At 33.2% G+C, this 57,671-nt stretch carries 37 protein-coding genes (1 of these 37 cut by a window edge); 26 read left to right on the forward strand and 11 right to left on the reverse strand.

The features are described 5' to 3' along the window. Positions 1–68: 68 nt before the first annotated feature. The 3 genes from F1003_RS11315 to F1003_RS11325 all read right to left on the reverse strand — a co-directional run bounded on the left by F1003_RS11315 (position 69) and on the right by F1003_RS11325 (position 3,552). Positions 69–1,886, reverse strand: a complete 1,818-nt coding sequence (locus F1003_RS11315; protein ID WP_155089537.1) for a DEAD/DEAH box helicase — start codon at positions 1,884–1,886, stop codon at positions 69–71. A gap of 260 nt (positions 1,887–2,146) precedes the next feature. Beyond that, the gene (locus F1003_RS11320; RefSeq protein ID WP_155089538.1) at positions 2,147–2,974 is read right to left on the reverse strand and encodes an alpha/beta hydrolase; all 828 of its coding nucleotides are present in this window, start codon (positions 2,972–2,974) and stop codon (positions 2,147–2,149) included. Next, complete coding sequence (locus tag F1003_RS11325; protein WP_155089539.1) at positions 2,974–3,552, reverse strand: non-canonical purine NTP diphosphatase; 579 nt, start codon at positions 3,550–3,552, stop codon at positions 2,974–2,976. Before F1003_RS11325 ends, F1003_RS11320 begins: the two co-directional genes overlap by 1 nt. A gap of 213 nt (positions 3,553–3,765) precedes the next feature. Between F1003_RS11325 and hpf the strand changes: the two genes are divergently transcribed. From hpf to F1003_RS11340, 3 genes are all read left to right on the forward strand, one after another. Next, a complete protein-coding gene (gene hpf, locus F1003_RS11330) occupies positions 3,766–4,065 on the forward strand; it encodes a ribosome hibernation-promoting factor, HPF/YfiA family (protein WP_155089540.1) in 300 nt (99 codons plus the stop codon). A gap of 190 nt (positions 4,066–4,255) precedes the next feature. Continuing rightward, positions 4,256–5,287, forward strand: a complete 1,032-nt coding sequence (locus F1003_RS11335; protein WP_155089541.1) for a helix-turn-helix transcriptional regulator — start codon at positions 4,256–4,258, stop codon at positions 5,285–5,287. Between the two features lie 20 nt (positions 5,288–5,307). Next, positions 5,308–5,748, forward strand: a complete 441-nt coding sequence (locus F1003_RS11340) for a BLUF domain-containing protein (protein ID WP_155089542.1) — start codon at positions 5,308–5,310, stop codon at positions 5,746–5,748. A gap of 9 nt (positions 5,749–5,757) precedes the next feature. Here the strand turns inward: F1003_RS11340 and rlmH are convergent, their stop codons facing one another. Beyond that, entirely contained in the window at positions 5,758–6,231 is a 474-nt protein-coding gene (gene rlmH / locus F1003_RS11345; RefSeq protein ID WP_155089543.1) for a 23S rRNA (pseudouridine(1915)-N(3))-methyltransferase RlmH, read from the reverse strand. A gap of 91 nt (positions 6,232–6,322) precedes the next feature. On the opposite strand from rlmH, the gene nadC reads away from it, so the two are divergent. From nadC to priA, 3 genes are read left to right on the forward strand one after another with little or no spacing between them, the layout of a single operon-like run. Next, a complete protein-coding gene (nadC, locus tag F1003_RS11350; RefSeq protein WP_155089544.1) occupies positions 6,323–7,180 on the forward strand; it encodes a carboxylating nicotinate-nucleotide diphosphorylase in 858 nt (285 codons plus the stop codon). Position 7,181: 1 nt separating this feature from the next. Then, the gene (locus F1003_RS11355; RefSeq protein WP_155089545.1) at positions 7,182–8,141 is read left to right on the forward strand and encodes a YihY/virulence factor BrkB family protein; all 960 of its coding nucleotides are present in this window, start codon (positions 7,182–7,184) and stop codon (positions 8,139–8,141) included. Between the two features lies 1 nt (position 8,142). Next, complete coding sequence (gene priA, locus F1003_RS11360) at positions 8,143–10,596, forward strand: replication restart helicase PriA (RefSeq protein WP_155089635.1); 2,454 nt, start codon at positions 8,143–8,145, stop codon at positions 10,594–10,596. Between the two features lie 273 nt (positions 10,597–10,869). On the opposite strand, the gene F1003_RS11365 is transcribed toward priA, so the two are convergent. Beyond that, positions 10,870–11,565 carry a LytR/AlgR family response regulator transcription factor gene (locus F1003_RS11365; RefSeq protein WP_076620930.1) on the reverse strand — a complete coding sequence of 232 codons (696 nt, stop codon included), beginning with the start codon at positions 11,563–11,565 and terminating at the stop codon, positions 10,870–10,872. Positions 11,566–11,764: 199 nt separating this feature from the next. Between F1003_RS11365 and rpsF the strand changes: the two genes are divergently transcribed. The 6 genes from rpsF (at position 11,765) to F1003_RS11395 (ending at position 17,610) form a co-directional block, all read left to right on the forward strand. After that, the gene (gene rpsF / locus F1003_RS11370) at positions 11,765–12,103 is read left to right on the forward strand and encodes a 30S ribosomal protein S6 (RefSeq protein ID WP_155089546.1); all 339 of its coding nucleotides are present in this window, start codon (positions 11,765–11,767) and stop codon (positions 12,101–12,103) included. Further along, positions 12,103–12,402: a 30S ribosomal protein S18 gene (gene rpsR, locus F1003_RS11375; RefSeq protein ID WP_273289456.1), complete on the forward strand. Its 300-nt coding sequence runs from the start codon at positions 12,103–12,105 to the stop codon at positions 12,400–12,402. The genes rpsF and rpsR overlap by 1 nt, the downstream gene beginning before the upstream one ends. Positions 12,403–12,415: 13 nt before the next feature. Beyond that, positions 12,416–12,877, forward strand: a complete 462-nt coding sequence (gene rplI / locus F1003_RS11380; RefSeq protein WP_155089548.1) for a 50S ribosomal protein L9 — start codon at positions 12,416–12,418, stop codon at positions 12,875–12,877. 111 nt (positions 12,878–12,988) lie between these two features. Beyond that, positions 12,989–16,195, forward strand: coding sequence for a TonB-dependent receptor (locus tag F1003_RS11385; RefSeq protein WP_155089549.1), 3,207 nt, complete (start codon positions 12,989–12,991; stop codon positions 16,193–16,195). A 57-nt stretch (positions 16,196–16,252) separates the two neighbouring features. Then, the gene (locus tag F1003_RS11390; RefSeq protein ID WP_155089550.1) at positions 16,253–17,125 is read left to right on the forward strand and encodes a glycerophosphodiester phosphodiesterase family protein; all 873 of its coding nucleotides are present in this window, start codon (positions 16,253–16,255) and stop codon (positions 17,123–17,125) included. 11 nt (positions 17,126–17,136) lie between these two features. Next, positions 17,137–17,610 (forward strand): DUF6495 family protein, encoded by a 474-nt coding sequence (locus F1003_RS11395; RefSeq protein WP_155089551.1) that lies wholly within the window; start codon positions 17,137–17,139, stop codon positions 17,608–17,610. Between the two features lie 107 nt (positions 17,611–17,717). On the opposite strand, the gene F1003_RS11400 is transcribed toward F1003_RS11395, so the two are convergent. Beyond that, positions 17,718–18,959, reverse strand: coding sequence for an ABC transporter permease (locus tag F1003_RS11400; RefSeq protein WP_155089552.1), 1,242 nt, complete (start codon positions 18,957–18,959; stop codon positions 17,718–17,720). A gap of 272 nt (positions 18,960–19,231) precedes the next feature. On the opposite strand from F1003_RS11400, the gene hisS reads away from it, so the two are divergent. Next, positions 19,232–20,614: a histidine--tRNA ligase gene (gene hisS, locus F1003_RS11405; RefSeq protein WP_155089553.1), complete on the forward strand. Its 1,383-nt coding sequence runs from the start codon at positions 19,232–19,234 to the stop codon at positions 20,612–20,614. Positions 20,615–20,698: 84 nt separating this feature from the next. Here hisS and F1003_RS11410 read toward each other — a convergent pair whose 3' ends face one another. From F1003_RS11410 to epsC, 4 genes are all read right to left on the reverse strand, one after another. Next, positions 20,699–27,061, reverse strand: coding sequence for a DUF8693 domain-containing protein (locus F1003_RS11410; protein ID WP_155089554.1), 6,363 nt, complete (start codon positions 27,059–27,061; stop codon positions 20,699–20,701). A gap of 178 nt (positions 27,062–27,239) precedes the next feature. Continuing rightward, a complete protein-coding gene (locus F1003_RS11415) occupies positions 27,240–29,750 on the reverse strand; it encodes a M14 family zinc carboxypeptidase (RefSeq protein ID WP_155089555.1) in 2,511 nt (836 codons plus the stop codon). Between the two features lie 521 nt (positions 29,751–30,271). Next, entirely contained in the window at positions 30,272–31,150 is an 879-nt protein-coding gene (gene cysM, locus F1003_RS11420) for a cysteine synthase CysM (RefSeq protein WP_155089556.1), read from the reverse strand. Next, on the reverse strand, positions 31,147–31,935 hold the full coding sequence (epsC, locus tag F1003_RS11425) for a serine O-acetyltransferase EpsC (protein ID WP_155089557.1): 789 nt from the start codon (positions 31,933–31,935) through the stop codon (positions 31,147–31,149). Before epsC ends, cysM begins: the two co-directional genes overlap by 4 nt. Before the next feature lie 524 nt (positions 31,936–32,459). Between epsC and F1003_RS11430 the strand changes: the two genes are divergently transcribed. From F1003_RS11430 to F1003_RS11485, 12 genes are all read left to right on the forward strand, one after another. Beyond that, a complete protein-coding gene (locus tag F1003_RS11430; protein WP_155089558.1) occupies positions 32,460–35,255 on the forward strand; it encodes a hypothetical protein in 2,796 nt (931 codons plus the stop codon). 137 nt (positions 35,256–35,392) lie between these two features. Next, entirely contained in the window at positions 35,393–40,309 is a 4,917-nt protein-coding gene (locus tag F1003_RS11435) for a DEAD/DEAH box helicase (RefSeq protein WP_155089559.1), read from the forward strand. Between the two features lies 1 nt (position 40,310). Further along, entirely contained in the window at positions 40,311–40,946 is a 636-nt protein-coding gene (locus F1003_RS11440) for a hypothetical protein (RefSeq protein ID WP_155089560.1), read from the forward strand. Continuing rightward, positions 40,943–43,795 (forward strand): AAA family ATPase, encoded by a 2,853-nt coding sequence (locus F1003_RS11445; RefSeq protein ID WP_155089561.1) that lies wholly within the window; start codon positions 40,943–40,945, stop codon positions 43,793–43,795. The genes F1003_RS11440 and F1003_RS11445 overlap by 4 nt, the downstream gene beginning before the upstream one ends. Beyond that, entirely contained in the window at positions 43,792–44,844 is a 1,053-nt protein-coding gene (locus F1003_RS11450) for a hypothetical protein (RefSeq protein WP_155089562.1), read from the forward strand. The genes F1003_RS11445 and F1003_RS11450 overlap by 4 nt, the downstream gene beginning before the upstream one ends. Next, positions 44,844–46,307 carry a DUF2779 domain-containing protein gene (locus F1003_RS11455; RefSeq protein WP_155089563.1) on the forward strand — a complete coding sequence of 488 codons (1,464 nt, stop codon included), beginning with the start codon at positions 44,844–44,846 and terminating at the stop codon, positions 46,305–46,307. Before F1003_RS11450 ends, F1003_RS11455 begins: the two co-directional genes overlap by 1 nt. A gap of 38 nt (positions 46,308–46,345) precedes the next feature. Then, positions 46,346–47,281, forward strand: coding sequence for a phospholipase D family protein (locus tag F1003_RS11460; protein ID WP_155089564.1), 936 nt, complete (start codon positions 46,346–46,348; stop codon positions 47,279–47,281). A 120-nt stretch (positions 47,282–47,401) separates the two neighbouring features. Next, positions 47,402–51,673 carry an AAA domain-containing protein gene (locus F1003_RS11465; RefSeq protein WP_155089565.1) on the forward strand — a complete coding sequence of 1,424 codons (4,272 nt, stop codon included), beginning with the start codon at positions 47,402–47,404 and terminating at the stop codon, positions 51,671–51,673. After that, on the forward strand, positions 51,655–52,986 hold the full coding sequence (locus F1003_RS11470) for a hypothetical protein (protein ID WP_155089566.1): 1,332 nt from the start codon (positions 51,655–51,657) through the stop codon (positions 52,984–52,986). Before F1003_RS11465 ends, F1003_RS11470 begins: the two co-directional genes overlap by 19 nt. After that, on the forward strand, positions 52,979–54,418 hold the full coding sequence (locus tag F1003_RS11475) for a phospholipase D-like domain-containing protein (RefSeq protein ID WP_155089567.1): 1,440 nt from the start codon (positions 52,979–52,981) through the stop codon (positions 54,416–54,418). Before F1003_RS11470 ends, F1003_RS11475 begins: the two co-directional genes overlap by 8 nt. A gap of 1 nt (position 54,419) precedes the next feature. Then, positions 54,420–55,001, forward strand: a complete 582-nt coding sequence (locus F1003_RS11480; protein WP_155089568.1) for a hypothetical protein — start codon at positions 54,420–54,422, stop codon at positions 54,999–55,001. Beyond that, entirely contained in the window at positions 54,998–56,095 is a 1,098-nt protein-coding gene (locus F1003_RS11485) for a Card1-like endonuclease domain-containing protein (protein WP_155089569.1), read from the forward strand. The genes F1003_RS11480 and F1003_RS11485 overlap by 4 nt, the downstream gene beginning before the upstream one ends. Positions 56,096–56,119: 24 nt before the next feature. Here F1003_RS11485 and F1003_RS11490 read toward each other — a convergent pair whose 3' ends face one another. Beyond that, entirely contained in the window at positions 56,120–56,554 is a 435-nt protein-coding gene (locus tag F1003_RS11490) for a hypothetical protein (protein ID WP_155089570.1), read from the reverse strand. A gap of 273 nt (positions 56,555–56,827) precedes the next feature. Here F1003_RS11490 and F1003_RS11495 point away from each other — a divergent pair, with 273 nt between their 5' ends. Continuing rightward, positions 56,828–57,671, forward strand: partial view of a GIY-YIG nuclease family protein gene (locus tag F1003_RS11495; RefSeq protein WP_155089571.1) — the 5' portion only. The gene runs 446 nt beyond the window's last position; only the first 844 of its 1,290 coding nucleotides appear in the window; it begins with the start codon at positions 56,828–56,830; its stop codon lies beyond the right edge, outside the window.

Genomic DNA, 57,671 nt, shown 5'->3' on the forward strand with positions numbered 1-57,671 from the left:
AAACTAAAAATCAAATTCCAATACATGTATTATATATTGGAATTTAGTCTTTGTGATTTGAAATTTTATTAACGTCTAGAACGTCTTGGTCTATCAGAAGCCGACTTAGAACGTCTCGGTTTTGGACTATCAGAACGCTTTCTATCGTTTCTGTCTGAATCACCGCTTCTGCGAGAACGTCTTTCGCTTCTTGGTTTATCATCGCGTCTGCGACCTCCACCACTAGAGCGTCTATCACTTCTTCCACGACCTTTATCTCGTCTTCCACCTCCGCTACGGCCTCGGTTTTCACTGACCTCTACATTTACAAAACGACCATCGTGTTTGTAATCTGTAAAGAATGTCAATACTTTTTCCTGAAGTGCTTTTTCGGTATTAAAGAATGAAAAACTATCCTTTACATCTACTTTAAAAACATCATCTCTGCCTAGTTCTAAAACTTCTTTTAAGAAATCCTTTAGCTTCATCCAATCGTAACCATCTTTACGACCTACGTTGATAAAATAACGCGTGTCATCTGATGATTTACCATAATCGCGGCCTCCGTCAGAGTCTCTCGAATCTGAAACGGCCAAATCTTTCGATTTTTGGTAATAATTAAAGAAGCGCGAAAATTCCACCGAGAAGAATTTTTTAATCAACTCGTCTTTGTCGGTATCTTCAAACAATTCATTGATACTGTCTAGGTACTTATCAATTTCATTACTGACTTCTGTATTGTGAATTTTATTTGCCAAGCTCATTAATTGCACTTCGCAGATTTCCATACCAGAAGGAATGTCTTTCTTTTCGAACTGCTTTTTAATAATGCGCTCAATACTTTTTATCTTTCTAACTTCACTTTTAGAAACAATAACCATAGAGACACCAGTTTTACCAGCACGTCCTGTACGACCAGAACGGTGTGTATAGGTTTCAATCTCATCTGGTAATTGGTAATTGATAACGTGTGTAATGTCATCTACATCGATACCACGAGCGGCAACATCTGTAGCCACAAGCATTTGAATCTGCTTGTTTCTAAAGGATTTCATCACCAAATCACGTTGGTTTTGACTTAAATCTCCGTGTAATGCACCAGCAGAATAACCATCTTCAATTAAGTTTTCGGCTACTTTTTGGGTATCGCGTTTTGTTCTACAGAAAATTACAGAAAATATATCTGGATTGGCATCTGCCAAACGTTTTAAGGCTTGATAACGGTCTCTGGCATTGACTAAATAATACTCGTGCGAAACGTTGCTGGTGCTTTCGTTTTTGTTTCCTACAGTGATTTCAATAGGATCGTACATAAACTTTTTGGCAATACTAGACACTTCTTTTGGCATCGTAGCCGAAAACAACCATGTACTTTTGTCTTCTGGTGTATGTGAAAGGATATCGGTAATATCTTCATAAAAGCCCATGTTGAGCATTTCATCAGCTTCGTCCAATACGCTGTATTGAATTTTTGAGATATCGACCAGTTTTCTACTGATCATATCTTTCATACGACCTGGTGTCGCTACAATAATTTGCGCTCCACGTTTTACTTGTTTGGCTTGGTCTGTAATGCTTGCACCACCATAAATGGCAACAACGTTTAAGCCTTTACAGTACTTGCCATAAAGCTTAAGTTCGTTGGTAATTTGTAAACAAAGCTCACGCGTAGGTGATAGGATAAGCCCTTGTGTGGTTCTACTATCTACATCAATTTTTTGTAGCATAGGGAAACCAAAGGCAGCTGTTTTACCAGTACCTGTTTGTGCCAGTGCCACAAGGTCGCTTTCTTTTTCTAATAAAACTGGGATGGCTTTGTCTTGGACTTCACTAGGTGTTTCAAAACCTAAATCCGTAATAGCCTTAAGAAGGTCTTCATTAAGACCTAATTCTTGGAATGTGTTCATTCTAATAAGTAAGTATTCGATAACGTTATGCAGTGTTACATAAGAAGTGTATCGACATACTTAAACCTTAGACTTCCGGTAACACATCCTCACTCTGAGGAGTACTCAAAATACAATCTTTTGATTTTGAAGTTGCAAAGGTAGGGGAATTAATTGGATTGGCAATTTTTGGTTACGCTTATCGTCTATTAAGTCAAATTTGTCTTTTGTTTAAGAAAATCAATAATTCATTTAACTGCTTAGTTATAAGCAATCAATAATTAGTTATCTTTATCAAATAACACCTCAAAAGCACCATAAACCGACAAATGCAAAGTATCGCCATGGTCTTGTGCTTCTAAAAATTGAAAGTACACTTTGGTGTTCTCTTTTTTATTGGCCTCTAAGTTTTGGTATAGGGATTTGGCATCACGTTCCATAATCTCACCTTCTTTACCCACAGCGACATAAATTTGCTTTTCAGAATGATAGGCTTTAGGTTCTAGTTTTAAAAGTGATTGGTTGTCCCACCATAAACTTGGGCTTACAATGATATAGTTATCAAACAACTCTGGTTTATTGTACAGAATTTCTGTGGCCAATAAGCCTCCCAAGGATTGCCCAATGATGGTTGAAGTGCCTTCTATTCTGTAATGTTCTTGTATAAAGGGTTGAAGGTCTTTTTCGATAAAATTGATAAAATTCTCGGATTTGCCAGATGTAGGAAAGTCTTTTTTATCTTGCGCAATAGTGGTTGGGTAGGTGAAATCGCGTTTTCTGTCCACATTGGCAATGCCTACAACTATGGATTCTGGTACCATATTAATCCAAGAAAACGACCCGAATTGTACAATCCCAGCGATATGGATAAAATCTTCGTCTAAAGCGCCATCCAACAAATAAATTACGGGATAGGTTTTGGTGGAGTCCGCCACGTAGTTTTGAGGTAAATATATATTGAGGGTACGGTTTTCATCCAGCACTGCAGAATGGAATGTGACTGTTTCGCCAATGACGAGTGGTTTTGTTTCTGGTAATTTTGAGTCGTCTTGAGCTGATACTTTGATTGCTGTAAGCAGTATCAACAATATACATAAGTGCTTTTTCATTATTGTAATGTATTAAGATGGAAAATAAGTAATGCAATTGCTTTTCCTCTATGTCCTATTTTATTTTTAAGTTCTAGATCCATCTCGGCAAAGGTGTCTTGGTAGCTCTCTGGTCTAAAAACAGGGTCGTAGCCAAAGCCTTTGTCACCGTGTTTTTTGTTGGTGATTTCACCTTTGCAAATGCCTGTAAAGGTTTCGAGTTTTCCGTTAAGGTGTAAGGCGATGACGGTTTTAAATTGGGCTTTTCGGGAGTCTTTGTTTTCTAACGCTGAGAGCAGTTTGTCCATGTTATCATCTGCATTGCGCTGCGGACCAGCATAACGTGCCGAAAACACACCAGGCTCACCATTTAGGGCTTCCACCTCTAAACCTGTATCATCTGCAAAGCAATCGAAGCCATAATTGGTTTTAACGTATTCCGCCTTTTGTATGGCATTGCCTTCTATGGTAGGTTGTGTTTCTGGGATATCTTCAATACAAAGGATATCTGCCAAGCTTAATAATTTGATATGTTTAGGTACTAAAGCCTGGACTTCCTTTAGCTTGTTTTGGTTATTGGTGGCGAAGACGAGTTGCATGGATTAAGAATTTAACCCAAATATAAATTTATTTTATAGGAATTAAGTTTTTTATTTCAAAAGGACAGTGATAATGGTATACCATAATAAATCTGTCTTTCAGGTTTTCAGCCATTTATAATTTTAATGCTTTTTTATGACAAATGTCAGTGGTAAAAAGCCTTAAATTTTGTATCTTAGAGTTAGCTAATATTAACTTAAAAAGTAAGAACTATGACCGTAAATTTTCAGTATGTAAACACCGATGTAAGTGAAGCGTTATCTACGTACATCCAAGAAAGATTGGATAAATTAGCTAATAAATATGAGTTTCTAATATCCGCGCAAGTATATATAAAACACAATGATAAAAACCATGATGCTGGAAAAATCTGTAATATAGAATTGAGCTTACCTGGCCCGAGACTGTTTGCCACCTCAAATGAGCACACCTATGAGTTGGCAGTTAATCAAACCATTAGCGATCTAAAAAGACAATTGGAAAAACGGAAAGAGATTTATAAAGTCTATTAAGAAAAATGCTCAGAATAGAGTTTTGTTTAACGTTCTTTACGCTTAGGTTTATTAAATAGCCTAAAACAATATGTTTCATATATAGTTGAAATACAGTAATTTATAATTTATTTTAACTCTGGTGAATTAAATGTTTTACTATTTTTTACTAAAGTTATATCTTTAATGATTAAACAAACGGTTTTTTTTAATGACAAATGTAAATATCGTTGGGTCAGATATTGGTGAGATAACTAAGTCTTTATCGGCTTTTTCAGATGCAAGTCATTATTTTAATGAGAGTTATGTTAGTATGACTCTTAGCGCGACTTTTGGTAACGGTTCTATATCAATTGTTAGAATTTCTGATTCTATTTCTGCGATTACGTTTGATGTGGTTTTTAGTGAAGATCAAAGCATAAGTCTTCAGAACAAAACTTCTCATAATATTGACTTTATATATTGCCTGGAAGGTCATTTAAAGCAAAAATTCTTAAATAACTCTAGATTAGAATGTATATCCTTTCGTCAGAATTCTATATTTGGCAGAACACCAAAGACGACAAATTTCATTACATTTTTAAGTGGTGTTCCTGTTAAAGCTTGTATTATAATTTTTGATAATACATATAGTATGAGGATTATTGATGAGGATAAAAACTTGGATTTAAGAACAGCTGCAGTTAAGGAATTATCAAATAATTTTAAACAAGAAGATTTTAGATATTTAGGTCGAATCTGTTTTAAACCAGCGATTTATGCGAAAAAAATTATAGATAACAATAATCCGTCATCTTCAGATTTATTGTTTATTGAAGCCGCTATTTTAAATATTATGGCATCGCAATGGGAGAGACACCAAGAGGATTCTAAGACTAACGGTATTGAAGCTCCCTTAAGACCTTCAGAATTGGATAAAGTAGTAGCTTTAGAAAGTTTTATAAACTCAAATATAACAGAGAATCTATCAATTGATAGATTAGTGAAAATATCTGGTCTTAACCCAGCTAAGTTGCAATTAGGATTTAATTATCTCTTTAATGCAACAATTTCTTCGTATGTCAGAGACAAACGCTTAGACAAAGCCGCACAGCTTATAAAAGAAACGGATTATAATGTTTCTGAGTTGGTATATAGTATTGGGTTCTCAAGCAGAAGCTATTTCAGTAAAATATTTAAACAAAAATTTGGAGTGCTGCCATCGCAATGTGTGTCTAATCCTAGTTTATTAATGGCAGTTTAAAATTTAGTAGTTAAAAAAAAATGTACTATTCCGTAATATACCAATCAAAATCCCAGTCTCATTTTGCGCCTATGGATATAGAGCTTATGCTTATGAAAGCCAAGCGTAAAAACAAAAGGCTTAAAATCACAGGATGTATTGTTTATGCTGATAATAAATTTATTCAACTCATACAGGGACCAAAGGATGCTATTATAGATCTATATAAGGAGATAAAGGCAGATAAAAGACATTTTAAGGTTACAACTCTTTTAGAGCAATCAACTGAGCAAAAAATATGGAGTGATTGGTCTATGGCGATGCTAGACTTTTCTGGTAATGTTAAACAAGTTATGAATAGCAGAATACTGCTTGAGTCCTACTTGGAAAATGTTACTCCGAAAGAAAAGGAATCAGATTCATACAAAGTATTTAGAGCGAGCGTAAATGACTTATTGAATGCATCCGAACAACATGTTTGATTTTAGTTACTAACGATGATGATAAGGTTCATTCCTTAAAATCGTAAAGCCTCTATACAACTGCTCTATAAAAAACAGCCGAACCATTTGATGGGAAAATGTCATTTTAGACAAACCTAACTTTCCGTTAGATCTGCTATAGACTTCATCAGAAAAGCCATAAGGGCCACCAATTACAAAGACTAGGGTTTTTATACCAGAGTTCATGTGCTTTTGTAAATAGTTTGAGAAAGCCACCGAATCCATTTGCTTACCGTTTTCATCAAGTAGAATAAGTATGTCTGATTTCTCGGTTTTAGAAAGTATGAGTTCACCTTCCTTAACTTTCTGTTGAGCTTCAGACAAATGTTTAACCTTTTTTAGGTCTGGTATGATCTCAAACTCAAACCTAATATAATGTCCAAGACGTTTTTTATAATCGTCAATAAGGGCTTGAAGATTTTTATTGTCGGTTTTGCCTATGGCTATGAGTTTTATGTTCATGGTTTCAAAGTTATGCTTTTTTGGAATTTGGTATTTAGTTTTTGAAGTTTTAACCTTTCAATTCCTATTTTTACAATAAATATTAGGTTTCATGATTTCACAAGAACAATTCAATAAAGAAATAGGATTAATCATAGCCAATGCCATCCGCGAAGATGTTGGTGATGGCGATCATAGCTCATTAGCTTGTATTCCTGCGTCAGCTCATGGAAAAGCTAAATTATTGGTTAAGGATAAAGGTATAATTGCTGGTGTTGAATTTGCAAAACATGTGTTTGCTTATGTAGATGCCGATATGAAAGTTGAAACCCTAATAAAGGACGGAAGCAAAGTAAAGCATGGTGACATTGTATTTTATATTGAAGGAGCTTCACAGTCCATTCTCAAAGCGGAGCGCTTGGTGTTAAATGCCATGCAACGTATGAGTGCTATTGCAACCAAAACAAGGCAGTTTGTCGATTTGCTCGAAGGTACAGGAACCAAGATTTTAGACACCAGAAAAACCACTCCAGGCATTAGAGCGTTAGAAAAATGGGCTGTAAAAATCGGAGGTGGTGAAAATCACAGATTCGCGCTTTATGATATGATAATGTTAAAGGATAACCACATTGATTTTGCTGGTGGTGTTACAAAAGCAATAAACCTCACCAAGCAATATTTAAAAGACACCAATAGAGATTTAAAAATAATCGTAGAAGCTCGTAATCTTGAAGAAATAAAAGAGATTTTAGACTGTGGAGGTGTGTACAGAATTTTAATAGATAATTTTAATTACGAAAACACGCGCAAAGCAGTAAAGTTAATAGGTGACCAATGTCTAACGGAATCTTCTGGTGGAATAAATGAACATACCCTTAGAAAATATGCCGAATGTGGTGTGGATTATATTTCATCAGGAGCATTAACGCATTCGGTGTATAATATGGATTTGAGCCTAAAGGCAGTATAATATGACAAAACATATTGAAGATAAACTCGATAAAATTCCTGTTCTTAATCTAATCGCTCGTTTTTTTAAGCAGATAAGGTTGCCTGGTTTTGAAGGGTTATCTATTTACGATCTACTGGAGCTTTATGTGATGGGTATAATTAAAGGAGCACTCACCACAAGAGCCAGTGCTATTGCCTTTAGTTTTTTTACGGCAATTTTTCCGTTTTTATTGTTTGTAATCATTGTAATCCCAGAAATACCAATTGAAGGATTTGAAACCGACTTTTTAGAGTTTCTTAATTCGTTCTTACCACCTCAAACTTCAGATTTCTTTTTCGGTTATATTTTTGAGGATATTCAAAACAACACCAGTGCAGAATTGATTTCAACAGTATTTGTATTGTCCGTTTTTTTAATGGCAAATGGTGTTAATGCTGTTTTTTCTGGTTTTGAAAGCTCTTACCATAGGCAAGTTTATAGAAATGTATTTAAGCAATATATGTTCGCACTTGGTATTGCACTCATTCTTGCATTTATTCTCATACTGTCGGTTGCCGTGTTTGGGTATGTTCAGATATATGTTATCCTACCGCTCTACGAAAGCTTTGGTGGCAAAATTGGAGTGGACCCAAGTAAGGAATTGGGATGGATAGTATTTGCCAAATACTTGTTCTTTGTCATAGTTATATACTTTGCAACAGCAACACTGTATTATTTTGGAACAAAGGAAGGACGTCATTCCAGGTTTTTTTCCGTTGGTGCATTACTGACCACTCTACTGATTATACTGACCTCATTTCTATTTGGATTGTACATAGAAAATTTTGGAAGGTATAATGAATTATATGGTTCAGTTGGAGCGCTATTGATACTACTGTTTTATCTATGGTTAAACTCCAATATTCTACTTCTGGGATATGAGCTCAATGCATCTTTACAGTTTTTAAGAAAATACCCTAAAAAACATCATGATGAATAGTATGACCTATTTCTTGGACGTCATACTACCTATTCCGCTTCAAAAAGCATTTACCTATCACATTACCGAGGCTGAAGCAGAATTTCTTACAATAGGAATGAGAGTCGCAGTTCCTTTTGGAAAGAGTAAGATTTACACGGCTTTAGTTTATAGTATTCATAATAATCCACCAGTAGCATACGAAGCAAAAACTATCCATCAGATTTTAGATGAAAAACCAATTGTTACTGAAGTGCAATTAAAACATTGGGAATGGATTGCCAGCTATTATATGTGTAGTATAGGTGAAGTAATGCGTGCTGCAATGCCCAACGCTTTTATATTAGAAAGTGAAACCATCATTTCTAAGAACGAAAAAAATGAAGTCAACGATTTAGAGCTAAAGGATGACGAGTTTTTAATCTACGAAGCTCTGCAATATCAGTCTTCTTTAAAGATTCAGGATGTGGTTTCCATTTTAGATAAAAAACGTGTACTACCTGTTATTAATGGTTTGGTTGAAAAAGGTGTTCTCAATCTGCAAGAAGAACTTTATGAAAAGTATCAGCCTAAATTGGTTCGCTATGTAAAACTTCATGAACATTATAAATCCGAAAAACAACTTCAAGAATTATTGGATGCACTCAGTAGAGCACCAAAACAGCGTGAAGTAATTTTATCGCTATTCACTTTAGAGGCTTCTGAAAACAAACCCATACAAGTTTCAGAATTGGTAAAACGAAGCGGAGCGTCTTCAGCTACGGTAAAAGCACTCATTGATAAAGGGATTTTAGAGGAATACCACATCAAAACAGACCGTATTCAATTTGAAGGTGAAGGTGATGCCGATTCTAAAATTTTAAATGAAGCACAAACTGAAGCTTTTAATCAAATAGAAATAGCCTTTAACACCAGATTTGTTGCGTTATTGCATGGAGTAACGTCATCTGGTAAAACAGAAATCTATGTTCAGCTTATTGAAAAGCAATTGGAGCTTGGAAAACAAGTCCTTTATTTGTTGCCAGAAATTGCATTGACAACCCAATTGGTACAACGTTTACAAGATTATTTTGGAGAAAAGGTCGCTGTGTTTCATAGTCGATATTCCGGTAACGAGCGTGTTGAGGTTTGGAATAATTTGCTCAATAATTCCGAAAAAGCACAGGTGGTCATAGGTGCGCGTTCTGCATTGCTATTGCCATTTTCTAATTTAGGTTTAATCATTGTTGACGAAGAGCACGAGCAGTCCTATAAACAATTCGACCCTGCACCGCGTTACCACGCAAGGGATGCAGCTGTAGTATTAGCGAATATGCATAACGCTAAAACACTTTTAGGTTCGGCTACACCAAGTTTGGAAAGCTATTTTAATGCCAGCCAAGGTAAGTATGGGCTAATAGAATTAAAAACACGATACAACAATGTACTAATGCCAGATATTGAATTGGTGGATTTGGCAGATAAGTACAAACGTAAACGCATGAAAGGTCATTTTTCGGATCGACTGATTGAAGAAATGACTGAAACCTTAGAGCAAGGCTTTCAGATTATATTATTTCAGAACCGAAGAGGGTTTTCTCCAATTGTTGAATGTACAACTTGCGGTAATTCGCCACAATGCCCTAATTGTGATGTCAGTTTAACCTACCATCAGTATAGAGATCAGTTACGTTGTCATTATTGTGGTTATAATTCGGCAATGCTAAAGAGCTGTCAGGCTTGTGGAAATGCGACGTTAGATACCAAAGGATTCGGAACCGAGCAGATAGAAGAAGAGGTAAAGGTTTTATTCCCAGAAAAGAAAGTAGCTCGAATGGATTTAGATACCACAAGAGGTAAGTATGGTTTCGAGAAAATCATCAATAGTTTTGAGCAACGCGAAGTGGATATTTTAGTCGGTACGCAAATGCTCACTAAAGGATTAGACTTTAGACATGTTAAGCTCGTTGGTATTATGAATGCTGACAACCTATTGAATTTTCCAGACTTTAGAGCGCATGAGCGTAGTTACCAATTAATGGCTCAGGTTTCGGGTAGGGCAGGGCGTACTGATATTAGAGGTAAGGTATTAATTCAGACGTATAATCCACACCATAATATTTTGCAGCAAGTTTCTACCAATGCATACAAGGACATGTATGCTGAGCAGATGAATGATAGATATAACTATAAATATCCACCGATTTATAGGTTGATTAAAATAACCTTTAAACATAAAGACTACAACAGAGTGAATTTAGCAGCAGATTGGTATGCAAAATCACTTCGACAGGTATTTAAAGCCAATGTCCTTGGGCCTGAATTTCCACCAATTTCCCGAATTAGAAACCTTTACAATAAAAATATACTTGTTAAGATTCCGCAAAAGCAATCGTTGGCCAAAACAAAAGAAGCTATTTTAAAGATTGATAATAGCTTTAATTCAGTTAAGGATTTTAGATCAGTGCGAGTGGTTTTGAATGTGGATAATTACTAGAAACACCCCTAAAGTCCCCTCAAGGGGACAATTGTTCTAAAGTATCTTCTTTGGATTGTCTCCTTGAGGGGACTTAAGGGGTGTCTATCCCGAAGTGTCTTTTTACAGTGCAACAAAAAAATCCCATTAAAATGTAATAATTAAGTAGCAATTTGTCATTCTGAACTTGTTTCAGAATCTAAAATATAATTTTATTGAAGTAAAAAATCCCAGCATTTCTGATGGGATTTTCAATAAATTATAATGTAATGCTTTAAATGATAAAATAATGGTTTACATATTATTCAAAGCATCAACCAATTGTGTCTTTTTATTTCGACTCAATGGAATTTCGTAAGCACCAACTTCAACATTTTTACTGTTAAAACGGTCAATTTTATCTAAATTCACGATATAAGATTTGTGAATTCTTAAAAATTTCCCTTCTGGTAATTCCTTTTCAAAAGCTTTCATGGTAGATAATACCACTAAGCTATTTTCTTCTGTTACAACTTTTACATAATCGCCTAAGGCTTCAATCCACTTAATATCCTTAATATAAACTTTACGTTTTTTAAGGTTACTTTTCACAAAGATGTGTTCACCATCCGTTTCGTTGAAATCTAATTTCAACTTATGCTGCTCAATAGCTTTTTCTACGGCAGTATTAAAACGTTCTTTAGTGATTGGTTTTTGAAGATAGTCGGTAGCGTCGTAATTAAATGCTTTAAAAGCATATTCCGTTTTACCTGTAACAAAAATAATTTGGGGTTTGTTGTTGAGTACATCTAAGAGTTCAAAACCGTTTAATACAGGCATCTCTATATCTAAGAAGATAAGATCTACTTTGTGGGTATTAAGACCGTTTTTTGTTTCTAACGCACTGCTGTATTCTGCAATAAGGTTAAGCGAAGAATGATTCTCGATTAACTTTACTATAGAAAGACGTTGAATCGCAGAATCATCAACAACTACACAGTTTAAAGTCATAACATTAATATTTTATTAGGTTAAGATATCGACAATAGTACGATAAATTCGGTTAAAAAACAAATTTTACCGACAAAGTGTAAAATTTAACACAATCTTTAGTAGTTGAATATTTTGAAATTTTACACTATAAATCGTTGGTAGAATAGTAATTAATGTGTATTTTTGCAGCCGTTTTAACAACAAAAAACAAATATTTATGAATCGTTATGAAACTGTTTTCATCTTAAATCCCGTTTTATCTGAAGATCAGATAAAGGAGACAGTAAAGAAATACGAAGATTTTCTTGTTTCTAAAGGTGCGAAGATGATAGCCAAGGAAGATTGGGGCTTAAAAAAGCTGGCTTATCCAATCCAAAACAAAAAAAGTGGTTTTTATCACTTATTTGATTACACTGTTGCTGGTGAAGTCATCGAGCAAATAGAAGTAGAGTTTAGACGTGATGAGCGTTTTATGCGTTACTTAACTGTGAAATTAGACAAGCACGCAGCGGCTTGGGCTGATAAGAGAAGAGATAGAAACAAACAAAAAGCGTAATTATGTCATCTATAGAACAACAAGCTAAAGGAAAAAAGGACGGAGAAATCAGATATCTTACTCCTTTAAATATAGAAACTACAAAGCAAAAGAAGTATTGTCGTTTTAAAAAGTCTGGTATTAAGTATATCGATTATAAAGATCCAGATTTTTTATTGAGTTTCGTAAACGAGCAAGGTAAATTGTTACCAAGACGTTTAACAGGAACATCTTTAAAATACCAAAGAAAAGTATCTGTGGCGGTAAAAAGAGCTAGACATTTAGCTTTAATGCCATATGTTGCTGATTTATTAAAATAAAAATATCATAACAATGGAACTTATATTAAAACAAGACGTTGAGAACTTAGGATTTAAAGACGACATTGTAACGGTTAAGAACGGTTATGGTAGAAATTTTTTAATTCCCCAAGGTCAAGCTGTAATGGCAACGGCTTCTGCTAAGAAAGTATTGGCAGAAAACTTAAAGCAAAGAGCTTATAAGGAAAAATCTATTATTGCTGAAGCAGAAAAAACTGCTGAAGCTCTAAAAGGATTAGACATTAAGATAACAGCAAAAGCTGGTACTGGTGCAACTGCAGGTGACAAATTATTTGGATCTATTACCAATATGGATTTGGCTAATGCACTTAGAAACGAAGGTCACGAAATTGAAAAGAAGTTTATCTCTATTCAAGGTGGTAACATTAAGCGTTTAGGTCAGTACGATGCTGAAATTAGATTACATAGATCTGTAACCGTAGATTTTACTTTTGAAGTTATCGCAGAAAGTTAATAACAGAAGTATTTAGTTAATAAATAAAGAGTCTCTTTTTAGAGGCTCTTTTTTTTATTATTAAATTTACGTCAACTAATAATCACTAAACAATTAATTCATAACTTTCTCATGAAACATTCAATTCTGGTTATTTGCTTACTTTTTGCATCGTTTTCATATGCACAAGTAACGACATCTAACATCAAAGGTCTTATACAAGACGAAGAAGGACAACCACTACCTGGAGCAAATGTTGTAGCTATACATACACCTACAGGTACAAAGTATGGTGCGATTTCAAATTTTGAAGGCCGCTACAATTTATTAAACCTTAGGGTCGGTGGTCCTTACACGGTAACCATAACTTATGTGGGTTATACCGAAAAAGTATTCTCGGACATTTACTTAACCTTAGGTAAGACAGAAAATATAGATCATCAAATGACACCTGGTGATGAAGCATTAGATACTGTAGTCATTACAGCTAGTTCTTCTGGTACATTTAGTAGTGATAGAACAGGAGCGGAGACAAGTGTTGGCCGTAGGGAACTTACGAGATTACCAACCATTTCTAGATCTGCGTCAGATTTCACACGTTTAGAACCATCTTCAACAGGAAATTCTTTTGGTGGGAGAAACGATCAGTTTAATAACTTTTCATTAGATGGGTCTATTTTTAATAATCCGTTCGGGTTAGATTCGCCAACACCAGGAGGGCAGAGTGGAGCACAGCCAATCTCATTGGATGCGATAGAACAAATTCAAGTATCGTTAGCACCTTATGACGTTACCCAATCTGGTTTTACAGGTGCAAGTGTTAATGCGGTAACTAAAAGTGGAACAAACGAATTCCATGGAACCGTATATGGTTTCTCTAGAAATGAAAGCCTTACTGGTAGTCAAGTAAATGGTGATGACGTATTACAGCCAGATTTAGAACAAAACCAATTTGGCTTTAGCCTTGGAGGGCCTTTGGTAGAAAATAAGCTGTTTTTCTTTATTAATTTTGAGAAAGATCAGCGTACGGATTTAGGTACTAACGGTTTCTTTCCAGGAAATGGTGGTAATGCAGCAGGCGAGTCTAGTGTATTGGAATCCGATTTTATGCTGGTTGATAATATCTTAAGACAAGTATCTATAGGAAATGGTGAATTTTACAATCCTGGAGCGTTCGAGGGTTTCACTTTTGATAGTAACTCTACAAAAGGTATTTTTAAATTAGATTGGAACATTAATGACAAGAACAGACTTGCCTTTATATACAACTTTTTGGAAGCATCTAGAGAGCAACCTGCACACCCTTCGGCATTAGGCTTTAGAGGGCCTGGTCCAAATCAGTTACAATTTCAAAATGCTGGATACCAAATAAACAATAACATTGATTCTTTTCAACTAGAATTAAATAGTGACTTGGATGAAGGTATAAGTAACAAACTTCAAATAGGTTACACACATTTTGATGACTTTAGAAATCCATTTTCTACACCAGCTCCAACTATCACTATAACTAATGGAGGTGCAAACTATATTATTGCTGGTCATGAACCATTCTCTATCAATAATACTCTAGACCAAAAAGTGTTTCAGTTTACCAATAATCTAAACATGGTTAAAGGGGATCACACGTTTACTTTTGGTATTTCTTACGAAAAGTTTGAGTTTGATAACTCATTTAATTTAGGAGCTTATGGTGCTCAGGGAGTGTTTTTCCCAACTGCAGATATTCAGTCGTTTAGGGATGCAGCCGGAGATCCTGGTGCAGAAGCAAATTTAGTCGCTTTTTATCAAGATTTATTTGATATGGCTATTGCCAATCACAATGCGTTAGAATCAGCTGGTGTAGGTAATCCAGGCGGTTGGGCTTTGGCAGAAACTAACGTAGGACAATTGGCTTTTTATGCTCAGGACGAATGGAATATTACCGAAGACTTTAAATTGACCTATGGTATAAGATTCGATAGACCGCTATACTTTGACACCGCTGATAAAATCAGGGAAAATATAGATAGAAAAGGTGGTCCGTTTAATCCTGCTGATTTCTCCGGAGGTACTTATCAGCCTACGATAGATTATTTTGATCCTGATACAGGTGAGATGGTTAATCTAGATTCTACAACACTACCTTCTAATGAATTATTGATCTCACCGAGATTAGGGTTTAATTGGGACGTAAATGGAGATAATACCACTCAAGTTAGAGGTGGTACAGGTGTTTTCACAGGTCGTTTCCCATTTGTATGGTTAGGTAACCAAGTACAAGGTGTTGACTTTTTCTTCTATCAAGTGGTTGATCCAGATTTTAAATGGCCACAGGTTTGGAGAAGTAATATAGGTGCAGATTATCGTTTTGAAAATGGTCTAACCTTATCAGCAGACATTTCATACACTAAAGATATCAATGGTGCACATGTACAAAATTGGGCATTGGATGATCCTTCTGGTACATTACAAGGTGTTGACAACAGACCGGTTTATGAATCTTCAGACATCGCAACCAATGAGTTCGGAGGACCTACTAACGCTTATGTATTTACCAATTCTGATAAAGGAAGAATTTGGAATGGAACGTTAAAAGCTCAAAAAACCTTTGAAGGTGGATTTTATACAAGTTTAGCATATAACTATTTAGATGCTAAAGATGTTAATTCAATTGAAGCTGAAATTACTGGTGATGCTTTTGCTGGTAATGCGATTTCTGGCAATGCCAATGATGATGTGTTATCTCATTCTAGATATGGTGACAAACATCGATTTATAGGTGTAGGTTCTAAGAAATTTGAATATGGCAACGGTAAATTTGCAACTACGATTTCAACATTTTTTGAATATGCTCGTGGTGGAAGATTTAGTTATACTTATGGTGGTGACTTAAATGGAGATGGCTCTAATTTCAACGATTTATTATACATTCCTACCAGTGGAGAGGTACAACAAATGAACTTTTCTGGTGCAGGACAAGCTGAAGCTTTTGAAGCCTATATTCAACAAGATGATTATTTAAGTGAAAACCGAGGTAGTTATGCAGAGCGTTATGGTGCTCTATCTCCATGGAGAGGTCGTTGGGATATTAAAATTCTTCAAGATTTCAACTTTAAGATAGGTGAGAGAACACATACCATTCAGTTAAGTGCAGATGTCTTGAACGTTGGTAATTTACTTAATAGTGAATGGGGAGTTGTTGAGGTGCCTAACAGTATTCAACCATTGGGAGTTTCTGTAGATGGTAACAATAACCCAACTTACACGTTTGACGGTAATTTAGAAGAGACATTTAGTGCGGATGTAAGTTTATTGTCTAGATGGCAGGCGCAATTCGGAATTAGATATATTTTCTAATCGCAAAACACATAATAATTAATTAAATTTGCGCTCTTGTTTAAGGGCGCATTTTTTATGAAAAAATTTAAGCTACAATACATACTTTTTCTATCTGTTTTATTTGTTTTTACCAATTGTAAGAGTGATAAAAATAATTACACTGAAAAGTCTAAACCAGTTGAGATATTTAGAGCTACAAAATCTGATTATCCCAATATTAGCGTACATCGTGGCGGAAAAGGTTTAAAAAATTATCCTGAGAATTGTTTAGAGACCATACAATATATAAACGATAGTATTTCGGCGATTTTTGAAGTGGATGTAGCTCAAACCAAAGACGGACTGCTCATTCTAATGCACGATAATTCCATAGATAGAACTACCAATGGAAGCGGCTCTGTAAAGAATCTAACTTACGATGAAATAAAAAATTATAATCTCATTGATGACTTCGGAAATCAAACCAATTTTAAAATCCCATTGTTTTCTGAGGTTTTGGATTGGTGCAAAACAAATAATGCAATCTTAACTGTAGATATTAAACGCAGCGTGCGTCAAAAAGATGTGATTGATGCTATTAAAAAGGCGAAGGCAGAAGACAATAGTATTATAATTACTTATGATGTTGTACAGGCACAATCTGCTTACAAATTGGCACCAGAATTGTTGCTGTCTGTATCAGCAAGAAATCATGAGGAATTAGATAGATTGCTCCAAACCGAAATTCCAATAGAAAATATGATAGCCTTTACAGGAACACGTATATCCAATGCGTCATTGTACAAAAGGTTGCATGATGAAAATATAGTTTGCATTTTAGGTACTCTAGGTAACTTAGACAAACAAGCGGAAGTTAGAGGCGAAGAGATGTACAAGCGTTGGCACAAATTTGGAGCAGATGTTTTGGCAACAGACAGACCATTTGAAGCTTATAAAGCGATTAATTAAGATATAAGATTATGAAGTACGCGAGATTAACAAAAGAACAATTTGAAGAATTACACCAAGAATTTATCAATTTTTTGGCAACACAGTCCATTACAGCTGATGAATGGGAAGATATAAAAAAGAACAAACCAGAAGCTGCTGAGCAAGAACTTGACGTATTTAGCGATTTGGTATGGTACGGAGTTTTAGATAAAGTTGAATATTTAGAACATATCTCTCCAAACCAGATTCATCTGTTTAAGTGTAAGGAAAAAGATATGCATCTTATTGCATTAAAATTAAAAGAGAATAAGGTCGATTTAACTACAAAAGATGGTTTTCAGTGGCTTAGAGATAATTTACTCTCAGACGATATCGAATTTTTCAATGCGAAAAAAGACTACTCAGACGATAAACACTTAGATATTTTTAAACTGATACAGCAAGGTGCAAACATCACAAAAGGGGAACTGTTTCAGTATTTTGAGAAATTGATAAAAGGTTAAAATATTGTCATTCTGAACTCGTTTCAGAATCTTAAGCCTTCAATTATATTGTGTTTGTTATTGAGGCGCTGAAACAAGTTCAGCGTGACAAAAGTGATTGGGGAATTTTACTCATATCTCAAAGACTCAATAGGATCTAAACGTGCGGCTTTCGTTGCAGGATAAAGCCCTGAAATCACAGCAACTATAAAGGCTATACTCGTTGCCCAAATCATAGCGATCCAAGGTGTGGAGAAATCGAGTTCAAACCCTTTGGCAACGCCCCAACCTATTAAAATACCCAGAAAAATACCTAAAATCCCACCTAATTGACCTATAATAACAGTTTCCATAAAGAATTGAAAGGCAATGGTTCTGCGTTTGGCACCTAAAGCCTTTCGCACACCGATTTCTCGAGTACGTTCACTAACGGAAACTAGCATAATGTTCATTAAGGCAATAGTGGAGCCAAAAATTGTAATGATACTTATTATCCATGCTGCAATGTAGAGTGTGCTGGTATTTTCAGCTACACGATTCAATAAGTCATCACTTCGCTCAATGCCAAAGTCATTCTCTTCTATTGGGTTGAGTCCTCTAATATTTCTAAAGGTTAAGATAGCATCCTCTTGCGCTCCTTCTAGCATATCGTTTTTTTCAACTTTTACACTAAGCGTGTAATTGATATTAGGATTGGTAAAAATAGAACGTGCCTTTTGTATCGGCATAATAACCCTTAAATCCTGGTTGTTTCCAAAGGTTGAGCCTTTTTCCTTTAACACACCAATAACCTTAAATTTTGAGCCTCTTATGCTAATGGTTTTGTCAATTGGGTTTTCATTTGGGAACAATGCTTTTTGCAAATCACTACCAATAACACAGACCGAGCTACTGTTTTCTATGTCAAAAAAGTTAAGTGATCGACCATTTGCTACCTCGAGACCAGAATTTTCAATAAAGTTTTCATTAGACCCAATTACAGCTACTTCAGGATCCGTTTTTTGGTTTTCGTACTTTACCTCAGCACCAAAAGTACCCATAAATGATACTGCGACCTTCGTGAATGGATAATCGTAGTTTTCTTCAAATTCCTTTACATTTCTGTAATTAATAACCGGATTTATCTTTTGACGTTCCCTACTACTTTGGCGTTGATTGGTAAACTCATAACGTTGAAAATTGAACGTATTGGCACCCATAGAAGAAAAACTACCTGAAATGGTATTTTCTAAAGCTGACACACCACTTAGAATACCTACCAAAGCCATAATACCAATAGCAATGATCAATACCGTTAAAATAGTACGTAGTAATTGACTTTTAATAGAACCGAAAGCAATTTTAATATTCTCTTTAGCCAGTGAAAACATAGTTGTATCTAAAGTTAGTTGGGTTATTTAAAACCATAAGACGTTCTAAACCGCATAAAGTTACTATAAAAATGAAATTACTTAGGTATGCCTCTAAAATTTATAATATTTTTGTGATGAATGTTGAATTTTAAACTGCTATCATGCTGAGCGCAGTCGAGGCACATCAGTGTTGTTCATTAAAAAGTACTTCGACTGCGCTTAGTGTGACAATTGAATTCAAATTAAATTAAGTTTCATTTAAAGAGATTTCCGTTTTCACGGGAAATGTTATGTCAAAAAAACCAAGTATACCAAAAGGAACCAGGGATTTTAATGCCGAAGAGGTTGCAAAACGTTCCTATATTATGGAAACGATTAAGGAACAGTTTCAGCTCTATGGATTTCAACCTATTGAAACACCAAGTTTTGAAAACTCAGAAACCTTAATGGGGAAATATGGAGATGAAGGTGATCGCTTGATTTTTAAGATTTTGAATAGTGGTGAATATTTGAAGAAAATCTCTGATGAAGATTATAATTCTAAATCGGAAAGTTCAATTACTCCAAAAATCTCAGAAAAAGCCCTTCGCTACGATCTCACAGTCCCTTTTGCTCGTTACGTCGTACAGCACCAAAATGAGATAGAGTTTCCGTTTAAACGCTACCAAATACAGCCTGTTTGGCGTGCAGACCGTCCACAAAAAGGACGTTTTAGAGAGTTTTATCAGTGTGACGCTGATGTTGTGGGTTCTAAGTCCTTATTTCAGGAGGTGGAGTTTGTACAGTTGTATGACGCCGTTTTTACAGCGTTAAAGTTGGAAGGTGTAACCATTAAAATCAATAATAGAAAGATTTTATCTGGTATAGCCGAAGTTATTGGTGCACAAGACAAATTGATAGACTTTACGGTAGCCTTAGACAAATTAGATAAAATAGGAGAGGAGAAGGTAAAAGAGGAAATGCGAAGCAAAGGCATTCCAGAAGATGGAATCGCCAAACTTCAACCTTTATTTTCTTTATCTGGAGATTTCGGTGATCAGGTAGAAAGTTTAGAATCTATTTTAAGTACTTCAGAAATTGGTAAAACAGGAATAGAGGAACTGGAATTCATTAATTCAGCTATTTCAAAACTAAAACTCAAAACAGCCAAGCTTCAGCTGGATGTTACATTAGCCAGAGGACTAAACTATTATACAGGTGCCATTTTTGAAGTATCCGCACCAGAAGGTGTTAAAATGGGCTCTATTGGTGGAGGTGGTCGCTATGATGACCTAACAGGAATCTTTGGATTGAAAGATATGAGCGGAGTAGGGATTAGCTTTGGTTTGGACAGAATTTATTTGGTTTTAGAGGAGTTGAACCTTTTTCCAGATACGATTACGGAAGCGACAAAAGTATTGTTTATTAGTTTTGGTGAAGAAGAAGCTATGGCTTCAATACAAGCTGTATCTAAATTAAGAGAAAGTAATATAAAAGCAGAAATATATCCTGATGCGGTTGCTTCTGGTAAGCAGATGAAAAAACAAATGACTTATGCCAACCGACGCAATATTCCTTTTGTGGTTTTGGTAGGTGAGGAAGAATTAAAGTCCAATACATATTCATTAAAAAAGATGGCTACTGGCGAACAACAAAAACTAGAGTTTCGAGATTTGTTAAAAGCGCTAGAATAACTTCCTTATTATTTCATAAAATAAAAAAGCCCTGATCAAATCAGGGCTTTTTTGAGGTTAAGATTTAAGATTTGGGGCAAAAAATTACTTTACTAAAACTTTCTTCGTCGATACTGAACCGCTTGCAGCATATAACTTAATGATATAAGTTCCAGTACTTAAATTCTTAACTTCATATTCAGAGTAACCGCTCTCTGAAATATTTTCAATAGTATGAATAGATTGTCCTAATACATTGAATAATTCAATCGACTTTACTTCTATTTGGTTAGGGTTTATTAATATGATTTTCTCTTTGTCATTAGAGTATAACACATCTAAACTTTCGCTAGCTTCATCATCTATACCAAGTATATCAGCAGCTGTTCCGAAAGTGATTTCAAAACGATCGAGATATTCACCAGCGTTTAGGAAAATTTCATAGTCACTAGCGCGTAGGTCATGATAAACTTCTAGATCCTTATCATGGACGTAGATGTTTATATCACTTGGTACATTTTCTAATTCATCTATGGTAATAGAATTTGTACCATCTTCATTAACTTTAATACCTATTGGATAAACAGCAGAAATTTCTGCATCGTTACTTCCTTGGATAATATATTGTTCATCATTGATTATCCAGAACATGTCATCTGTTTGATTGTCATTTAACTTAGCATCATAAGCCCAATCTACATCAGTTGTTGTATTTTCATCAATGGTCAATAACAGTTGTCTGTGCAATTGCATTGAGTGACTTGCGTTAAAACCAATTCTAAACTTCATTCTATCATCTGTTTCTACATCGTTGTTTGAAGTATGAGAATTTCTCAAAAACACAGAACTTGCTCCACCTTCTCTTTGGAAAACACGTTGGTCATTTTCAAAATTTATAGTTCCAGTACTGATGCCACTTACAAAGAAACCTTGACTAACAGGAATATATCTGCCAGGTGTCTTAGTACCTACACCTACTTGAGCCACATCTGGATCTGGCGCTGGAGCTGGCACACCACCTGAAAGGTTATACAATGCATATCCTCCTTGATATTCTTGTAGTATATGGGAACCTCCTCCCCAATGCTCCCAGAAATAAAGGGTACCAGAAGTATCTGTGTTGTCAGAAATAAACTCGTCCGCATCTATAGCAGAAGCATAAGGATTACCAACTAAATAATCGTTACCGCTATTGATGGTTAAAGTAATATCGCCATTATTCGGTTTTCCTAAGAACACATAGTTTTGTTCTGTGAGTATTGAACCTGTTCCAGGACCCTTCATTGTAAAACCTTCACCTGCATTTATGGTGCCTGTGCGTCTTACGTGTTGCCATGCAGAATAATCATCAGTTGTTAAGTTGGCAAATTTCCATATCCAGTAATCTGCAATTCTAATAGGACTGGTTGCTGCTCCGTCAAGTCCTGAACTTGAGAAATTAACTCCGTTAGTACCATCGAACATAACATCCTGTACAGTGTAACGGTGATCATTTGTCGCCATATCAGTTTCACCGACTGGTGAAGACCAATAGTTATAGGTATATGTGTCAGCTGTACCTTGTTGATCTTTTTCAAGCTCACCAGTAGCGTCAACCAGCAAATTACTACCTGTTTCTTGAATCAATTGAGATTCCCCTTCTAAATCTAATTTACCTGTTAATCTCATATAGTGAGAAACTGTAATTCCATTACCTGTATCAGTGGCATTGTCTCCACTTACTGTTAATTCATTGGCATCTATGTATAGTCCGAGTAACTCTCTATTGTCATTGTTACCACCAGGTAATGAAGAATTATCCATCGTAACATTGTGAGATGTTCTAACAATATTCCAATTTACTGTAATTGATGGGTCAACAATTGAAGCTGAACCAGGTATGTATTGTAAACTACCATTTGCCCATGTTGCTTTTGTATCCCAATCGCCATCTTGTGTAGACTCATAAGGTAATGGAGCTGTTTGTCTATCTACGGTATCTAAGTTTCTCAGTGCACCTTGATTTCCTTTCCCTGATGCGTCATCTGTATTGGTATACGTATAAACTGACATTGGGTAATAGCCAGCCAAATCATTCCATGGCACGGCATCAATATCATGTTTTGTAATGGTAGTAGGGAGTTCTTTACCCATTGCCTGACCTGCATTATCTTCAATTTCTTGATTCATTACAAATCGTAATTGATCTTCCGTTAAATTGGTATCCCATATTCTAACTTCATCTATATTGCCTCTAAAGTGTTGTGTTATAGTGCCTTTTCCAGCTGCAGCTATGAGGAATGAATGATCTGTTGCTACAGGCGCTGTTCTAGATGCTGAATTGTCTAATACACCGTCTATATATATAGATATGGTTGAACCGTCATAAATAGCCGCAACATGGTGCCATTCGTCGTCAGGAATGGAGTTATAGGTTGTTAGGTTTTGTAACGCTCCGTTTCTCCAATTTATTTGTATCCTATTATTATCTAAAATTACAAGTTCATAGCCTTGTGTTACAACATTAAAAGAAGTAGGTCTTTTTGAAACAATAGACTTGGTACCAGTATCAGCTGCATCACGCTTTACCCAAGCAGAAATAGTAAAACCAGTTGGATCTAAATCCAAGTTATCCTCCATGTCTATATAATCTACAGCTCCGTCAAAGTATACTGAGCGTTCAACAACTACTTGAGGAGCGTAACCAAAAGTAATGTACTTAGTACCATCAAAATCATATTCGGCCTCTAAATTTCCATTGCCATCAGAGGTCATTACTCTATAATCTGCAGTAGGATCAAATACACCGGTACTAGAAATAAACATGTAATAACTACCAGGAGGTGAAATATTTCTTATAGCATTTTGAGGAATTCTAACTTTTACAGAAGGGATATCTCCACCGTTTTCAACCACTTTCCAAACACGTTGCATAGCAGTAAAACTAACATCTGTAGTTAGGGCAGGAGTAATACCAGCACTCATGTTTACCGTGACTACTGAAGCAGCAAGATTTAAATCTGCACCATTATTTCCCCACATTAAAAACTCTTTATCGTTAAAGGTTGTAGGGTTTGTTGACTTGTTTAGGTTATTTGTGTCGTAAATATCAGTTAGTCCCATGGTAAGAACCCCTTCAATTCTGCCTGTGCCATCAGTAGCGTTATTAACACTTCTAGATTGTTTTTGGTTTAAATCAGAATTATCATCTCTACCGATACCAGCAATATCATAATTATACCCTGAATTAACTGATTGGTCCCAAATTACTGTACCATCGCTATCTACATAATCTTGTGAAGTACCATTAACGCCGAGAGTAATACCATATTTTATAGCTAAATAAGACTGAATTCTATTACGTTCTTGTGTTAAGTTTGCATCAGTTTTTCTTGAAGAATATGTGATAACCTCAGCAACTCTTGCATTTAAGGATGATTCCCAACCTTCACTTCGTCCAATCCACCATCTCGAATCATTGGTATTCATGTATTCTGCAATGTCGTTTTGAGTGGTTTCAATATCATTGGCATTATAATATAACTCTTGTTGTGTATTTGCGCTGTTGTTTCTTGTGTTTATAATTCCGACATTGTCATAACTAGACCCTGTACCGATTTCTGCTACTGCATAGCCATCTGGTGGTGTTTGCCCTTGCGTGTAAGAATCATGTGCATAACAAATGATTTCACCATCTACTCTACCTGTATAAAAGCCGAAACCAATTCCGGTTGCATCTTCAGCAGCAGTATGGAGGTGGGCATCACTACAAAAGACATCCATAAAGCCAAAAGAGTTATTGATGGGCGTGTCATCTGGTATAAGAACTATAAAAATATCTTGAGTATAGAAGCCATAATCACCTGATAGGAATTCAGAGCCCGTATCGTCGTGTGAGTAATCTGTGTCTTCGGTGTATGTTCCATAAGAATTATCAAACTCAATCACTGGATTAAAATTGACATTCTGTGTTGTGTTATCTCGATATGTTGGAGCTTGGGAACTATTTTGAACTCTAGCATCTGAACCAAGTCCTTGATCTTGCCAAGCCGTAACGCTTTGTCCATCTGTATAACTGTGTCCGTCGTCAGATTTTAACCACAGAGCTAAACCTGATGTTACACCGCCCGGCGCAACGGTAGGGCTGGCCTTATCTACCATTGAAACCAAGTCAATTGCCATATCACTTCGGTCATCACCCAATATATCTCCACCAATTCTTATTTTAACAGTTTGACCCACATAACTACTTAAGTCCACACCTATAGGTGTAAATGATGAGTTATCACTTGGTTGGGCATAACCAGATGCACTGTACAATACACTTGAATATGATAAGCCATTATCTGTGCTAATTTCTACAGTTAAATCACCCATATAATTGGTTGTTCCATTATTTCCATACATGTGATAGAAAAAAGTAAATCTTGGGTTGTCTGTACCTGTTAAATTAAAACAAGGGCTTACTAATCTTGCTGTTGTATTAAGGTTTCCCGTAGCTTCGGTATAAATAAAATAACTTCCATCTTGTGCGGCATTAGGGCCCGTTTGAGACGTTGGTGTACCACTGTTTCTTCTTGTCCAATCAAAATCGTCTTCTACACCATTGATTTCTTGTGTCCAAAGCCCAAAGCCTGCTTCGAAACTTTCTGAGTATGGGTATGATGATACGGTCGACGAACATGTGCCAGGTGTAACACCATAACCTTGAATATTAAAATTATAAGGGTTTTCATCACTATCACCATTAACTATACTTACTGTAGCAGATCTTAGACCTACTGCACTAGGATCAAAAGTGATATCAAATGTTGTGTTGCCAGATGCTGCTACAGATGAGGCAGGTGAGGCTGTTACTGTAAAATCAGATGCGTGTGCACCACCAATAGTGATTGCACCAATAGATAATGTTGCAGTACCAACATTTTGAATAGTAAAAGTATTTGTATCTGTTGAGCCAGTAACTGATACCGCACCAAAGTCGGTGTCATCTGCAGTTGTAGGTGTTACGTCTCCATCAGTAATAGTAGTGGCATTACCTTGAATATTTATTTCTGGTGCAGGTGTAAACCCTGTTCCCTGTATATCGAAGTTGTATGGATTTTCATCACTATCATTATTTGCTATAGAAACAGAAGCTGTTCTAAGTCCATTTGCACTTGGATTGAATGTAATTTGAAATGTTGTTGATCCGCTTGCTGCAATTGGCGTTGCTGGAATTGCCGTTACTGTAAAATCTGCTGCATTGGCACCAGTAATATTAACGTAAGGTGATCCACCGGTTAAATTTAAATTTAAAGTTCCTGTGTTTTGAATTGTAAATGTGTTTACTTGCGTCCCTCCAGAGGTAGCGACACTACCAAAATCAGTGTCATCACTCACAGCTGGTGTAACATCTCCATCAACAATTGTTGAACCATTACCTGTAATATTTATTTCTGGTTGAGGTGTAGCGCTTACTATGTTTATGGTGTAATCTTCTACTTCTCCATACCCAAAAGACTCACACTCTGTAGGAATTCCGTTATACTTCATGGAAACTCTCATTCTTGTGTTTCCTAAAGTGGCACCAGATGGTATAGTGAAATTACTTGAGATAGGAGTTGCTGTCGTTGCTGATTGAGTGAAAACTAATTCACCAGCATCCGCAAAGTCATAATCTTGATTATAATCAATCCAAATGGCATAACCTTCTGCATAGGTTGTACCTGGCCAAGTAGGGGTAATTGTAAATGTATAGTTATTTGTTTGAGTGAGGCTGGTCGAAATTGCCGTAAAATCAGAATACCCTGTACTTGTAGTACCAACACCTGAAGAGTTGTCTATGGTGTTCAATTGAAATCTACCAATATACTCATCGTTGGTATTATTACCATTAGATGCACAATAGCTTGGTGTTGTGGTAAAACTTACATTATCTATAGCAAAGTCACTTCTATAGTTTGTACCCGTTGTTGCATTGAATCTTAGTTTGATTGTTTGACCGACATATGATGATAAATCTATAAGATCAGTATTCCAGGTGTTTCCCAAATTTCCTGAATAAGTTCTTAGGGTCGTTGGGTACGTTGAGCCATTATCTGTACTTATATCTACATTTAAAGTGCCCATATCTACACCATACATATGGTAGCTATAACTAAAATATGCATTAGATTCAGACGTTATATCAAAACATGGGCTTTCAAAATTGGCAACCATGTTTGGAAAGCCACTTCCATTACCCGAAGCTTCAACATACATATACCATGTGTCTCCATTTCCCGTGCTTGGGCCTGTGCTTCCAGATGGAGTTCCACCTGAATCTCTTGTCCAATCTATATTATCTCCAGTGTCTTGTGTCCATGAACCTACACCAGATTCAAAATTTTCAGAATAAGGATAACTCGAAATTGTAGTTCCGCAAGTCTGGGAATAGATGGATGTGGTAAAAAGAATAGCACATACAATTAGTGCATACCTATCTAGGGTTAGAGTAATAGTTTTCATAAGCGGTTAAGTTTAGTTTGGGACTAAATTTATGCACCAAACATAGAACATTATTCCATAAACAGCAAAAATAATCGATGAAATGCAATTTTAATTTTTAAATGATTAATAATCAGGGTGATAAAAAAAGCTCAATTTTTACAAAAACTGAGCTTTTTTAAAGAGGTTTAAATATTTCTTATTGTTTAACTAACTGTTTAACAAGGGTTTGGTTTTTGGTTAAATTTTGTATTTTCAAAATATAAGATCCACCTTTTAAATGATTTAATGACGATAGTTTGATAGTTTGATTTACTGATTTTGCACTTTGATTATAAACGGTTCTACCTAATACATCATATATAGTTACTAAAACGTTATCATCAGAGATATTACTTGGTACTATTATATCAATTGTATTACTAAATGGATTAGGGTATATTTTGATATTTTTAATATTATTATTTTCTAAACCTAAAGTTTGATCAAATAAATTAACTGTATAATCCTCAACTTCACCATAAGCAAAAGTTTCACAAGGATCTGTTTGATTTGTGCCTTCATTAGCGTTGTTGTAGTATTTCATAATAACACGTATAACAGTATCTCCTGTTTTTGCAGAATTTGGTACTGTAAACGTATTTGATACTGTTTGTGGGTTAATGTAAGCTCCTGCTTCAAGTATCTTTTCAGCGTTAGTAAATATTCCGTCCTGGTCATAATCTATCCAAACAGAAACCGCTTCATTATACTGAGTAGTTTCCCAATACTTCATAACAGAAATGGTGTTTCCCGTACTACCAATTTCTATTGGACTAAAAATGGAAGAACCTCTGTAATTTGAATATCCGGAAGATGTAGTACCTAGAGAATTGTTAGCAGTTCCATTTAAGCTAACTTCTCCAATATATTCATCATTTATGTTATTACCTTGAGCAGCGCAATATGAAACTACAGCAGTAGTGAAATTTTCTGTCGGTGAATATGCCGATGAATTTGTTCCACAGTTAGAACGTACTTCATATTCGTAATTTGTTTCTGGGTTCAATCCTGTTAAACTATAAGAATCTGAATCTATATCTAAAACTTCCTCCCAAGTACCAGAGCCAACTTCTCTATATCTTAAATCATAACTAGATCCTGTGGCAGAAGACCAGCTTAAAGTAGCAGAAGATGACACTATATTGGTTGCATTTAAACTCCCAGGAACTGTAGGTGTTAAAGGAGTCATCAATACGTCTGCAAGTATTTTAGTTTGATAATTACTAATGGTTTCTGACGATAATGTTACAGATTGATAGCATGGAGCCTCGAAGATAAGGTCGTAGGTACCTCCGTAAATTGGTCTGTAATAGTCACCATCTACATCAGAAACGGTCCATGAACCTAAATCATCATGGCCTACAGCTTTAATAGTTGCTCCTTCAATAGGATTGCCGGTATTGACATCCTTTACCATACCTCTAAAACCATATGTTCCTTGAGTTAAATAATCTAATAATGCCTCTCGATTATAATTCCAGAAATCATCTAACTGATTGGCTGGTGGTTTTTTTGTGTTTGATAATTCAATTGTTACCTCTTTACATTGGTGATCGTGATTCATGTAGTCTTGTCGCCCACCATTAACTAAATACCAATCGGCACCGTGAGTAATTCCATTATTTTCATCATCCATATATCCTGCAGGCCCATCGTTTTGTGCATTATCTCTGTATTCTCCAGCTGTTAATATAAACCACGAGTCATCAGGATGTCTATCATAAGTATTATCCCAAGGATAGTTTACCAATTCTATACCTCCATGAAAATTTGCAGATATTACAAAGTGATTATCTTCTGCTAATTGCATAAACATTAACGTCTCAGCTTGATAAACTTCACCATCTGTATGTGCTCCACCTAAATTGTCTGGGTAGTTTCTATTTAAGTCTACATTGTTGCCGTTACCTCTTCTTGCGTTTGCAACCGAAGTATTATCAGTACTTAAATGATAGGTACCGTCTGGATTTGCATTAGGATTGATCCAAATTTCTGAACCGTTAACAAGATCTGCTATCCTTGTATGGTCGGGATGTGTGTTGTCTTTGTAAGCCGTTATTATATAATCGATGAGATTTAACATCATAGGATAACCTGCTATTTCATCACCATGCATAGATGATGTATATAATAATTTTGGTTCAGCTTCATCAGTAGAGATATTATCAGAGATCTTAACAAATAGAATTTCCTTATCACCTTGGCCTGTTGTACCAATGCTAAAAAAGTCAACAATGTCTGAGTGCTCAGTTTCAAAATTTTGCATTTGAGAAGCATAGTCTGCATAGGTTGGATAGGCCGTCAAAGGGAACTCTAATGTATATCCTGGCTTCGGAGCTCTTGAAAATACACTTATGTCGTCTGACATTAATCTTTCATTAATATCGTTATCTTCTTCAAATACTTTATAGGAGATATTCATTGTCAAGAAGTTTTCAAATTGCTCTTGGTTAGCCCATGCTTTAACTTCTTTTGTATTACTATTAAAGTTTACAATCGTTAAAGTTTTTGATAACGATTTTAGCTGTTCTTTAGTTTCAATTTTGAAATTGAAAGTCAGTTCTCCTTGAGTGTTGAGTAAATTGTCAACTTCTCTTTTTTGAAGCTCTTGAGAGAAGGCTGTTGACAATAGCATACAGGCCAAAAGCCACAAAGTAATTTTTTTCATCAGATTTGGGGTTAAATGAAATTTATGTTGAGTGCAATATATAAATTATATTAAAAATATCTATAAAACGCATAAAAAAACCGATGAAATGCATTATAATATCAAAATATACTTATATAATCGTACGCTTAGATATTATTTAATCTGAAAAACTAAAGAGTTAATATTGATTTCACGGTTAATTTCCTTGAGTTATAAATTAGAATACTTAGTAAAACATAACCTAGTTATTAAACCTAATAATTTATGGAGTAGTTTCAATAGAAGTCATAAAAAAAGCCCAACACTTTCGTGCTGGACTTTTACTGCTGTAGCGAGATCGAGATTTGAACTCGAGACCTCCGGGTTATGAATTTACAAAATCAGCTTGTAAAATACTGATAATGAGTAATTTAAAAATTTACAAAAATGTTAAATCGTGTTCAAATCGTGTTCGGTTTGTGTTCACAAATTTATATGTACGAATATACAATTTTTAGATAAAAATTAGAAATGGCCAAGTCATTATTTACCACAGGGTTTTATTCAAAAAGGTCTGAAGATAGATAACGATCACCACGATCACAGATGATGCTAACGATCACACCTTCTTTTAACTCTTTGGCTAGCCTAAGCGCTACTGTAGTTGCGCCACCACTGCTCATGCCAGCAAAAATGCCTTCTTCTTTAGCTAATCGTCTGGCCATTACAATGGCTTCTTCTTGGCTAACCTCATAAATACGATCTACTTTGGAAGAATTAAAAATTTTCGGCAAGTATTCTTGTGGCCATTTGCGTATGCCTGGAATACTAGATCCATCAGTTGGTTGAACACCGATAATTTGAATGGATTCGTTCTGCGCTTTTAAATACGTGGAAGTGCCCATAATAGTGCCAGTAGTACCCATAGATGAAACAAAGTGTGTTACTGCTCCATTTGTGTCTCTCCATATCTCAGGTCCCGTGGTTTTGTAATGAGCTTGCCAGTTAGCATCGTTAGCAAATTGATTAAATGAATAAAAACCTTCGTTGGTTACCTTATTTTCTGCATAATCGCGAGCGCCTTCTATACCATCTGGATGCAATGTTACTTTTGCACCATAAGCTTTCATGGTCTGTACGCGCTCTCTGGTGGCAGTTTCTGGCATTACTAGTTCAATATCTAATCCAAAAACACCTGCAATCATGGCTAATGCAATGCCTGTATTGCCACTGGTAGCCTCAATGAGTTTTGTGGATTTTGTGATTGCCTTTGAATCTAAAGCTGTTTTAATCATATTATAAGCCGCACGATCTTTTACACTGCCGCCTGGATTATCACCTTCTAATTTAAAGTAAAGTTCAACGTTTGGATTGGTATTTAAAACCAGCGATTTTACAATTGGTGTATTTCCAATCTGACCTAATATAGAATTACTCATAATTTCATTGGAATTATTTCAATTTGTGGGCTATGGGTAACTAGAGAGTTTTTAGGCACTGATTGCGTTAGCCATACATTTCCGCCAATAATACTGTTTTCACCAATGATAGTGTCACCACCCAAAATGGTGGCATTGGCATAGATAATCACATTGTTCTCAATGGTAGGGTGTCTCTTTATATTTCTAAGTGCTTTTTTGACAGTTAATGCACCTAATGTCACACCTTGATATATTTTGACATTATTTTGAATAGTTACAGTTTCACCAATTACCACACCAGTGCCATGATCTATAAAAAAGGATTCACCTATATCAGCGCCTGGATGAATATCTATTCCGGTTTGTTGATGTGCATATTCTGTCATCAGCCTAGGAATCAGTGGTAATCCTAAACGATGAAATTCTTTCGCCATTCTATAAACCGAAATAGCAAAAAAACCAGGATAGGCTAAGTAAACTTCACTGAGGGATTCAGCAGCTGGGTCATTGTTATAAATTGCCTCTGCATCTTTTTTTAAATTGCAAAACAAATCTGGGATGCCATCAATAAAATCGTCCCATGTTTTACAAGGTTGTCCTGCAATTTCTGGGCAAGCAATGTCTCTTATTTTTCTGAATAAAGCCTTAACCTCAACCAAGGACTTTTCGGTATCCGTTTCACTGTCAAAGAAAGTATTACAAATTAATTGCGTAAATCGTTGCGACTCTAACTTTAGGGTAGAGGATATTTTAACGTCCTCTTTTTGGTTTTTAATTACTTCAATTAATTTTCTTCGATTCATGACGTTGAGCACTGTTTGTAACAAAGTTGATTCAATATATTTAAAATCTACGATAAAATGAAGTTAAAATCACTCCCGAAAAAGGTCCTGGTAAAATATACGTACTTGTGATGATCTGAAATTGACAATAAAACCAAATTGACTTTTATAGTTTGCTTCATCCTTTTATTATTGACTACAGATGTAGTCCTTAGCAATGGTCAAGCAATGGTCAAGCAAAGGTCAGGCAACGGTCTGATCAATTTAATAAGCGAAATTGTTATAAATAATCTAACTTTTAGCTATAAACCTACAAATTACTGCTTTTGCATAGCTAAATTAAGCAGGTCATCTAATTTAAAACCAGCATTTTACATTTTTTACTAACTTAAAAAATATTCACATTGCGCTGCATCCTTAGCGGCACTCTCAAAAATAATTCGTTGTTGACTGCACCGAACTGTAAAATATACCCTTTGTTGGGTATGGTTTGCTGTGGTGCTTGCTATTAATTTTGATTATTAACCAACTAAACTATACGGATTATGAAAACTCTTAACATTTTCGTTGGCTCCATTCTTTTCCTACTATTAATTTGTCCTATAAATTTAACTTCTCAAGAAAACCATGATCCTACGCTCTCTGTGGGGCTTGAGAGCCTAACGTTTGGAAAAGGAACTATTGATGTAAAAGCTCTAGAAAAAATTATTGTTCGAAAACAAAATGAATTAAAAAGGGAGGGATTAAAACGTTATGTTTTTGATCAACTTCCACCAAACAATTACACATTAAAACTATTTGTGCAGAATGCTATAATTACGATTGTTGATGAGCAGAATCAGAATATTGTGGAAAAAGAACTATTGGAGCTAGCAACAAATTATGCTTTGGTAGTTGGATTTTCAAAAATATTATACGAGCTCAATATAAGAACAGAAAAAAAAGGTAAAACAGATAAAAGTAGTGATGGTGCTAAACCAGAACCTTCTATGTATGAGTTGTTTAAAGTAATATTGGATTCCGCAGCAAAGAATGGTGAGGTATATACCTTAAACTCTGCAGAAAAAAGTCAACTTTTTATCGATATAATAGGTACGGCTCTTAGCGGTAATCAAAAATTGAAAAAAAGAGGCTTTTTTGATTTTGATTCTGCTATTAACTATGAAAACAGTCAACTGTATAAAAGATATTTTGCACACAAGAATCTTGATGTTGATTTTGCAAATATAATAGAAGCCATAAATAAGACAATTGATGAACTTCTACTAAGCTACAGATACATAAACGATATACTAGAAAATAAAGTATATAAGAGTCTTGATGAATTAAAAAGAGACTATCTTAAAAGTATAAACGAAGAACTTTATAGCAGTAATACGTTATTCAAAAATTATATGGCTAAACATAATTTAGAAAAATTATTAGCGCTATTACAAGTTGAAGATATATTAGTTAATGATAAATTAACATCAATAATTGAAGCGATTCCAATTAAAGCATCAAAATTTGATAATGTTGATAAAAATTTTTACAAGACTTCAATAAATGCGATAGAAAATGAAGTGGTTTCTATAAATCCACCGGATTCATTAGAAATTAGAAATTACTTTAACAACACTAAGTTAAGATGGCAAATTAGGCAAAATAAAAAGAATTTAGAAAAACTGCTTACTGATTTAGAAAGTTACAATAAAGCTCTAAAAAAATATGATTCTACTTTTATAGTCTATAAAAATAGTTGGATTCAATTGGGAGAACAAATGCCAAATTTAGATAAACTTTTTGAGGCTAAAACTGAAATTGAATTATATACTACAACAGTTGAAGGCTTGTATAATAAATATTCAAACGACTCTAGTTTGAATAAAAACCGATTTACAAAACTGAGGGATGAAGGATATACATTAGAAGATTTAAAGAATTATTTTAACTACAATACTAATGTTGTCAACGCAATAGTGGATATACAGAATAGCATTACCTCTACAAAAGATGTCAAGTTTTTAGATATGATTGACATTTCAGAGCACGACTCGATATTTAAAATCGTTGAGGGTAATATCAAGGTTGACAAAAACAGAAATACAAGAATTGTCCAAATCTTGTTAAAAGAAGTTTCTAACGATTTATTGGAAAAAAACCTAAAAAAAATTGATGACGTTTTTCTATATGAAAATGCTGATTTTTTATCTAATCTATACCATAATATACAAAAGCTTTCTAAAAAAGAAGTACTGACTATAGATGACATACTTTATCTGGAAAATGAAGTTTTAGAACGATTAGTAAAGGCTAAAATTTACATAACTGATTCAGTGGATGATAGAGTACTGAATAATATAATTACAAATATACGAGCAGCCATACCCGTTTTAAAGTATCTACGACGCCCGGACAATGTAATGGATATAATCAATGTACTTAATCATGAAAAAATAGGGGAGACGAGTAATATCGCTCGGGCTTTTTTAGAATTTATAAGTAATATAAATAAACTCGATCAATCTGAAACTTTTGCAGAAGTACTACAATTACTTGATATCACTCATAACTATATATTATCATCTATGAGTCGCTATAAATGTTATTCAGGTAGTGAGCTTGATAATAGAAAAAATATAATAAGAGATTCGCTGAAAAACATAAATCAACCGCAATGGAAAGACTTAACAAAAAGAGAGCAGAAGAGAAAAATAAATGCGGTTTTAGATGAAGATGGAAAGTATTGTAAATTCAAGAATATTTATGAAAAGCTCATTAATTCTCTTGAGAAATACACTATTATTAATAAAAAGGATAATATTATAGAAATAGATCTTTTGTCTCTACTTAATACGTTTATTGATAGATATAACAATGCACAAGAAAGTGGTAAGAATGAACTTTATTTTACTCTTGGAATTAGCCAGAACGTTTTATTATCTGAGTATAAGTCTGATGCTTCAGACAAAAGTTTGACTTCAGTCGGTTTTGCTTCTGAAAAATTGGGTTATAAATTTAAACTAAAAACATACACAGATAGAGTACCAAAAAATTTCGCAACATCCTCTATCAATTCTTATGATAAAGAGCATCGAGTAAATCCATTTGTCAATCAAATATATGGGTTAGTATATGGATCTGGTTTGTTATATAATATTGCAAATCTTACAACGGATGATAATTTTAATTATCCGCATATTGGATTTGGTATCGGAATGCGATTCTATAATGCATTAGATGTTAACTTTATAGCTGGTTTACCTTTTATTGAAGATGAGCCAATCGGTGAGCATATTTTTCTTGGTCTCGGATTTGATATCCCAATAGGTGAATATTTAAAGGCTATTAGAGGTAATTAAATATTTTAAAATTTGTTCTATTTGTAATTTTGAAGATTGTTGTCTTTTTTTATCTTTAAAGTCCCTTAGACCAATTTCTAGTTGACCCAATAATTTTAAAATTTTTAACTCCTGTTTAAATACAGGCCAGGCTATATATGAAATTCAACCAACTACTAACCAACTACCGCAAATACGCATTTTCAGAACGTGATAAAGGAGATAAGTTTGAACGGCTAATGGCTGCTTATTTACAAACCGATCCAAAATATGCTAACAAATTCAAAAACGTTTGGCTGTGGAATGAATTTCCGAGTCGAAAGGATTTAGGTGGCAATGATACAGGAATCGATATTGTTGCTCAGACCAATGAAGGTGATTATTGGGCAGTACAATGTAAATGCTATGCTGAAGGAGCAACTATAGATAAAAAAGCAGTCGATAGCTTTTTATCCGCATCGAGTACGCAATTTAAAGGAGATGATTTAAAAACTACTCGTTTTGCACATCGTTTATGGATAGATACCACAGGAAAACGCTGGACTCAGAATGCTGAGAATGTTATTGCTGTCCAAAATATCCCATTATCTCGTCTTGGCTTATTCGCATTAGAAGAAGCACCTGTGGATTGGCAGAAATTAGAGGATGGCATTACTGGAAAATCTGCACTTGTTCCTAAATATGAAGTTAGAAAACATCAGAAGACTGCATTAAACGATACCCACAATTATTTTAAAAAACATGATAGAGGAAAACTCATCATGGCATGCGGTACTGGTAAAACTTTTACCGCTTTGCGTATCGCAGAGCATGAAACCAATGGTAAAGGCTTAATCCTATTTTTAGTGCCCTCAATTGCGTTGATAGGTCAAACTTTAAATGAATGGACTGCCCAAGCCAGAAATCCAATTAATGCCATTTGTATTTGTTCTCAACCCGATATTACCAAAAAGAAAAAGAAAGGTGAAGATGCCGATTTTTATAGTACCGTAGATTTAGCATTACCGGCATCTACAGATATCGACAATATTGTTAGACAATTTGCTTATTACCAAGAGCATGGTAATGATGGAATGACTGTCGTTTTTTCTACCTATCAATCTATAGATGTTATCGCAAGGGCTCAAAAATCATTACAGAATAATATTGGTGACGCATCCATATTCGATTTAATTATCTGTGATGAAGCCCATCGTACCACTGGTGTAACTTTAAGTGATGAAGACGAATCTGCTTTTGTAAAAGTGCATAAAAATGAATTCATTCAGGGCAAAAAGCGTCTGTACATGACAGCGACACCACGTCTGTATGACCCAAAAGCAAAAGATAAAGCGGCTCAAGAAGATGTCCTCTTGTGTTCCATGGATGACGAAGCTATTTACGGTGAAGAAATCTATCGAATAGGTTTTGGTGAAGCGGTAGAACGTAATCTTTTAACGGATTATAAAGTCCTCATTCTCACTTTAAGTGATAAAGACGTGCCGCCTTCAGTTCAGAAAATGATTTCTGATGAAGAACAGGAAATTAATAGTGATGATGCTTCAAAACTTATTGGTTGTATCAATGCTTTGGCAAAACAAATGTTAGGCGATGATGGCTCATTACGAGAAGTAGACCCAGAACCCATGAAACGTGCAGTTGCGTTTTGCTCTCGTATTAATCCAACAGCGTATTCGTCGGCAACAGCTTCGACTACGATTGCTAATTATTTCAATACCGTTTCTAACGAATATATTGAGTCTCTTCCAAAAGAAGAACAAAAGGTTCGCATCAGTACAGAAGCCCAACATATTGATGGAACTATGTCCGCAACAGAACGTGAGGAATTACTATCGTGGCTTAAAGAAGAAAGTGATGACACTAGAATCCTAACCAATGTTCGCTGTTTAAGTGAAGGTGTCGATGTTCCTTCTCTCGATGCAGTAATGTTCCTTTCAGCTCGAAATTCTGAAGTTGATGTTGTGCAATCCGTTGGTCGTGTGATGCGACGTTCGGAAGGTAAGAAATACGGTTACATTATTATACCTGTGTTAGTGCCTTCCGATGTTGAAGCTGATAAAGCCTTGGATGACAACAAACGCTATGCTGTAGTTTGGACCGTTTTAAACGCCTTACGAGCTCATGACGATAGATTTAATGCCATTATCAATAAAATAGACCTTAATAAAAAACGACCAGACCAAATCCTTATTGGTCGCCCTGATTATTCCTTTGATGAAAATGGTAATTGGGTCAATGAAAATGAAGGTGGCTACAAAACCGATAAATTAAATGAGCAATTCGCTTTTCAATTTGAAGCCTTACAAAATGTACTCTATGCACGTTTAGTTAAAAAGGTTGGTGACAGACGTTATTGGGAACAATGGGCAACTAATGTTGCTGAAATTGCCCAGCGTTTGGTAGAACGTATTACCTATCTTATTGAAGAAAAAACAGAGCACAGAAAAGCTTTTGACAAATTTTTAAAAGGATTACAATCCAATATTAATTCCAGTATTTCAGAAAAGGAGGCAGTAGAAATGTTAGCCCAGCACATGATTACTAAGCCTGTTTTCGAAGCCTTATTTGAAGGCTATTCCTTTGTAGATAACAATGCAGTTTCTATGGCTATGGAACACATGATGGGCTTATTGGAAGAAGGCGCACTTGAAAAGGACACCAAAGTTCTAAACAAATTCTACGAATCGGTACGTATGCGTGCCGCAGGTATCGACAATGCCGAAGCCAAACAACGTATCATTATTGAGTTGTACGATAAATTCTTTAAAACCGCTTTTCCTAAAATGGTGGAGCAATTGGGTATTGTCTATACACCAGTTGAAGTGGTCGATTTTATTCTGCATTCGGTGAATGATGTCTTACAACAAGAGTTTGGACAAACCATTTCTGATGAAGACGTACACGTACTCGACCCATTTACAGGAACAGGCACGTTTATTACGCGCTTAATACAGTCTGGTCTCATTAAAAAAGAAGATTTACCGCGTAAATACGAACGCGAATTACATGCCAACGAAATTGTATTATTGGCCTATTATATTGCCGATGTTAATATTGAAAATGCCTACCATGATGTTATGGGCAACGAAGGTGATTATGTGCCTTTTGATGGTATTTGTTTAACTGATACTTTTCAATTAGGTGAAACCAAGGATTCCGTGATTTTTTCTGAAATGTTTCCTCAAAATTCTGAGCGTTTGGAAATTCAGAAAAAAGGACCTATTCGTGTGATAGTTGGTAATCCACCATATTCAGTTGGACAAAAGGATTCTAATGATAATGCACAGAATTTAAAATATAAAAATTTAGATAGAAGAATTTCTGAAACATATGCAGCTGAAACAAAAGCGGTTAATAAAAATTCTTTATATGATTCTTATATCAAAGCATTTCGTTGGAGTTCTGATAGATTAAATGCAGATGAAGGAGGTGTACTTGCTTTTGTAACCAATGGCTCTTGGTTAGATGGTAATTCACAGGATGGTTTTCGAAAAGTGTTGGAAAAGGAATTTGATGTTATTTATGTATTCAACCTAAGAGGGAATGCCCGCACATCAGGTGAATTGAGACGTAAAGAAAAAGATAATGTTTTTGGACAGGGTTCAAGAACTAACGTGTCAATTACAATTTTAGTAAAAAACCCAGATGCCAAAAATGAAAAGGCCATTATAAAATACCATGATATTGGTGATTATTTAAGCCAAAAAGAAAAGCTGGATATTATTGCAAAATTCAAGACGGTTTTTAATTCGAAAATGGAATGGAAAACCTTAAAACCAAATAAAGAAGGTGATTGGATAAATGTAAGAAATGAAAGTTTCAAAGAATTTATAGAAATTGGTAATCGAAAGAGTCCAAAACAAGTTTATTTTAAAAATTATTCTGGGGGACTACAAACTAATAGAGACCCATGGACTTATTCTTTTTCTAAAGAAAACTTAGAAATCAACTTATCGAAGTTCATTGAATTCTATAATAATCAGTCGGAAATTTTTAATAAATATGTTGTTGAAAACAATATTGAACCTAAACAGGCTCTTAAAAAAGTCTTTGATTTAAATGTGTTAAGTAATGACTCAAAATATATTAGTTGGACTAGAGGTTTGAAAAATGATTTAGTTAGAGATAAAAAAGTTGCTTTAAGTGCAGGTAGTTTTAGATTAGGTTTTTATAGGCCATTTTGTAAAACAAATTTGTATCTAAGTAAAATGCTTAATGAGTATACTAACAAAATGCCAGATTACTTTCCTTATGAAGATGTTAGGAATCTAGTAATTTGTATAAGCTCACGTGGTAGTACCAATAATTTTTCTGCTTACCTCGTAAATAAAATTCCCAATGTAGAAATAGTATCAAGAAGTCAATGTTTCCCACTATACTACTACGAAGAACGAACAAAACAAACCCCAGGTTTATTTGACCGAGACGGAGAAAGTGAGTTTATACAACGTGATGGTGTTAGTGATTTTATTTTGGAGCGTGCCCAAAAGCAATATGGTAAATCTGTAACTAAAGAAGACATCTTTTATTATGTCTATGGTATTTTGCATAGCCCAGATTATAGAGAAACCTTTGCCAACGACCTTAAAAAAATGTTACCACGTTTGCCATTGGTTGACAGCCCAAGAGACTTCTGGAAATTTAGTAAAGCAGGTCGTGCCTTGGCAAACTTGCATATTAATTATGAGTCGGTTGAGCCTTACCCAGAGGTTGAGGTGGTTGGTCAAGACGCCCTAATTAAAATGGATGCTTATGATTTTTACAGCGTAAGCAAAATGCGTTTCCCTAAAAAAGACCAGAAGGAAACCATTAATTATAATGCGCGTTTAACCATAAAAAATATTCCAGAAAAAGCATACCAATATGTAGTCAATGGTAAATCTGCCATCGAGTGGATTATGGAACGCTACCAAGTAAAAACAGATAAGAAATCTGGCATTACCAATGATCCAAACGATTGGAGTAAAGAACACGACAAACCAAGCTACATTTTTGATTTGTTAATGAGTATTATTAATGTTTCTGTGCAAACTGTTGATATTGTTGATGGGTTGCCTAAATTAAAATTTGAATAATATGACTGAAGAAGAATATAATAAAATAGCAAGGCTATTTCAGTATCTAAACAATACTCATTTACATAGTAATTACAATTATGGAGGATTTAATGGGAATTATAGAACATATAATATCGATGATTTAGATTTTCCAAGTGACACTTTTCAGCTTATTGATGACTTAACTTTAATTAGAGTTCAGGACTTTTATAATATCGATTATTTAAAGTCAAACAATTTCCCTGAACGCTTTTATAACAATCCATTAGTTCAAAAATCTGATACAGTTGTAGGTTTCCATTATCAATTACCAACTATCCTTTTCTATTATTTATTTAATAAACTTAAAAAATCTGCTGTTCTTTTTTTAAAATTCATTGAAACCGATGAGTTCAAATCTAATTATAGTCATTTAATTACAAGAGGTGAATATGATTTTGAGTACCCATCAGTAATGCACGATGAATTATTCAAATATTTAAGTTCCAAAATACCCAATTTCGGCATGTTTCATCATCTATTAAATTGGCTTTCTGAAATGGGTTATTCATCTGGTAGCATGACAATTTATAAAACTAAAAGAATAGAAAATTGTATTGAAAATTTAGAAAGGTTTGATTTTAATAATATAAATATTTCAAATCAAGTTTTATGATTAAGTGGTGGATAGCATTTAATGAATTAGCTAAGTTATTAGTAGAATATTATAAGATTAATAAAGACAATTCTGGCATTCAATTATGGCAAGACCTAATTGGAGATGCAGATTTTAGATTAAATAATGATTGGTTTGATAAATTTATAGATGAATCGGGTATTAATTCTAGCGATCCTATCCATGTATTTGCATCTATTAACGGTAATAGAACTAGAGATGAGTTAAGAACTAAAAGATTAAACATTGTTCTAAATATTTTAAAAAGTGATATAACATTTGAAAATATTGACTATACAGGTTGTCCAGCAATTGTAAATATTTCCATTCTTAGCGTAAGACCATTATCTACACAAAAACAAATATGGATTGTATTTGAACGAATTTATACTAGAGGAATAAAGGGATTGCAGAAAGCTGATTTCAATAAATTTAAAAATTGGCATGGAATTAATTTTAGTTCTTTTACAATCTTTTTATTCTGGATTAGGTCTGATAGTTTTTTACCTATTGATAAAAATACTCGAACATTTTTAATATCTGCTAGAATAATTGAGAAAGAACCCAACAAATATGAACCATATACTGCTATAATTGATAATGTAGCACGATATAACTATAATGACAACCCTCTATATGATAAAAATGGTATATATAGAGAATTTACACATATTTCGTATTTAGTTTTCAACAAAGGACAAAAACAAATAGCATATTCTAGGGAGTTTCAAAAATTTCTAGAAGATTCTAAAAATAAATCTGAGGATGGTTTTTACATTAATTTAGAAAAGGTCGAATACGAACTCGAAAGTAAAAATGACTTGAAAGATATATCGACCATTGGAGATATTGGATTTAAACTTATTGCGATAGAACCATTAAAAGAGTGTGAAGATTGTCATTTGAATAACTTAAAAAAGCAACCATATTTTTTTGAAAAAAGTTTTCATTTAGATAATGGTGTTTTCTTTTATGACGAATCAATAGATAACTCAATTTACGATTTAGATTTAGGGAGACAAAAGTTGAAAGTTAATATTACTTGTGTAGTTGGTAAAAATGGATCAGGAAAAAGTACGATGCTTGAATTATTTTTTAAAATGATAAATAACATTTCAAGTCTTTTCGTAAAAGAGTTGAAAACCAACGATATGATTTATGTTGATGGACTTGCAATAAAGCTTTATTACTTTTTAAATGGTAAATTGTTCTGTATTAAAATTTTAAAAAATGAAGTAAGTATTTCAGAATTTAAAGTTGATTCGAATAATAAAATCTATTACAGTGGAGATATCTTTAGACCTATTACTTTTAGTGATTTCAGCAATTTATTTTATACAGTCGCAGTTAATTATTCACATTATGCCTTGAATAATTCTTGGGGAAATGATTGGTTAAAAGAATTATTTCATAAAAATGATGCATATCAAACACCTCTAGTAATTAATCCAATGAGGACTGATGGGAACATTGATATTAATATTGAGAATGAATTAGTAAAGCAACGATTAATAGCGAATTTATTTCAAGAGCAATTTGATGATCAAAACTTTTTAGTTCAAGTAACCGAATTTCAAAAAGTTTCTCAAATTCATTTTGAATTTTATACTAGGAATTACAGTAAAACATTGATAGCTTTTTTAAAGCAGAAGCGTAAAAGAAAAACTCTTTTAGATCTTATTTACTCGACTTTTAAAATCCCTCAAACACCTGAAGAAATTAAAAATGTAATAGTTATTGAGAATCAAAATTACTTAATCCATAAGCTAGTTAAAATAGCCAGAGTTTATAAAAATTATTTCAAATATTTTAACCCAAAAACGGGTCTTCTAAAAAATTCTAAAACTAATTACAGTAATTATCTTAATGCCATAAAAAAAGATTTTAGCCATATAACATATAAGTTAAGGCAATCTATAAATTACTTAAAGTATTATGACTTAATCAAAAAAGAAGAGAAAATAGTTCTAGACCTAGATTATTTTAGTAAAAAATTATATGGAGGTTATTCTACTAATTTTTTAGAATTAAAATCAACAAAACTTATTGAAATTCTTCCACCACCAATATTTAAAGCAGAAATTTTACTTGAAAATAATAAGGATGAATTCTCAAGTTTTGATAAATTGAGTTCTGGTGAAAAACAGCAAATACATTCTGTAAGTTCTTTGTTATATCATATAACAAACCTGAATTCAGTAAATTCAAATTCATTAGTTAAATACCGTAATATAAATATAATCTTGGATGAAATTGAATTGTATTATCATCCTGAAATGCAAAGAAAGTATTTATTTTTTCTCCTAAAAGCCATTAGCAAGTTAGATATTGATGATGTTGACGCTCTAAATATTTGTCTTGTAACACATTCACCATATATTTTATCTGACATTCCTACTCAATTTACACTAAGGTTGGATGATGGTACTCCTATTGATGATGACAATAAAACTTTTGGAGCTAATATACATGACTTATTAGATAATGAGTTTTTTATGAAAGATGGTTTTATGGGAGAACTTGCAAAAGAAAAAATTGAAGAAACTATTCAATTTTTGAATTATATAGAAGCCAAATCTAAAGTTACGGAAAAAGATAGAAATGAAACCCACCGAGATTCTGAAAACTACAATAATTTAATAGAGAGTTTTGAAAAAAGTGATATTTCTAGGGACAGAAGTTATCATTTAAAAATTATTAACCTTATAGGTGAACCTGTAATAAGATATAGGTTGGAAGACAAGTATAATGAAATATTTACGGAGAGTATTAGTAAAGATATTGCTGAGAAACGAATTAGAGAAATAGCCAAAGATGCTGGACTAAATTTAAATGATTTAAAAGAGTGATTTATATAGATAAAAACAGCCCTGAAATCATTGATGCTGTAAACCAGCATTGGTCTATTATTGAATGCAGAATCACCAAAAAACTTAATGCAAAAAAATGTTCTAATTCAGGTTGTCAAGTTTGTAAATCAACTCAAAATCATACCTACAAATCAAGTAAGGCAGTTGTTAAAAGAGTAAAAGACTTTCTATTTAAACAGGCAAAACTAGAAACAATTATTTGTGAAGAACCAGAGGACATATTGAAAACAAATGATGATTTATATAAGTTTGTATTGGCTAAAACCGATTATAATAAATTAAAAAAATACTTTTCATTATCTGGTAATGAAAGAAAATCATCAACTTATGATAAAATTAATAATTTACTGTATGATCTTAGTAAAGGATTTGATTATGATTGGTTTACTGGGTTAAAAAGTGAAGATTCTTATAGTGCATATCATCTATCAGATAGTCTTAATATGCGTTCATGTGTATATTGTAATAGGACTTATACTACTACAATAAGAGACCGTAAAAAAGGAAAGTTAATGCGACCTCAATTTGATCACTGGTTTCCAAAGTCAAAGTTCCCATTACTGTCTCTTTCTTTTTATAATCTTATTCCTAGCTGTTATACGTGTAATAGTTCAGTGAAGAGTGATACAATACTTGAATTAAAAAAACATATTCATCCTTATGTTGATTCTGGACAAACGAATGAGTTTGCGTTCAATTATTTTTTTCAAAAGTCATTGGACAAGTATAAAGTTTATGTTGAGTTTGACACCAATGGTAGTAGAAAGTCGCATGATACAATTAAACAATTGAAAATTGACCAGATGTATAATGCTCATTTATCAGAATTAGGTGATTTGATAAAAATCAAAGAAGCATATTCTGACACTTATATTCAAAAGATTCAAGAATTATTCCCCTCTATCAAATTAAGCAAAAATGAAATTTATAGAATTTTATTTGGTACAGAATTAGATGCAAAAGATTTTCATAAACGACCATTGAGTAAGTTTAAGCACGACATTTTGAAAAAATTAAAAATCATATAATGTTAAGCCAACTTACAAAAACCAACTTTATCCAATACTTAAACTGCCCAGAATCTTTATGGTTACTGAAAAACAAACCAGAAAAGTATATCAATGGAGAGTTCTCTTTGTTTTTAGAAAAGCTTATTAAAGAAGGTTATGAGGTAGAGGAGTATGCTAAGTTGTTATTTCCTAATGGGATTGACCTACCAGAAAATTCTACACCAGAATATACAAAGCAACAGTTAGCTACTAACAATACCGTATTTTTTCAACCCTCATTTTTAACTGATAAAGGCGTTTTTGCGAGAATAGATGTATTAGAAAAATTACCAGATGGCACCTATCACATTTACGAAATTAAATCAGCATCGAGTGTTAAAAAAGGAAAGGTAGAGGATGCTTGTTTTCAGAAGTATGTGCTTACGGAATGTGGTTTAACGGTCTCTAAAGTTTCCATAATCCACTTAAATAAAGACTATATAAAACAAGGAGACATTGTGCCTTCTGAATTATTAGAAATAACAGAGATCACAGATAAAGTAAACAACATTTATTCTGCGGTTGTAAATGACATTAATGCGGCTTCAAATTATATCAATAAAGAAGCTATTGATGAAACGCAATGTGCTTGTAGGTACAATACCAGAAGCAACCATTGTGATACCTTTTATTATTTTAATAAAGATGTACCTGAGTTTAGTATTTATGAGATTCCTCGTATTTCGGCTAAAAAAATAGAGCAGCTAGTTGATAATTATCATCTTAGCATTTTAGATGTTCCTTTGGATTTTGATTTAAGTGATATTCAGCAAATGCGTGTAGAATCCGTAAGACAAGAACAAGTTCTTATTAACAAGCCTGCGATAACGGAGATATTGGCAGGTCTTAAATTCCCTTTGCATTTTGTGGATTATGAGACCTATCCAACAGCCGTTCCAAAATTGGATGGAATGGGACCTCACGACCATTTGGTATTTCAGGTGTCTATCCATACCATGCAGGCAAGCGGTGAATTAACCCACTTTGAATGGCTTGGAGATAAAATGGAGCAACCCACAGATATGCTTAAAAAAATGGAAGCATTTACAGGGCAAATAGGAACTTTTGTTTCTTGGAACGCTCCTTTTGAAGTCAGTAGAAATAAGGATATGATAAACTGGATTCCTGAATTTAGCGACTATCTTAATTATATAAATAATCACATGTTTGATTTAATGACAATATTTAAAACGGACTATGTGGATTACCGATTTCATGGGTCATCTTCTATAAAAAAGGTGTTACCTGTATTGTGTCCTGAGTTTTCGTATTCAAATTTAGAAGTTCAAGATGGTACTATGGCATTGGATACTTGGGGACGCATGATATTAGATGAGAATTTTGCTGAAGATAAAGAAATAACTAGAAAAAACTTACTAGCATATTGCGAGCTGGATACCTTAGCCATGGTAGAGATTTATAAAGTACTGAAACAACTATAACATAAAAATATATTTAAACTCAAATTTAATAACCTACAATGAGTACATTTTTAACTGGGAAAACCCTAGAAAACAAACTAACAGATATTATTTGGAAAGCCAAGAAATACGTGGTGATTGTATCACCATTCATAAAATTGGATGACCACATAAAAGAAGTATTGGATAAAATTAAGAGCACACATGGTATTGCGCTATATATTGTTTTTGGAAAAAACGAAGAATATAAACATAACAGTTTTAAAAAAGATGATTTAGAATTTATAAAAGAATTTAAAAATGTTACGATTCTCTACAATAAAGATTTGCATGCCAAACATTATGCTAATGAACGAGAGGGCTTAATTACCTCTTTAAATCTCTATGGATATTCTATGGTCAATAATATTGAGTATGGAGTATACTTTGAAAAAACACCACTCAATCCAATAGACAAGCTTTTTGAACAAACATATAATTATACTTTCGAATTAGTTAATAATTTAAGTACCGTTATATATCTAAAGAAACCTACGTATTCCAATAAGTTATTTGGATTAACAAAACAATACCAAGAATCGAAGGTGATTTATGATATCACAGATGATTTTTTTGATAGTCGATCTCGTTTACCAGAGACTAAATCTTTAAAGGAATTTGATTTGGAGACTGAAACTATAATCGAGAAGAAATATTCTGAAAAACCACAAAGAGTAGACACAACAAGTACTACTTCGGTTAAAAAGAAATTTCATTATAATGGAAGAGTAAGCAGAATTGTTCCAAAAGAAAAAAAAGGGTTTTGTATTCGAACAGGTGAAGAAATACCATACAATCCTGACAAGCCAATGAGTTATGATTCTTATATGACTTGGGTTCAATACGAGAACTATAACTTTCCTGAGAATTATTGCCATAAAACGGGTAAGCCTTCTTATGGTAAAACTAGTATGGCTAATCCTATTTTGACAGATCAGAAGAGAAATGTTTGGTAATTAATAGTGAGAAATGACGTGACTTCTGGACCTTAATTTTTATTCGAATTCAGTGTATACTAATGTGATAGAGATTTTTTATTGATAAATTAATTATAACAGTATTTCAATTATCGATTCATGAAAGGTAAAATAGTAAAAATAAGTTCTAACCTAGGATTCATAGAATATGGTGAAGGTGAAAGAGTGTCTTATGTTTTTAAAGATTATAAGGATTTTAAAATAGGAGATGAGATTAATTTTGAACTGACTTCAAAATCTGTAGCTGGAACTGAACAGACCTTTAATAGAGCAATTAATTTAAAATCAACTGATATACCCAAACCTAATTATATTAGGTTGAATAAAGTTTTAAGAGAATTAAATATTTCTTTAGACAAGGCTATTAAATTTTATGATAGAATCAATGTAGATATCGAAAAACGTCCCACTACAAAAATTTCAATTGAAAATTATAGGCTTCTTTCCAATTACATCAATGGCATAGAGCTAGATTTTGATACCAAAGAAAATACTTATAAGACTGAATCAACTCTTGCCATAGAAAGGGGGACAATAGTAGAGACAGATATTGTCGAAATAATCCACCCATCATTAATTATTGTTGATTTCTTTGATAATCAAAAAGCAATTCTTCCTCTTCAGAATTTATCTTGGAATATTTTCCATTCACAAAAGATTTTTTCTACCCTTACAGTTGGCACTAGATTAAAGGTCGTTGTTCTGGAAAATGAACAAAACAAGGATGTAATAGTAAGTAAAAAGCATCTTATTGATAGGCCTAGTGAAAAAAATAACTGGAACAAGTATAAAATTGGAGAAAAGTTAAATGGAACTATTGAAGAAGTATTGGTTAATAAGTTTGTAGTTTCAATCAATTCGCACCTTTATGGCATTATAAATATATCAAATGATCAAAGGTCACTCTATAAAATTGGAGATACCCTAAACCTTATTTTAAATGGTAGAGATGAATTAAATCAGTTTTTAAAATTAGGAATTCAAGAAGATGTTGAATTAGATGATGAAGTAGAAATTGTTCAAGAGGATTATCAAACCCAAGATGAAGATTTAAAGTCATCACAAGCGTTCAAAAAATCAATTTATTATACTGTTGCAAACAAAGAAGATCGAGAAAGTGTTTTAAGATGGTTTGCAGAAGACGCTAAATTATATTCAAGTGCTATTTCTCTTGAAACAACGTTGTTTTTAAATTTTGGGATAAATACAAAAGCATGGGATAATGATTTTAAGAATGCATTATTACCCAATATAGGTACTAATAAAACAGAAAAAGATGGTCTAGAGTTTTTGAGTAATCAAAAATATTGGGTTCGTACAAATACAAGGGTTGATAATAACGAGGGTGAAATAATACATGATTGGGTTTTGTTTAATGAGAAAATATATGTTTCTGGGCGTGTTTTTGTTGAAGAACAAGATTATAATTTTGTGATTTTTAGCCTATCATTAGAAAGAACAAAAAAGTGGCATTCATTAGATAAAACAAATAATCTAAATGCAGGAACATTTCTGTTAAATAGTAAAGTTCGGTTCTTATCTACGACAAGCTCAAGACCTTTAGATTCTAATCAAAAAAATAATTTTATAAAGATTCAAAGTAAAGTGTTGGCATTTCAAACTTTGAATAAATTAAAAAAAGAATCAGGTGCTATTTTAAGAGAAGAGGGGCTTTCCATATCTATTTTTAATAATTTTTTAGAATATCAAGAAAATAATGAAAGAAAAGGCCAGGAAAAGGATCGGATCCCTGTAAATAGTTATAAGGTTATACCAAATACTATTACAGAAACAGCTATTGAAATAGAGTTAGATTTAGATGATTTGTTTGGTGGAGATGGAGATGAAAACCAAATGATTACGATTAGAACAGAAGAAAAATCCCATCGTGAGAACAGGGATACAGAATTCGTTGTTTTTTGTGATGCTTTAGTTGAAGCTAACAATGAGAAAGCCAAACTGCACTTAAAAAACTTAAATAAACCTTTGGATATTTTAGATGATGGCTTCTTTATAGAGCCAAAGGTTTCACTTCGCCAATATCAAGTTCAAAGAGAAGTTATTAAAGACTTTTTTGACAAAAAATTAAAATTAGACCATATTGAATCATTATTGGTTAGACCAGAAAAAATAAAGCCACCTGAAGAAATCACTTTGGCCTATAATAATAAACTTCTAGAGGAAACAGAGAAGAAACAACCTAATAATAATCAAGTCAGGGCAGTTAAGAAAGCAGTAGGAAATAATAATGTGTTTCTAATTCAGGGGCCACCAGGAACGGGAAAAACTACTGTAATAGCAGAGGTGGTAGAGCAATTAATTTCCAAGGGAGAAAAAATACTTGTAGCTAGCCAAACTCATATAGCGGTTGATAATGTGCTTGAAAAAGTAGCACGAAATAAATCGCTAACATGTGTGAGACTTGGGAATGCACAAAGAATTAAGGAAGATTTAAGGCAATATCAAATCGATAATCTAATTGAGGCTTATTCTGAAGATTTTGAAAAATTAATTACAACTAACATTAATCAATTAGATTATATATTATCGCATGAAGAAGATGTTGACTTTAGTACATTAAGGCCTGCGATTAAAAGTATAATCATTGAAAGAAGTGCAGATTATAGAGATGATTTTAAGGAGGTACTACAAAATAAGAATTATGAATTTTTAGAAATGCTGTCGAAAACATCATTCTCAAATGTAAATAAGTTGAAAGACTTATTAATTGAATGGAAGAATAACTTATCCCATGAAAAAGAAATATTAATTAAGCCTCTTTTATATAAATCTATTGATGTGGCATTTGCTACTTGTATCGGTGTTAGAACAGACAGGGAGTTGAATGAATACAATTTAAAATTTGATACTGTTATAATTGATGAAGCAGGTAAAGCTAATATTTCAGAAACTTTAGCAGCTATTTCCATGGCTAAGAAGGTTATTCTTGTAGGAGACCAATTGCAATTGCCACCGTATATAGATGGAAGTTTACTTGATGAGAAAGAAGCAACAAGTTTTCCTAAATCTAAATACGGCAAGAATTTTTTAAAAGAAGATATTCAGCATGCACTAAAAACTTCTTTTTTCGAATTTTTAGTTAAGAGAATTGAAAATAAACAGTTTCCGGAAGAAAATAAAGAGCTTTTAAACTATCAACATAGAATGCATCCACACATTGGAGAATTTATCTCGGATTCTTTTTATGAAGGAAAGGTTAAAATGGGCGAACACACTTATGAAAACCGCTTACAACTACCAAGTCCTTTTGAGAAAGAAGTGGTATTTATTAATACATCTAGCGCTCAAAGACCATATGAGAGTTTTGATGGTTTTTCTGCTCAAAACGATTCTGAAGCCTATTGCATTAGTAACTTGGTTATACCTAAACTTCTTGAATCAGGCCTTACACCAGATAAATTTGCTGTAGTAGCACCATATAAATCACAAGTAAAGCATATTAAAAAATCTCTTCAAGGACATAACAATTCTAACTTAATTGAAGTATCCACATTGGACTCTTTTCAAGGGATGGAGTTTGATGTAATTGTTTTTAGTTTTACTAGAGCAGCATCACCAGATCAGAGGAACAAAAAAGTTGGCTTTTTAGATGACGCAAGAAGATTAAATGTTGCATTTTCAAGAGCAAAAAAGAAATTAATTCTAGTAGGTAATTCAGAGACGCTAACTGACCCTCGTAGCCACTACGACACGTTATTTAACTATACAGGCCTTTTCTCAAGATTAGTGGATTTAAGTAATAATGATAGTATTGGCAATTTTGTCAATCTCACAGACTTCAAAGACTTAAAATCTAATTTTCAACTAGTTAAATCAAAATTAATAATTGGAAGCTTGCACAATTGCAAGTATAAACTATCTTTTGAAAAGCCTAATTATATCGGACATATTTTTTATATAAAGCAAGGAGTGGAAGGCATGTTCAGAGATTCTGACAAAAATTTTGAATTTGATAGAGATACTGAATATTCTATGTACATATCATTTATAGATCATAAGAATGAACGCGTTTATCTTTCGATGAATAAACCTCAAACATTAAAGAATAAAAGAAAACAAATTAAATCAAATGAAAGCAATCAATTTGAATCGAGTCTTAAAAAATTAAAATTTTTTAAATCCAAAAGAATAGGAGATGTTATAGTAGTTAATTACAAAATGGAAATAGATATTGGTTATTTGTTTGAAATTGAGAAAGGCTTTGATGGTTTGTTTTATAATCCGAAAAAGGATCACAATTATTTTGAAATAAATCACTGTTATAAAATGGAAATTTCAAAAATAGACCAATCAAAAGGTAGAATTAGTTTAATTATTCCAAAAGATAGAAAATGGGCTCGTTTAGTTTAGACATAGAAAGATATTATCAGTCTAAAAAAGAAGAAGGAATTGAATTAAAATCAATTGCTTACATACAATATCCAATCTATTGTATTCATGCAACCATACTGGATAGTACACCAGATCCATTAGAAAAATTAGATAAAGCTATTATTAATTGTATTCTTTTAAATAATGAAATGTCTAGTCTTGATATAGCCCAATTTTTAAGTGTTCAAAAAAGAGGTGTTGAATTGAGGATTGAGCAAATGAAATCTGAAAGGTTAATTGAAGGTGAGAATAGTTTAAATGTTACAGAGCTTGGAAGAGATATATTAATTTTTTCCAAAGAAAAGCGATTGCAAAAACGTCAACATAATTTTTATTTGGATGGGATTGACTTTAAGCCATTAAGTAGTGAGTTATACTCTGCAAAATATCTTAAATCATTTTTTAATGAAAATGAGTTTACATATTATACAAATTCTAGAGGGGATACAAAATCTTATAAACCTTTCAAACCAAATATTGTTCATGAACCATTGATTAAAGAAAAAATTTTTGAAAATATATTTAATATTCCTGAAAATAAAAGAGAAACATGGGCAATACCATTAGGACTTGAAGAAATTGAAACGATTGATTTTACCAAAATGTCAATACCTGTTTTGGTGGGGTTGTTAAAGAAAGGAGATAAGTTATTTAGAGAGCTTTTAGACCCGTTAGCTGTTACTGGAGATTCTTCTAGAATAAGTACAATTGAATCCAAAATCTATGATAAAATCCAGAAATTAGAATTGAGAATTAACACTTGGAAATATAATGAAAATGAAAAGTTCGCATTTGCCTCAAATTGGATTGAAATTGATAAAGAAAAAGAAGGTGAGAGGTTACAATTTGTTACAAATGAAGATTTAAAAAAAGCTTTAAAAGAAATTTATTTTATTGAATCTCTATCAGATGTTAATATTATTAATACAGATTTTGAAATAGGATTAAATGTTACAGAGGAGCTGATTTATAATATAAAATCTAATAGGAGAGAATTTCTTGGGAATTTATTAAGAACAAGAGATGCATTTATTGATTTTTCAACTAGTCAAGGTATTTGGGTTGTTTTTATAAAATTTAAAACTGAATGTAAATTTGTTAAAGCTTTAATGGAAATATTTCATGTTTTAAAAGTATCAAAAGCTAAAGGCTTGAAAGAGGATGATGTTATTCAGAAACTATTGGAATATGACAACTATCGTAAAGCACTTGTATTATTAGAAGAGTTTGAACTACTAGAAAAAATCGATATTAATCAACACATGCACATAGAAGAATTGGTCAATGAATAATATAAATACGATAAATGATAAAGGGCACTTCAAAGGAGGTTATTTTGTTCTCAATGAAAACAGAAATAATAACCCTTGGTTAGAGCGAGATGATTTTTTTATCACCTTGCCTAATCAAAATTCAATAAAAAGGCAAGTCATTGAGTTAATAAGAAATTCAAAGTCTTCTATAAAACTATGTTCATTTATCATTACTGATAATGAGATTTATACAGAACTAGAAAATGTTTTAAAAAAAACTAATGTCGCTGTTTTTATTTTAACTCAATTAGATGAATCAAAGTTTTCTACATCATTACTATCAGAAGAGGAAATGATAGAAAATTTCAATCAAGTACATCTTGATATAGTTAAAAAATTGTACTCAAATGGTGCTCATGTAAGAGCTACAAGAACAGCTCATGCCAAGTTTTTGATTTCAGATAGGGAAAAAGGGTTGCTAACAAGTGCCAACATGACTACAACTTCCTTAACTAATAATCCAGAAACGGGTATTTTCATTGAGAATACAAGTGCTTTAAGTCATTTAGACAACCTTTTTGATGAAATTTTTCAAAATGGTACTGAATATACAAGATTCATCACAGCTAATTCTAACAAACAATTTATTGTTTCCCGTAATCAAAATATTTCAGAAAAGGCAAAAGCATTAAAATCCGAAACAAAATTAAAATTTACCTTCGAAGACCATCAACAATCTTTATATGAGGAAATAGTCAAAATTATAGAAAATAGTTCTGGGGATGTTTATTTATCTACCTATAGTATTGTTGGACTCAATGTATTACCAGAATTCATAAATGCCCTTAAATCGGTAATAAAAAAGGGAAATGTAGTTTATATTTTTTCGAGGGGTATGAATTATAGGTCAGATCATATAGAAGGATGTACATTGTTAGCGAATTTAGGCTGTAAAATTTATGGAGATGTGTATAACCATTCCAAAGGGATTCTTACACCAGAAAAGAGTATGATTTTTACAGCAAATATAGATGGTAAGCATGGCCTTAAAAATGGATTTGAAGTCGGTTTAGTTTTAGAGAAAAATCAAAAGGTAAATATGCAGGCATTTATTGAATGGCAAATAGCTACAGCACCTTATGTTTTCAATATATCGCCTCTTAAAAGTAAGTACTTTGATTATTATGCATACCATTGTGAATTAAAAGAAATTAAGCCTAAACAAATACCAGAAGATATAACAATTAAGATACTCAAATCAAATAGTGGACTAATAAATTTACTTGATGAATCACCTTCTTATTATAAGATAAAAAACAATAAAATTTCTCAAATTCAGGTTGGTAAATATTCTTATGTAGCTGATTTCGAAGATGATATATTAACTATTGGTAGTCAACTTAATAAGATGGAATATAATCTAGAATCATATCTTCTTAAATATCGAAGTGCTAAAATAATATTAGAATAAAATGGAATCTAATTTAAAATATACAGATGAATGGTTAGCTTTAGCTAAACATGGAAACTTTCAATTAGCTGAAAAGCTTTATTTTGATAAATTATTTCCAGAAATAATTAAGAATTTCCAAAATAAATATGAAGGTCTCTTCAATGAAGAAGAGGTTTTAATTTCTATGTTAGGATTCTCACCAGAACCTATAATTCTCTCTGCCAATACAATTAAACCAATTAAACATTATGTGATTACAACAGAACATAAGGAAGAGGTTATTAATCGTGTTGAAGAGTTTGTAGAAAATGAATTTAATTTGATTACTATTTCGGATACAAGTTTTAATACGATATACAAATCCTTGAAAGAAATATTATATGAAATTGAATCACAAAAAATTACAATTGATATTACAGGTGGTAAAAAGTCAATGGTGGCAGCTGCATCTATTTTTGGTAAAGATTATAGATGTAAAATTACATATGTAGATTTTGAGGGTTATATAAAGGAATTAAGAAAACCATTGCCTGGGACTGAAGTTTTAAATATTGTTTATAATCCAGATATTAACCAACCAGAATTATTTTTAAAAGAATGACACATCAAATAACGCTTTTAGGTGGTCAGATTTTACCTGTATATATAGGCGTATTGGAAAGAAATCCAGATACAGTCCATATTCTATATACAAAGGAATCGGTAAGATTAAAAAACAGGCTAGAAAAAAACCTTTCCAGCTATAAATCTATTAGCTATCAAGTAGATCCGTATAATTATAAATCAATTGAGGAGACTGTAACAAATATTATTTGCGACAATGAAGGTGCAACATTTGAGCTAAATTTAACAAGTGGTACAAAGCTTATGGCTTTAGCAAGTCAAGAGGTCTTTAAAACTTTGGAATGTTTTAGTTTTTATATTGATCAAAACCAAAACTTGATAGATATATCTAATGGTACACAAACGAAACTACAAAAGAATATATCAACAAAAAATTTCCTTTTACTTTCAAATCACAATACATTTTCATCCACATCTTTAAAAGATTTCTCAAATGAAGATTTAAAGTTAGCAAATCTAATATTAGAGTTAAGGAAAAGTAAGTCTGGTATTTCAGAATTATTTAAGCTATTGAGAGCACTAGATGTTAAAAGTGAGCGCAAAAGCTTTACTTATAAAAACAAAAAGTTTAGTATTGATTGGAACGGTTTACATTTAAATGTTTCTGCACCTAAATTCAATATAGTATCTAAAGGTGCAAATGCCTTTAAAATATTATCATCAGGTCTTTGGTGGGAGTTAATTGTGGCTTCTGCTATATCTTCATGGAAATCTGCAAGAGAAGTTCACATGAGTTTAGCAATTAAATCGAATTCTGATAGCAAGTTAGATAAGAATGAAATAGACATATTAATTAATACGGGGCAAAAAATCTTATTTATAGAATGTAAATCTGGTATGGTCACCCAATCTGACATCAATAAAATGAGAGCAATTGGTAAATTTTATGGAGGTATAAGCTCTAAATCAATACTTGTATCATATTACAAACCTCAAGCTCATTTAATTGAAAAATGCCAAGATTTTGGAATTGAAATTTTTTATTTGGAAGAATTCAATAAGAATCATATTAAACTAAATTCAATTTCGAAAAAGTTAGATTACATGTTGTCAAAACTAGAACTTAATTAATTGAAATTTATACTTTTTTAGAATTCAAAATGTTTTCAAATAAACAAAGATCCCTTCCTGCAAATCATAATAAGCATTTTCACCATGTATATTCGGTGGAATATTTTTGATTAAGTGATAACGACCACCTAGTTTTTCTATTAGTAAATCTATATCACCTTTAGTGGCAGGTTTATTTTTACGCGATGTGAAAATTGATTTTACACCATCAGCAGCGAGAGCACCGAGTGCTGCATTTCCGACACCTACTACAGATATTTTATCTGGGTTAGGGACCTGAGGCACTTCGGTTTTTGTGGTTGGAGTAGGTAAGGTCTCATCCTTTTCCTTTTCTTTAGACTTTCGTAATCGATGTGAAGATGAACGACAGGAGTTGCTACAGAATTTTTGGACACGCCTACGCTTTGGTGTATACTCCTTAAAACAATACTCACAGGTGTAATATTTGGTTTCAATCATTGATTTAGCGTTAATTAAACGTTCGATTAACGCTAAATTACAAAATGACCCTTCGCTTAGCAACGATGTATCAAGATAAAAGGCAAAATATTTTTCCGTTAATGTTATAATTCTGTCCTCTAATTGCAGTAGGATCGAAGCTTCCCCTTCTAAAAAAAAGTTTGAAATGGCTCTCTTGAACTTACAACAGTATTGAAATGTAACCGAAATTCTTCGTGAGATCCATTAGGAGTTCAGATCCTCAGTTCGCTAATAAATCCTAATTTTGTCCTTATGCTATTTATATACATTAAAACTATACCATTTAGAAAAAAAGCAAGTTTACCCTATGAAATAATCGTGGGAAATGAGGAGATCCATACGTTGAAGTTCAAACCTCATTACACAGTTCCAAAAAAGATTTTCTCACAACAAAAATTGAATAGACTGGAAATTAATTCAGCACCGCCTTTTAGCGACGTAGCTGATGAATTAATTTATTTAATTCAAGAAAATGACTTGATCTTTTCAAATCCCACTCAGTTCAGGTTGTTAAAATCTTTGTTCAAAAGCATAGGATATAATTTTGAAGTAAAATGCAAGTATGTATGGTATAATGAAGCTCAGCAAAATAAGTTTTACAAAACACACCACATTGATTCTAATCAAATTAAGAATTTATATCCTGAAGAACTGATACATTTCTTCACATCTATTGTCCTTCATAAAAATGAAGCAATTTCAAGTTTGAAAGCTCTGGAATCCCAAAATCAAGAATATGATTGGTCGTCATTCAAAACTCAACCTGGAGTTTATTTTTTTAAAAATGAAAATGATGAAGTAATCTACATAGGTAAGGCAAAATATATTAGAAAACGTTTACAAAGTCACTTTTCGAAGGCGTCAAAAAGTAACAGTGTAAACTATAGTGAAGTAAAGGAAATTGATGTAGAATATACAGGAAATGATGTTATTGCTCAGCTTGTTGAATCGTTTCAAATCAAAAAACACAACCCAAAATACAATACACAACAAATTAATAATGCCGCACCATTTATTATTAATCGAACTAAAACGGCTAAAGGGATTAGCAAATTAAAAATTGTTAGAAAAGACCATATTGATAATATGCCTGAGA

The sequence above is a fragment of the Winogradskyella ouciana genome (assembly GCF_009709615.1).
In the GTDB taxonomy this organism is placed as follows: domain Bacteria; phylum Bacteroidota; class Bacteroidia; order Flavobacteriales; family Flavobacteriaceae; genus Winogradskyella; species Winogradskyella ouciana.

Coding starts and splice junctions, on each gene's coding strand:
- F1003_RS11435 (WP_155089559.1), top strand. CDS start 35,393: ATGAAATTCAACCAACTACTAACCAACTACCGCAAATACGCATTTTCA.
- F1003_RS11390 (WP_155089550.1), top strand. CDS start 16,253: ATGAAAAAATTTAAGCTACAATACATACTTTTTCTATCTGTTTTATTT.
- F1003_RS11365 (WP_076620930.1), bottom strand. CDS start 11,565: ATGACTTTAAACTGTGTAGTTGTTGATGATTCTGCGATTCAACGTCTT.
- F1003_RS11470 (WP_155089566.1), top strand. CDS start 51,655: ATGGGCTCGTTTAGTTTAGACATAGAAAGATATTATCAGTCTAAAAAA.
- F1003_RS11490 (WP_155089570.1), bottom strand. CDS start 56,554: ATGATTGAAACCAAATATTACACCTGTGAGTATTGTTTTAAGGAGTAT.
- F1003_RS11400 (WP_155089552.1), bottom strand. CDS start 18,959: ATGTTTTCACTGGCTAAAGAGAATATTAAAATTGCTTTCGGTTCTATT.
- hpf (WP_155089540.1), top strand. CDS start 3,766: ATGACCGTAAATTTTCAGTATGTAAACACCGATGTAAGTGAAGCGTTA.
- F1003_RS11395 (WP_155089551.1), top strand. CDS start 17,137: ATGAAGTACGCGAGATTAACAAAAGAACAATTTGAAGAATTACACCAA.
- F1003_RS11480 (WP_155089568.1), top strand. CDS start 54,420: ATGGAATCTAATTTAAAATATACAGATGAATGGTTAGCTTTAGCTAAA.
- priA (WP_155089635.1), top strand. CDS start 8,143: ATGACCTATTTCTTGGACGTCATACTACCTATTCCGCTTCAAAAAGCA.
- F1003_RS11355 (WP_155089545.1), top strand. CDS start 7,182: ATGACAAAACATATTGAAGATAAACTCGATAAAATTCCTGTTCTTAAT.
- F1003_RS11335 (WP_155089541.1), top strand. CDS start 4,256: ATGACAAATGTAAATATCGTTGGGTCAGATATTGGTGAGATAACTAAG.
- F1003_RS11325 (WP_155089539.1), bottom strand. CDS start 3,552: ATGCAACTCGTCTTCGCCACCAATAACCAAAACAAGCTAAAGGAAGTC.
- rplI (WP_155089548.1), top strand. CDS start 12,416: ATGGAACTTATATTAAAACAAGACGTTGAGAACTTAGGATTTAAAGAC.
- F1003_RS11455 (WP_155089563.1), top strand. CDS start 44,844: ATGTTAAGCCAACTTACAAAAACCAACTTTATCCAATACTTAAACTGC.
- hisS (WP_155089553.1), top strand. CDS start 19,232: ATGTCAAAAAAACCAAGTATACCAAAAGGAACCAGGGATTTTAATGCC.
- F1003_RS11340 (WP_155089542.1), top strand. CDS start 5,308: ATGTACTATTCCGTAATATACCAATCAAAATCCCAGTCTCATTTTGCG.
- cysM (WP_155089556.1), bottom strand. CDS start 31,150: ATGAGTAATTCTATATTAGGTCAGATTGGAAATACACCAATTGTAAAA.
- F1003_RS11475 (WP_155089567.1), top strand. CDS start 52,979: ATGAATAATATAAATACGATAAATGATAAAGGGCACTTCAAAGGAGGT.
- F1003_RS11430 (WP_155089558.1), top strand. CDS start 32,460: ATGAAAACTCTTAACATTTTCGTTGGCTCCATTCTTTTCCTACTATTA.
- F1003_RS11485 (WP_155089569.1), top strand. CDS start 54,998: ATGACACATCAAATAACGCTTTTAGGTGGTCAGATTTTACCTGTATAT.
- F1003_RS11415 (WP_155089555.1), bottom strand. CDS start 29,750: ATGAAAAAAATTACTTTGTGGCTTTTGGCCTGTATGCTATTGTCAACA.
- F1003_RS11445 (WP_155089561.1), top strand. CDS start 40,943: ATGATTAAGTGGTGGATAGCATTTAATGAATTAGCTAAGTTATTAGTA.
- F1003_RS11410 (WP_155089554.1), bottom strand. CDS start 27,061: ATGAAAACTATTACTCTAACCCTAGATAGGTATGCACTAATTGTATGT.
- F1003_RS11465 (WP_155089565.1), top strand. CDS start 47,402: ATGAAAGGTAAAATAGTAAAAATAAGTTCTAACCTAGGATTCATAGAA.
- F1003_RS11315 (WP_155089537.1), bottom strand. CDS start 1,886: ATGAACACATTCCAAGAATTAGGTCTTAATGAAGACCTTCTTAAGGCT.
- F1003_RS11320 (WP_155089538.1), bottom strand. CDS start 2,974: ATGAAAAAGCACTTATGTATATTGTTGATACTGCTTACAGCAATCAAA.
- F1003_RS11460 (WP_155089564.1), top strand. CDS start 46,346: ATGAGTACATTTTTAACTGGGAAAACCCTAGAAAACAAACTAACAGAT.
- F1003_RS11440 (WP_155089560.1), top strand. CDS start 40,311: ATGACTGAAGAAGAATATAATAAAATAGCAAGGCTATTTCAGTATCTA.
- rlmH (WP_155089543.1), bottom strand. CDS start 6,231: ATGAACATAAAACTCATAGCCATAGGCAAAACCGACAATAAAAATCTT.
- F1003_RS11385 (WP_155089549.1), top strand. CDS start 12,989: ATGAAACATTCAATTCTGGTTATTTGCTTACTTTTTGCATCGTTTTCA.
- epsC (WP_155089557.1), bottom strand. CDS start 31,935: ATGAATCGAAGAAAATTAATTGAAGTAATTAAAAACCAAAAAGAGGAC.
- nadC (WP_155089544.1), top strand. CDS start 6,323: ATGATTTCACAAGAACAATTCAATAAAGAAATAGGATTAATCATAGCC.
- rpsF (WP_155089546.1), top strand. CDS start 11,765: ATGAATCGTTATGAAACTGTTTTCATCTTAAATCCCGTTTTATCTGAA.